This is a genomic window from Pseudomonas sp. GM41(2012) (assembly GCF_000282315.2).
Classification (GTDB): domain Bacteria; phylum Pseudomonadota; class Gammaproteobacteria; order Pseudomonadales; family Pseudomonadaceae; genus Aquipseudomonas.
Genome location: NZ_AKJN02000006.1, coordinates 1,086,415 through 1,143,888 on the forward strand (window position 1 = coordinate 1,086,415; position 57,474 = coordinate 1,143,888).

General features: G+C 59.7%; 51 protein-coding genes (2 of these 51 cut by a window edge). 29 read left to right on the forward strand and 22 right to left on the reverse strand.

The window, feature by feature from the left end; genetic code table 11:
* The 3 genes in view from PMI27_RS20995 to PMI27_RS20985 are tightly spaced (at most 42 nt apart) and all read left to right on the forward strand, a layout consistent with a single transcriptional unit that may run on beyond the window.
* Window positions 1-649, forward strand: partial view of a bifunctional transcriptional activator/DNA repair enzyme AdaA gene (locus PMI27_RS20995; protein ID WP_033053127.1) — the 3' portion only. It extends 434 nt beyond the left edge of the window; only the last 649 of its 1,083 coding nucleotides appear in the window; the start codon falls outside the window, past its left edge; it ends in the stop codon at window positions 647-649.
* Between the two features lie 42 nt (window positions 650-691).
* Complete coding sequence (locus PMI27_RS20990) at window positions 692-1,495, forward strand: isocitrate lyase/PEP mutase family protein (protein ID WP_008152039.1); 804 nt, start codon at window positions 692-694, stop codon at window positions 1,493-1,495.
* A 4-nt stretch (window positions 1,496-1,499) separates the two neighbouring features.
* Window positions 1,500-2,171: a DNA-3-methyladenine glycosylase family protein gene (locus tag PMI27_RS20985; RefSeq protein WP_008152037.1), complete on the forward strand. Its 672-nt coding sequence runs from the start codon at window positions 1,500-1,502 to the stop codon at window positions 2,169-2,171.
* 168 nt (window positions 2,172-2,339) lie between these two features.
* On the opposite strand, the gene PMI27_RS20980 is transcribed toward PMI27_RS20985, so the two are convergent.
* From PMI27_RS20980 to PMI27_RS20970, 3 genes are all read right to left on the reverse strand, one after another.
* Entirely contained in the window at window positions 2,340-3,437 is a 1,098-nt protein-coding gene (locus tag PMI27_RS20980) for an extracellular solute-binding protein (RefSeq protein WP_008152035.1), read from the reverse strand.
* Window positions 3,438-3,439: 2 nt separating this feature from the next.
* A complete protein-coding gene (gene aguA, locus PMI27_RS20975) occupies window positions 3,440-4,564 on the reverse strand; it encodes an agmatine deiminase (RefSeq protein ID WP_008152033.1) in 1,125 nt (374 codons plus the stop codon).
* Window positions 4,565-4,664: 100 nt separating this feature from the next.
* Window positions 4,665-5,549 carry a LysR substrate-binding domain-containing protein gene (locus PMI27_RS20970; protein WP_033053308.1) on the reverse strand — a complete coding sequence of 295 codons (885 nt, stop codon included), beginning with the start codon at window positions 5,547-5,549 and terminating at the stop codon, window positions 4,665-4,667.
* 323 nt (window positions 5,550-5,872) lie between these two features.
* On the opposite strand from PMI27_RS20970, the gene PMI27_RS20965 reads away from it, so the two are divergent.
* Window positions 5,873-6,361 carry a GFA family protein gene (locus tag PMI27_RS20965; RefSeq protein ID WP_008152028.1) on the forward strand — a complete coding sequence of 163 codons (489 nt, stop codon included), beginning with the start codon at window positions 5,873-5,875 and terminating at the stop codon, window positions 6,359-6,361.
* Window positions 6,362-6,565: 204 nt separating this feature from the next.
* Here PMI27_RS20965 and PMI27_RS20960 read toward each other — a convergent pair whose 3' ends face one another.
* The 4 genes from PMI27_RS20960 to PMI27_RS20945 all read right to left on the reverse strand — a co-directional run bounded on the left by PMI27_RS20960 (window position 6,566) and on the right by PMI27_RS20945 (window position 10,609).
* On the reverse strand, window positions 6,566-7,513 hold the full coding sequence (locus tag PMI27_RS20960; protein ID WP_008156820.1) for an IS110 family transposase: 948 nt from the start codon (window positions 7,511-7,513) through the stop codon (window positions 6,566-6,568).
* 244 nt (window positions 7,514-7,757) lie between these two features.
* Window positions 7,758-9,044 (reverse strand): ATP-binding protein, encoded by a 1,287-nt coding sequence (locus tag PMI27_RS20955; protein WP_008149870.1) that lies wholly within the window; start codon window positions 9,042-9,044, stop codon window positions 7,758-7,760.
* Window positions 9,045-9,752 carry a winged helix-turn-helix domain-containing protein gene (locus tag PMI27_RS20950; protein WP_033053309.1) on the reverse strand — a complete coding sequence of 236 codons (708 nt, stop codon included), beginning with the start codon at window positions 9,750-9,752 and terminating at the stop codon, window positions 9,045-9,047.
* 248 nt (window positions 9,753-10,000) lie between these two features.
* Entirely contained in the window at window positions 10,001-10,609 is a 609-nt protein-coding gene (locus PMI27_RS20945) for a tRNA-(ms[2]io[6]A)-hydroxylase (protein ID WP_008149866.1), read from the reverse strand.
* 160 nt (window positions 10,610-10,769) lie between these two features.
* Between PMI27_RS20945 and PMI27_RS20940 the strand changes: the two genes are divergently transcribed.
* Complete coding sequence (locus PMI27_RS20940; RefSeq protein ID WP_008149864.1) at window positions 10,770-11,633, forward strand: universal stress protein; 864 nt, start codon at window positions 10,770-10,772, stop codon at window positions 11,631-11,633.
* A 121-nt stretch (window positions 11,634-11,754) separates the two neighbouring features.
* Here the strand turns inward: PMI27_RS20940 and PMI27_RS20935 are convergent, their stop codons facing one another.
* The gene (locus PMI27_RS20935; RefSeq protein WP_008149863.1) at window positions 11,755-12,225 is read right to left on the reverse strand and encodes a DUF1289 domain-containing protein; all 471 of its coding nucleotides are present in this window, start codon (window positions 12,223-12,225) and stop codon (window positions 11,755-11,757) included.
* Between the two features lie 408 nt (window positions 12,226-12,633).
* On the opposite strand from PMI27_RS20935, the gene acnB reads away from it, so the two are divergent.
* The gene (gene acnB, locus PMI27_RS20930; RefSeq protein ID WP_033053129.1) at window positions 12,634-15,243 is read left to right on the forward strand and encodes a bifunctional aconitate hydratase 2/2-methylisocitrate dehydratase; all 2,610 of its coding nucleotides are present in this window, start codon (window positions 12,634-12,636) and stop codon (window positions 15,241-15,243) included.
* A 267-nt stretch (window positions 15,244-15,510) separates the two neighbouring features.
* On the opposite strand, the gene PMI27_RS20925 is transcribed toward acnB, so the two are convergent.
* Window positions 15,511-16,791, reverse strand: coding sequence for a serine/threonine transporter (locus tag PMI27_RS20925; protein WP_008149861.1), 1,281 nt, complete (start codon window positions 16,789-16,791; stop codon window positions 15,511-15,513).
* A 270-nt stretch (window positions 16,792-17,061) separates the two neighbouring features.
* Here PMI27_RS20925 and PMI27_RS20920 point away from each other — a divergent pair, with 270 nt between their 5' ends.
* From PMI27_RS20920 to PMI27_RS20905, 4 genes are all read left to right on the forward strand, one after another.
* The gene (locus PMI27_RS20920; protein ID WP_008149859.1) at window positions 17,062-17,445 is read left to right on the forward strand and encodes a tautomerase family protein; all 384 of its coding nucleotides are present in this window, start codon (window positions 17,062-17,064) and stop codon (window positions 17,443-17,445) included.
* Window positions 17,446-17,476: 31 nt separating this feature from the next.
* Window positions 17,477-18,094, forward strand: coding sequence for a TetR/AcrR family transcriptional regulator (locus PMI27_RS20915; protein WP_008149856.1), 618 nt, complete (start codon window positions 17,477-17,479; stop codon window positions 18,092-18,094).
* Between the two features lie 189 nt (window positions 18,095-18,283).
* A complete protein-coding gene (locus PMI27_RS20910) occupies window positions 18,284-18,802 on the forward strand; it encodes a cysteine hydrolase family protein (RefSeq protein WP_008149851.1) in 519 nt (172 codons plus the stop codon).
* A 147-nt stretch (window positions 18,803-18,949) separates the two neighbouring features.
* On the forward strand, window positions 18,950-19,918 hold the full coding sequence (locus PMI27_RS20905) for a 2-hydroxyacid dehydrogenase (protein WP_008149849.1): 969 nt from the start codon (window positions 18,950-18,952) through the stop codon (window positions 19,916-19,918).
* Here the strand turns inward: PMI27_RS20905 and tssA are convergent, their stop codons facing one another.
* The 5 genes from tssA to PMI27_RS20880 are packed head-to-tail and all read right to left on the reverse strand — an operon-like array spanning window position 19,919 to window position 27,442.
* A complete protein-coding gene (tssA, locus tag PMI27_RS20900) occupies window positions 19,919-21,007 on the reverse strand; it encodes a type VI secretion system protein TssA (protein ID WP_008149847.1) in 1,089 nt (362 codons plus the stop codon).
* On the reverse strand, window positions 21,004-24,822 hold the full coding sequence (locus tag PMI27_RS20895) for a type VI secretion system protein (RefSeq protein ID WP_008149845.1): 3,819 nt from the start codon (window positions 24,820-24,822) through the stop codon (window positions 21,004-21,006). The genes tssA and PMI27_RS20895 overlap by 4 nt, the downstream gene beginning before the upstream one ends.
* Window positions 24,819-25,586 (reverse strand): DotU family type IV/VI secretion system protein, encoded by a 768-nt coding sequence (locus PMI27_RS20890; protein WP_008149843.1) that lies wholly within the window; start codon window positions 25,584-25,586, stop codon window positions 24,819-24,821. Before PMI27_RS20890 ends, PMI27_RS20895 begins: the two co-directional genes overlap by 4 nt.
* 18 nt (window positions 25,587-25,604) lie before the next feature.
* Window positions 25,605-26,936 (reverse strand): type VI secretion system baseplate subunit TssK, encoded by a 1,332-nt coding sequence (gene tssK / locus PMI27_RS20885; protein ID WP_008149841.1) that lies wholly within the window; start codon window positions 26,934-26,936, stop codon window positions 25,605-25,607.
* Between the two features lie 56 nt (window positions 26,937-26,992).
* Window positions 26,993-27,442 carry a hypothetical protein gene (locus PMI27_RS20880; RefSeq protein WP_008149839.1) on the reverse strand — a complete coding sequence of 150 codons (450 nt, stop codon included), beginning with the start codon at window positions 27,440-27,442 and terminating at the stop codon, window positions 26,993-26,995.
* 225 nt (window positions 27,443-27,667) lie between these two features.
* Between PMI27_RS20880 and tssB the strand changes: the two genes are divergently transcribed.
* The 12 genes from tssB (at window position 27,668) to PMI27_RS20830 (ending at window position 40,557) form a co-directional block, all read left to right on the forward strand.
* Complete coding sequence (gene tssB / locus PMI27_RS20875) at window positions 27,668-28,216, forward strand: type VI secretion system contractile sheath small subunit (protein WP_008149836.1); 549 nt, start codon at window positions 27,668-27,670, stop codon at window positions 28,214-28,216.
* Between the two features lie 28 nt (window positions 28,217-28,244).
* Entirely contained in the window at window positions 28,245-29,726 is a 1,482-nt protein-coding gene (gene tssC, locus PMI27_RS20870; RefSeq protein ID WP_008149834.1) for a type VI secretion system contractile sheath large subunit, read from the forward strand.
* 77 nt (window positions 29,727-29,803) lie between these two features.
* On the forward strand, window positions 29,804-30,301 hold the full coding sequence (locus PMI27_RS20865; RefSeq protein ID WP_008149831.1) for an Hcp family type VI secretion system effector: 498 nt from the start codon (window positions 29,804-29,806) through the stop codon (window positions 30,299-30,301).
* 15 nt (window positions 30,302-30,316) lie between these two features.
* Window positions 30,317-30,760 (forward strand): type VI secretion system baseplate subunit TssE, encoded by a 444-nt coding sequence (gene tssE, locus PMI27_RS20860; protein WP_008149829.1) that lies wholly within the window; start codon window positions 30,317-30,319, stop codon window positions 30,758-30,760.
* Window positions 30,744-32,537, forward strand: coding sequence for a type VI secretion system baseplate subunit TssF (gene tssF / locus PMI27_RS20855; RefSeq protein WP_008149827.1), 1,794 nt, complete (start codon window positions 30,744-30,746; stop codon window positions 32,535-32,537). The genes tssE and tssF overlap by 17 nt, the downstream gene beginning before the upstream one ends.
* Window positions 32,501-33,526, forward strand: coding sequence for a type VI secretion system baseplate subunit TssG (tssG, locus tag PMI27_RS20850; protein ID WP_008149825.1), 1,026 nt, complete (start codon window positions 32,501-32,503; stop codon window positions 33,524-33,526). The genes tssF and tssG overlap by 37 nt, the downstream gene beginning before the upstream one ends.
* A gap of 2 nt (window positions 33,527-33,528) precedes the next feature.
* Entirely contained in the window at window positions 33,529-36,072 is a 2,544-nt protein-coding gene (gene tssH, locus PMI27_RS20845; RefSeq protein WP_008149823.1) for a type VI secretion system ATPase TssH, read from the forward strand.
* Between the two features lie 65 nt (window positions 36,073-36,137).
* Window positions 36,138-36,596, forward strand: a complete 459-nt coding sequence (locus PMI27_RS30025) for a hypothetical protein (RefSeq protein ID WP_008149821.1) — start codon at window positions 36,138-36,140, stop codon at window positions 36,594-36,596.
* Between the two features lie 36 nt (window positions 36,597-36,632).
* Window positions 36,633-37,295 carry a hypothetical protein gene (locus PMI27_RS20840; protein ID WP_008149819.1) on the forward strand — a complete coding sequence of 221 codons (663 nt, stop codon included), beginning with the start codon at window positions 36,633-36,635 and terminating at the stop codon, window positions 37,293-37,295.
* Window positions 37,296-37,349: 54 nt separating this feature from the next.
* Window positions 37,350-37,925, forward strand: a complete 576-nt coding sequence (locus PMI27_RS31185) for a hypothetical protein (protein WP_008149816.1) — start codon at window positions 37,350-37,352, stop codon at window positions 37,923-37,925.
* 65 nt (window positions 37,926-37,990) lie between these two features.
* Complete coding sequence (tssI, locus tag PMI27_RS20835) at window positions 37,991-40,000, forward strand: type VI secretion system Vgr family protein (RefSeq protein WP_008149813.1); 2,010 nt, start codon at window positions 37,991-37,993, stop codon at window positions 39,998-40,000.
* A gap of 14 nt (window positions 40,001-40,014) precedes the next feature.
* Window positions 40,015-40,557: a toxin-antitoxin system YwqK family antitoxin gene (locus PMI27_RS20830; protein ID WP_008149810.1), complete on the forward strand. Its 543-nt coding sequence runs from the start codon at window positions 40,015-40,017 to the stop codon at window positions 40,555-40,557.
* 125 nt (window positions 40,558-40,682) lie between these two features.
* On the opposite strand, the gene PMI27_RS20825 is transcribed toward PMI27_RS20830, so the two are convergent.
* Window positions 40,683-41,075, reverse strand: coding sequence for a DUF4280 domain-containing protein (locus PMI27_RS20825; protein WP_008149808.1), 393 nt, complete (start codon window positions 41,073-41,075; stop codon window positions 40,683-40,685).
* 190 nt (window positions 41,076-41,265) lie between these two features.
* Between PMI27_RS20825 and PMI27_RS20820 the strand changes: the two genes are divergently transcribed.
* From PMI27_RS20820 to PMI27_RS20810, 3 genes are all read left to right on the forward strand, one after another.
* A complete protein-coding gene (locus PMI27_RS20820; RefSeq protein WP_008149806.1) occupies window positions 41,266-42,333 on the forward strand; it encodes a phosphotransferase family protein in 1,068 nt (355 codons plus the stop codon).
* 33 nt (window positions 42,334-42,366) lie between these two features.
* The gene (locus PMI27_RS20815) at window positions 42,367-43,134 is read left to right on the forward strand and encodes an SDR family oxidoreductase (protein ID WP_008149805.1); all 768 of its coding nucleotides are present in this window, start codon (window positions 42,367-42,369) and stop codon (window positions 43,132-43,134) included.
* Between the two features lie 294 nt (window positions 43,135-43,428).
* Window positions 43,429-44,544: a Gfo/Idh/MocA family protein gene (locus PMI27_RS20810; protein WP_008149803.1), complete on the forward strand. Its 1,116-nt coding sequence runs from the start codon at window positions 43,429-43,431 to the stop codon at window positions 44,542-44,544.
* A gap of 415 nt (window positions 44,545-44,959) precedes the next feature.
* On the opposite strand, the gene PMI27_RS20805 is transcribed toward PMI27_RS20810, so the two are convergent.
* The 6 genes from PMI27_RS20805 to PMI27_RS20780 form a co-directional block, all read right to left on the reverse strand.
* A complete protein-coding gene (locus PMI27_RS20805) occupies window positions 44,960-45,208 on the reverse strand; it encodes a DUF1652 domain-containing protein (protein ID WP_008149801.1) in 249 nt (82 codons plus the stop codon).
* Window positions 45,209-45,337: 129 nt separating this feature from the next.
* Window positions 45,338-46,834, reverse strand: coding sequence for a helix-turn-helix transcriptional regulator (locus tag PMI27_RS20800; protein WP_008149798.1), 1,497 nt, complete (start codon window positions 46,832-46,834; stop codon window positions 45,338-45,340).
* A 227-nt stretch (window positions 46,835-47,061) separates the two neighbouring features.
* Complete coding sequence (gene sigJ / locus PMI27_RS20795; protein ID WP_008149796.1) at window positions 47,062-47,955, reverse strand: RNA polymerase sigma factor SigJ; 894 nt, start codon at window positions 47,953-47,955, stop codon at window positions 47,062-47,064.
* A gap of 3 nt (window positions 47,956-47,958) precedes the next feature.
* Window positions 47,959-48,393 carry a carboxymuconolactone decarboxylase family protein gene (locus PMI27_RS20790; protein WP_008149794.1) on the reverse strand — a complete coding sequence of 145 codons (435 nt, stop codon included), beginning with the start codon at window positions 48,391-48,393 and terminating at the stop codon, window positions 47,959-47,961.
* A gap of 159 nt (window positions 48,394-48,552) precedes the next feature.
* On the reverse strand, window positions 48,553-49,836 hold the full coding sequence (locus PMI27_RS20785; RefSeq protein WP_008149792.1) for a Zn-dependent hydrolase: 1,284 nt from the start codon (window positions 49,834-49,836) through the stop codon (window positions 48,553-48,555).
* A gap of 140 nt (window positions 49,837-49,976) precedes the next feature.
* Window positions 49,977-51,461 (reverse strand): NCS1 family nucleobase:cation symporter-1, encoded by a 1,485-nt coding sequence (locus tag PMI27_RS20780; protein WP_008149790.1) that lies wholly within the window; start codon window positions 51,459-51,461, stop codon window positions 49,977-49,979.
* Between the two features lie 552 nt (window positions 51,462-52,013).
* Here PMI27_RS20780 and hydA point away from each other — a divergent pair.
* The 3 genes from hydA (at window position 52,014) to preA (ending at window position 56,251) form a co-directional block, all read left to right on the forward strand.
* A complete protein-coding gene (gene hydA, locus PMI27_RS20775; RefSeq protein WP_008149788.1) occupies window positions 52,014-53,453 on the forward strand; it encodes a dihydropyrimidinase in 1,440 nt (479 codons plus the stop codon).
* 155 nt (window positions 53,454-53,608) lie between these two features.
* Entirely contained in the window at window positions 53,609-54,976 is a 1,368-nt protein-coding gene (locus tag PMI27_RS20770) for an NAD(P)-dependent oxidoreductase (RefSeq protein WP_033053312.1), read from the forward strand.
* On the forward strand, window positions 54,977-56,251 hold the full coding sequence (preA, locus tag PMI27_RS20765) for an NAD-dependent dihydropyrimidine dehydrogenase subunit PreA (RefSeq protein WP_008149785.1): 1,275 nt from the start codon (window positions 54,977-54,979) through the stop codon (window positions 56,249-56,251).
* Window positions 56,252-56,350: 99 nt separating this feature from the next.
* Here the strand turns inward: preA and PMI27_RS20760 are convergent, their stop codons facing one another.
* Window positions 56,351-56,971 carry a TetR/AcrR family transcriptional regulator gene (locus PMI27_RS20760; protein ID WP_008149783.1) on the reverse strand — a complete coding sequence of 207 codons (621 nt, stop codon included), beginning with the start codon at window positions 56,969-56,971 and terminating at the stop codon, window positions 56,351-56,353.
* 140 nt (window positions 56,972-57,111) lie between these two features.
* On the opposite strand from PMI27_RS20760, the gene copC reads away from it, so the two are divergent.
* Window positions 57,112-57,474, forward strand: the 5' portion of a protein-coding gene (gene copC, locus PMI27_RS20755; protein WP_008149781.1) for a copper homeostasis periplasmic binding protein CopC. 3 nt of this gene lie beyond the right edge of the window; 363 of the gene's 366 nt are visible here — the first part of the coding sequence; the start codon lies at window positions 57,112-57,114; its stop codon lies off the right edge, out of view.

Genomic DNA, 57,474 nt, shown 5'->3' on the forward strand with positions numbered 1-57,474 from the left:
CAAACAGGGCGATTCCATCGACAACGCGGCGTTCGATTCGGGCTACGAGTCCCTGAGCGGGTTTCGCGATGCGTTTCAAAAGTCCTTCAACATCACGCCCGGCCGCGCCGCCAACAGCGAGCCACTGCTGTTCACTCGCCTGACCACACCGCTGGGGCCGATGATCGCCATGGCCGAACGCCGCGGGCTGGTGCTGCTGGAGTTTCTGGATCGGCCAGCGCTGACCAAGGAAATCGAAGCATTGCAGAGTCGATACGGCTATGCCGTCGCGCCAGGACATAACGCGCATTTGCAGCAGATTGAAGCCGAACTGACGCAGTATTTCGCCGGAAAACTCACCGACTTCAACGTTCCACTACACTTGCCTGGCAGCGATTTCGCCCGACAGGTCTGGGCCGAACTGGCGAAGATCCCGTACGGCCAGACCAGCACCTACGGCGCCATTGCTGCGTTATTGGGTAACCCCGGCGCCAGTCGCGCCGTGGGCCTGGCCAACGGGCATAACCGTCTTTCGATTGTCGTGCCCTGTCACCGGGTGATCGGCGCGGACGGTTCGCTGACCGGCTATGGTGGAGGACAACCGCGCAAGGCGTTCTTGCTCAGGCTGGAAAAAGCGGCGGTGCAGATCACCCAACCACTCGCATTCTGATCAATTGCAGGTTTCTCAAAAAGTCATAAGGAAGGACATTCGATGGACACGCTATTTCACCAACTGCACCACGACGGCTTGCTGATCCTCACCAATGTCGCCGATGCCGCCGGGGCGCGCATCGTGGAGCAACTGGGCTGTAAAGCCGTCGCCACCAGCAGCGCGGCAGTCGCCTGGGCTCACGGTTATCCGGACGGCAACACCCTGCCCCTTGAACGCCTGGTATCGACGGTCGAGTCCATCGCCCGGGTGATCTCGGTGCCGTTGACCGTGGACATCGAGGCCGGTTATTCCGATGACCTGACGCGGGTGGCCGAAGTCATTGATGCGGTCATTGCAGCCGGCGCGGTGGGGATCAACATCGAGGACGGTGCTTCCCCGCCCGAGCTGTTGGTGCGCAAGATCGAAGTCGCTCGTCAGGTGGCCGAACGTCGCGGCGTGAAGCTATTCATCAACGCCCGCACCGATGTGTACCTCAAGAGTCTGGTGCCCGCCGAAGATCGCGTGGCCGAGACGCTCAAGCGCGCCGCGTTGTATCAAGCCGCCGGTGCCGATGGTTTGTTCGCGGCTGGCGTCACGGCAGAGTACGAGATCGCTGCGCTGTGCCAGGGCACTCCGTTGCCGTTGAACGTCCTCGGGCTCCCCGGCTTGCCATCGCCTGAAGAGCTCAAAGCCCTCGGCGTACGCCGTTTGAGCGCGGGTTCACGCATCGCCGAGTTTCTGTATGGCGCCATGGGCGCACTGGCCAAGAGCTTTCTGGAAACAGGGACACTCGACAGCCGTGACCTGAAGGCCTTCACCTATGGCGAAGTGAACGCCCTGTTGGCGCCGTCCGGGAAAGCCTGACCCCATGCCCGACGCCTACCTGCCCGCCACCGAGTTTCTATCGTCCATCGATGAGGACTGGCGTCGCCACATCGCCGCCGTCGGCCCTTGCCTGCATCAGCCCCATGCGGCTCGCGATCCTTATGAGTCGCTGGTGCGGGCGATTGCCTACCAGCAACTGCACGCAAAGGCCGGGGATGCGATTGTCGGTCGGCTACTGGCGTTGTTTGGGACGGGCGCGTTCCCGAGGCCGGAACAGATTGTCGCGACCGGGTTCGATCAACTGCGCAGTTGCGGCTTTTCTGCCAGCAAGATCGCGACCATTCAGGGCATTGCCCAAGCAGCGCTGGATGGTGTGGTGCCGGATTACGCTGAGGCGATGGCGATGGATGATGAGGCGCTGATCGAGCGGTTGATTACCTTGCGCGGGGTTGGGCGCTGGACGGTTGAGATGTTGCTGATCTACAGCCTGGAACGGCCGGATATATTGCCGGCTGATGATTTCGGGGTACGTGAGGGGTATCGGCGGATGAAGGGGCTGGAGGTGCAGCCGACGCGCAAGCAGATGATTGAGATCGGGCTGGGGTGGCGTCCTTATCGGACGGTGGCTGCCTGGTATTTGTGGCGTGTTCCGAAACCACCCCTCACCCCAACCCTCCCGAAACGTCGGACCGCCCCCGAGGGGAGAGGGAGCTGACCGTAAAGACCTGACGAATTACTGCGACCTGAAAGTATTGTATTGAATCCATAATCGACTCGGTTTCACAGGTCGATGGATCTCGTAGAACACCTCGGTCAGCCCCCTCTACCCCTTGGGGAGAGGGTTGGGGTGAGGGGTGGTTGTCATGCCGAAACCGCACCCAAATCACAACCCCGACTTCAACCGACTAAACGCCCGAATCAAAGCCCGGTTAAACGCCTTGCCATTGTCATTCTTACTATACAACGATGCCCTCACCTCGGCCGACGGATACGTCCCCGGATCATTGCGAATCGCCGGATCAATCAAGCCGTCCGCCGCCGTAATCGCATTGGCGTAGTGGATGGTGTCCGTGATGGGCGCAATCACCTCCGGCGTCATCAGATAATCCATCAATGCCAGCCCCGCCTGAGGATGAGGCGCATCCTTGGGAATGACCATGGCGTCGAACCAGATCAACGTGCCCTCCTTCGGTATCCGATAACTCAGCTTGAACGGCTTGTTCGCCGCCTCGGCCTGTCCCGCGGCGATGGCGACGTTGCCGTTCCACGACATCGCGACGCAGGTGTTGCCGTTGGCGAGGTCGCTGATGTTCAGGTCATTGTCGAAGTAGCGGATATAGGGCCGAATCTTCGCCAGTTGCTGTTCGGCCCGTTGCAGGTCATCGAGGTTCTGGCGGTTGATGTCCAGCCCCATGTACTTCATGACCGCGGCGAACACTTCGTTGGGATCGTTGAGCAAACTCACCCCGCAATCGGCAAATTTCGACACCACCGCCGGGTCGAACAGCATCGCCCAACTGTCCCGTGGTGCGTCGGGCAGGCGCTGTTTGATCGCCTCTTCCTGGTAGCCGACGCCGGTGGTGCCCCAGGCGTAGATCCCGGCGTAGCGATTGCCCGGATCGAACACCGCCATGTGCTGGCGGAACTCGTCTCCCACGCCGGCAAAATGCGGCAGCTGTTGCGGGTTCAGGGTTTGAATCGCCCCACTCTGGATCGCCCGGGACAAATGCTGGCCGGCGGTCAGCACCAGGTCATAGCCGCTACGGCCGGTGAGCAGTTTGGTCTCTACGGTTTCCAGGGAGTCGAAGTGGTCGGCCACCACGCGGATGCCGGTTTTCTTCTCGAAATTGCTCAGGGTGTCCGGGGCCAGGTACTCGCCCCAGATGTACAGATTGACCACCGGTTTGGCGGTGTCGGCGGCCTGCACACACAGGGGTGCGAGCACCAGCAGTAATGCTTGAGTCAGTTTGTGCAGGCCCATTTTCAAACTCCCTTTTTGTTGCAGGCACTGCCTGCGTACTGCGGCATGGTGATGCACGCGACGTTGCCGCCGCCGAGGAGGATTTCCCTGGAGTTTTCGATACCGACGATTTTGTGTTGCGGGAACAATTCGGCGAGGGTCGCCTGTGCGGCCTGATCGTTGCGATCGCCAAACAGCGGTACCACGATTGAGGTGTTGCCGGCGTAGTAGTTGATGTACGACGCGCAGATTTTGGTCCCGGCCTGACGGGTATGTGTGCTGTCTTGCTGATCCAGGCCTTCGGCTTCTTCAGCGGTCCATTTCAGCACATCCGGTTGCGGCAGCTTGTGCACTTTCAGCTCGCGACCACGGCTGTCGCGGGTGCTGCGCAGAATGTCGTAGGCCTCCTGGTAGATTTCCCATTGCGGGTCATCGCGATTGTCGGTCCATTGCAGCACCACTTCACCGGGGCGCACGAAGCAGGCGAGATCGTCGACATGGCCGTCGGTTTCGTCGAATTTGCAGCCCCGTGGCAGCCAGATGATTTGCTCGGCGCCGAGGTAATCGGTCAGTCGGCGGGTGACTTCGTCCTTGCCCAGGTGCTGGTTGCGATTGCGGTTAAGCAGGCATTGCTCGGTGGTGAGAATGCTGCCCTGGCCGTCGCTCTGGATACCACCCAGTTCGGCAATCAGCGGCGCGCGGTAGCGGTCGAACCGTTCAATTTCGAGGATTTTGCTGGCGATCTGGTCGTCCTTGTCCCACGGGTAGTACAAGCCGCCGTCGAGGCCGCCGTATGCGTTGAACTCGAAGTCCACGCCCCGCACCTCACCGCTGTCGTCATTGACCACAAAGCATGGGCCACTGTCACGGAACCAGGTGTCGTTGCATGTCATTTCCACCACCCGCACTTGAGGCGGCAATTGGCGGCGAGCGGTGGCGAATTGCGCGGCAGAGGCGCACACGGTGACCGGTTCGCTTTGGGAGATGGCGGTGACGATCTGCACCCAGACTTTCTGCGCAGGCTTGGCGCCGTTGCGCCAGACGTCGGTGCGCTCTGGCCAGCCGAGCCAGCAACCGGACTTGGTTTCGAACTCGCCGGGCAAACGGAAACCATCGAGTTTGGGGGTGGAGTCGAGCAGACGTGCCATGGTCAAACCTCATCAGCGGGGATTGGAATGACCACAGGCTACGGTCGCCGGCGCCCTCCTCGCCAACGATGATTATTTCGGAATACTTGAATTCAACTCATCAATCGATCAACTGATCGCTGAACCATTCCAGCATCTGCGCCACTGCCGGGCGCTCCAGCCTCACCCGCTCACACACCAGCGCATATTGGCCGAGCGCAGTCATGCTGGAGGTGAACGGCCGGACCAGACGACCGCTGAGCAAATCCTCCTGCGCGGTCAAGTTATCGCCCATGGCCACACCCTGGCCTTGAGCCGCCGCTTCCAGCGCCAAACCGGCGTGGGCGAAATACAGCTGGCGTTCAGGGCGCTGATCGCCGGCATGGCTGGTGAGCCAGGCGGTCCAGGTCTTGCCGTCCTGATCGTCGTGCAGCAGGCAGTGACGCGCCAGATCCTTCGGGGTTTTCAACGTGCCCTGGTTGAACAGACCGGGGCTGCACACCGGGAAGAACTGCAACGCCGGTAAGGGCCTGACAAAGTACGCGCTGCTATCCACCGGGCCGGTGCCGTAAGTGATCGCCAGATCGATGTCTTCGCCCGGCGCCGTGGCGTCGATCGGTTGCTCGTAGAGGTGCAAGGTGATGTGCGGATACCGCGCGTAGAAATCCGTCAGACGACTCATCAACCACTTTTGCGCCAGCTCGGCGGTGACTGCCAGGCGCAACACCGCCAGCGATGACGGATCACGCAGTTCATCGCAGGCATCGCCGATCAGTTCGAAGGCTTGCTGCAAGCTTTGCATCAGGCGCCCGGCGGCCATCGTCGGGCGAATCTGCCGGCCTTCACGGATGAACAACGTCACGCCCAATTGCTCTTCGAGCTGGCGAATCTGGTGGCTGACCGCGCTGTCGGTGACGCACAACTCCGCCGCCGCCCGGCCGAAATGGGCGTGACGGGCGGCGCATTCGAAGGTTCTGAGTGCTGCTAAAGAAGGCAGTCGTCGCATGATCAAGGCCCCGATTTCGAGGCGCCCATGCTGACCCGGCGGACAGTGGGCGTCCAGTGGGACCGCGTTATCGTTCATCGCGAGCAAGCTCGGCTCCTACAGGGGATTGTTGCCGTATACAAAATCTTTGTAGGAGCCGAGCTTGCTCGCGATGGCGGCGGCACATTCACCACAAATCCAACGCCCCATCACCCTCTCTTATCCACCATGATTTCCCCCAAAACCCGGCGCAGGTTGACCCGGCGATGCGATTCTCGTACCGGTGGATGGGCGCTGAAGGTCTAGGCTGTCTTGGGTACGTTCCAGACCTGTCGGAGGTTCCCATGCAGCTCGAAGGTTCCTGCCATTGCGGCGCGGTGTCGTTCAGTTTGACCAGCGCCCACCCCTACCCGTATCAGCGTTGTTACTGTTCGATCTGTCGCAAGACTCAGGGCGGTGGCGGCTACGCGATCAACCTGGGTGGCGATGCCGGCTGCCTTAAGGTGCGCGGTCGCAAGCACATCGCGATTTATCACGCTCGACTCAAGGACGAAGGCGATAAACGCGCCCACAGCAGCACCGCCGAGCGGCATTTCTGTTCTCTGTGTGGTTCAGGCTTGTGGCTGTTCAGCCCCGAATGGCCAGAGCTGGTTCACCCGTTTGCCTCTGCCATCGACACCCCGCTGCCGGTGCCACCGGAGCACACGCACTTGATGCTCGGTTCCAAGGCTTCGTGGGTGGAAGTCGAGGCGCATCCTGGGGATCAGCAGTTCGACGTCTATCCCGAAGAATCCATCGCCGAGTGGCATGAGCGCCTGGGTTTGAGCCGTTAAGCCGGTTCACAGTCTTTGACATTTCGACGGTGCTGGCCGTGCAGTATCTTGCCAACGATGCGGTGGATGCAGGCTTCGGTGGGTGGGCAGGTGGTGTACACCTTTTAGCAATCCGGTGTTGATGGCGGCCCCTTCGCGAGCAGGCTCGCTCCCACATTTGGAATGCATTCCCCTGTGGGAGATTCTATGGTTGAGGGGAAGCCCTCAACTGACTTTCGGTTGGTATTCGTCCTGCCCCTTTAGCAGAGCGAATACCACCCGAGCGAGCTTTCGAGCCAGCATCACCAATGCTTGAGTGGTGCTGAAACCCCGAGCTCTTTGTTCTTGATAAAAATCTTTCCAGGCCTCGGTGCGACTCGCCGACATTGCCGCATTGTGCAGCAGCCGCCGAGCCTCCGGGTCACCGCGCTTGGTCAAACTGCGGCGGCCGTCTTTTTGCCCTGATTTTGATACCCGCAAATCCATTCCCAGAAAGGCGATAAAGGCATCCGCGTTTCTGAAGTCACCCCGCTGAAACGCCGTGATCAAACGCGCACCTGTCAAAAAACCAATGCCTTCCACTTTCAGACAGCGTTTTAACTGGCCCAGCAAACCGGCTTCTTTGAGCTGATCGTTGATCGTCTTCTCGATCAGCATCTCAAGCTGTTGCATGGACTTCACTTGTTCGGCAAAAGCGGTCTTGAGCAGCGGCTCATTGGCCCAGCTTTGCACCAGGCCGACCCTTGCCTGGACCAACGCCGCCCGGCGGCGGAAAAGACTCAGCAGCTGGCGGTATAGTGGGGATGGCGGGGTCCATGGGTGAAGCTCTTCATGTTCATTTTTCAGATACCGAGCAAGCAACTTGGCATCCAGTGCATCAGTTTTGGCACGGACCTTCACACCTTCGCGGTAATGCTTGAGTTCATAGCCGCCCACCATGTAAATCACGCATCCGGCCTCGTAGGCCAGATCGGCGAACTCCAAGTGGTAGATATTGGTGGCTTCGACGGCAATGGCCACCGTGCTCGGCAAGGCCTTCAACCACTTCTTGATGGCTGTTTTATTGTTGGGAATCTCTTCAAGCAGGCCCAGTTCGGCGTGATAAATCACCAACTCATTCTTGGCGACATCCACGCCCACGATCGGCTTTGAAGCAGAAACCGGCATTGCCATAGGATTTCCTCCGGGATATGGTTTTAAGCACTTGAAGGGCTCACCCAGGGGCGCAGGCTTGTTCCTATCGTCGGTCTAGGCCCGATGCATTCTTTATCGGCGCTTGGGTGAAAGGAGGAGGGGCGAACTCTCCCACGGTCTGTACTGCGTCAACAGTCAGAATCGAGCCTTGTCCCTTCTCCTCCCTTCAAGTCCTACCATACAAGCGAGCCTGCTCGCGATGGCGTCAGTCAGAACAACACAATTAATCCTGATGCGCCCAGGTCATGCGAAACGACGCCCCGCCCCACGGTGAGTCCGCCACTTCCACTTGCCCGCCATGGGATTGCGACACCCGCCGCACCAGCGCCAGGCCCAGGCCGAAGCCGCCGGTGCGGCGGTCGCGGCTGGCGTCCAGGCGCGAGAACGGTTCGAAGATTTTCTCCCGCCCGTCCATCGGCACGCCCGGCCCGTCGTCGTTGACCCGCACTTCGTAGTGATCACCGGAGCGCACCAACGACACTTCCACCCGGCCATCGGCATATCGAATGGCATTGCGCAGCAGGTTGATCACCGCCCGGGCCATGAAGCGCGGCTCGATGCGGACTTCATCGACCTGACACTCGACAATCAGCAATTGCACGCCGGCGGCTTCAGCTTCCAGCGCGACGCTGCCAACCACGCTGTCGAGCCAACTGCTGGCCTGAATGTTTTCCCGAGTGATCACCGTGGCGCCGCGCTCGAGGCTGGCATAGGTGAGCAGTTCGGACACCATCTCTTCCAGTTCGCCGAGGTCGGCGTACATGTCGGCGATCAGTTCACGGCTCTGGGCCGGATCAGATTGCTGCTTGAGCTGGTCGAGCTCGAACGACAATCGTGCAATCGGCGTACGCAGCTCATGGGATACAGCATTAGTCAGCTCGCGCTGATTGGCGATCAGGCCTTCGATGCGAGCGGCCATCAGGTTGAAGTGTTCGGACAGGTCGCGGATGTTCGAGCGCTTGGACAGCTGGATCCGCGACGACAGATCGTTATCGCCAAAACGCTCGGCCGCCAGGCGCAGCTTTTCCAGGTCGCGCCAATGCGGGCGCACCCAGAAAAGCAACACGAAACCGATCATCACCGCGATCATCAGATAGGCCGCGGCAATGTAGAACGGCATCAGGCTCGGTTCGGCCGGCAGCTTGATGCTGAGCAGTTGCGAACCGTCGTCAATGCGCGAGATAAACTGCGTGTACTTGTCGCGAATCACCAGCAGGCCTTGGGCCAACTCGGCTTTCTCCTGCCCGGTCAGGGATAATTGATCGGTCTCGACCAGGGTCAGGCCCAAGCCGTAATGAGGGCGCACCGCTTCCAGTTGTCGCTCCCGAGCCGAACCGTCCAGACCGCGCAACTGCTCGGCCAGCGACCAGGCCTGACCACGCACCGCCTCTCGGTTGTAGCTCTGCATCTGACCGTCGAGCAGCGCATCGAACGTGCGCTCGACGGTTTGCAGTCCCAGAATCAGGCCCACCGTCATCACTAGGAACAGCCCAAGAAATAACCGCAGCATCTACAACTCCCATGCGAACGGATTGAACAGATAACCCTTGCCCCACACGGTCTTGATACACACCGGTTCGCGCGGGTTGTCGTTTAACTTGCCCCGCAGCTTGCTGATGTAGACGTCAACGCTGCGGTTGAGACCGTCGAAAGCGATGCCACGCATGCGGTTGAGAATATCGTCACGGGACAGAATCTTGCCGGCGGCGCTGGCCAGCAACCACAGCAGCTCAAACTCCATGGTGGTGAGTTCGATGCCCTCACCCGCCAGCCGCACTTCCCGGCAACTGCGGTCGATGCTCAGATGGCCGAATTCCAGAGCGCTGCACACACCGCTGTCCGGCGTCTGGCGGCGTTGCAAGGCGCGTAACCGGGCGAGCAAAACTGGCGGTTTGATCGGTTTGATCACGTAGTCATCGGCACCGGACTCCAGACCGAGGATGTGGTCAAGGTCGTCTTCCTTGGCGGTAAGAATGACGATCGGCGTGTCGGACACGCTGCGAATCTCGCGGCACACGTGCAGGCCGCTCTGGCCCGGCAGCATCAGGTCGAGCACGACGATTTTGGGTTTGAATTCGAGGAACGCGGCCATTGCGAGGTCGCCGCGGTGCACCTGCCGGACCTCAAAACCATGTTGCGACAGGAAATGCGCGATCAGCCCGGCGAGCTTTTCGTCGTCTTCCACCAGCAGTACTTTGCCAATACCCAGGCTATCCATAACGACCGTCTGCCAACCCTTGTGTGAAGTGGCCGGCATTATGGCGCCAATCGGTGACCGGACGGTTATCGCAGGCAGCAAAAACCGGCCTCGGGGGCCGGTTTTCGGAGATGTTTCATTCTTTTAAGAGTTTTTAACAATCTTCGAGAACAAAGATCGGAGCTTGGGGAGGCCTTTTTGTAGGAGCCTAGCTTGCTTGCGATAGCGATCTTGGGGATGCCATCGCCGGCAAGCCGTGCTCCTACAGGTCACGCCGCAGTTGGCACACCGCTGTGGAAACGAAACTCCACGTCCGGCGACTCGATCAGCTCCTGCTCGGCGGCGCGGACCTTGTCGATCACCTGGGCGATGTCCTTGGCGTCACCGTACTGGTAGGCCAGTTTCAGGTAACCCTGGAAATGCCGGGCCTCGCTTTTCAGCAGGCCGAAGTAGAACTTGCCCAGTTCTTCGTCCAGATGCGGCACCAGCGCTTCAAATCGCTCGCAGCTACGGGCTTCGATAAAGGCGCCGACTACCAGAGTGTCCACCAGTTTGACCGGCTCGTGGCTGCGCACCACTTTACGCAGGCCCGAAGCGTAGCGTCCGGCGGACAGCTGCCGCAGCTCGATCTTGCGCTTTTTCATCAGGCGCATGACCTGTTCGTGGTGCACCAGTTCTTCCCGGGCCAGACGCGACATCAGGTTGATCAGATCGACGTGGGAGTGATACTTGGCGATCAGGCTCAACGCGGTACTGGCGGCCTTGAATTCACAGTTTTTGTGATCGATCAGCAGGGTTTCCTGATCAGCCAGCGCGGCCTGAACCCAGCCATCGGGGGTGCGGCAGCCGAGGAACTCGTGAATTTCGGGAAGGATCATGGGGCTCACGGATAAGAGGTTCAAAATCGAAGGGCGCCGATTATACCGGCCTGCCGGCAGACCACCAGTCGCGACCGTTGATATACATCAAGTCCCGAATGGCCAACCAGCAACTATAGTTGTCCAACGCAGTATTTTTTACTTCATGGAGATCCCGATCATGCAAGCCATTCGCAGCATTCTGGTGGTCCTCGAACCTGAACACTCGGAAAGCCTGGCGCTCAAACGGGCCAAGCTGATTGCTGGCGTGACCCAGGCTCATCTGCATCTGCTGGTCTGCGACCGCAAGCATGACCACAGCGGCATGTTGGGCGTGCTCAAGGCCGCGCTGATCGAGGACGGCTACAGCGTCACCACCGAGCAGGCCTGGAATGAAAGCCTGCACGAAACCATTGTCGATGTGCAGCAGGCTGAAGGCTGTGGACTGGTGATCAAACAGCATTACCCCGACAGTCCGCTGAAAAAAGCCCTGCTGACCCCGGCGGACTGGAAACTGCTGCGTTACTGCCCGACGCCAGTGCTGCTGGTCAAAACCTCGAAACCCTGGACTGGCGGCGTCATTCTGGCGGCGATCGATGTCGGTAGTACCGATGGTGAACACCGCACCTTGCACGCTTGTATTGTCGATCACGGTTATGACATCGCCAGCCTGGCCAAGGCCCATTTGCACGTGGTCAGCGCCCATCCGTCGCCGATGCTGTCGGCGGCCGACCCGACGTTGCAGCTCAGCGAAACCATTGAGGCGCGCTATCGCGAACAGTGCAAATCGTTTCAGGCCGAGTTCGACATTGATGACGAGCACCTGCATATAGAGGAAGGTCCGGCGGATGTGTTGATTCCGTTCATGGTCCACAAGCTGCAGGCGGCGGTGACGGTAATCGGTACCGTGGCGCGGTCCGGGTTGTCAGGGGCGTTGATCGGGAATACGGCGGAAGTGGTGCTGGATGCGGTGGAGAGCGATGTGCTGGTGCTGAAGCCGGATACGATCATGGATCATCTGGAGGAGATCGTGACCCAGCATTGAGATTTGCAGTGCCGGATAGATCGCCATCGCGGGCAAGCCTTGCTCCCACAGGGTTTGTGTCGTTCACAACCATTGTGCACGACACAAACCCTGTGGGAGCAAGGCTTGCCCGCGATGCTTTTTAGCCGCCGAAGGCGTCTTTGAGAAAACCCGGCGCAATGTAGCGCTGGTAATGCGCCTCGGAGAGCAAAAAGAACTCCCGATCAATGGCATCCCGCAGTTCCGGCAGGTTCCAGTCGCGAAACTCCGGCATCAGCACCATCCCGTAGGCTTCCAGGTTGTTGATGACCCGCGCCCCCCGGGCGATCAACTGATACGCCCAGCAGTATTCCGACTGATGCGGCACAAAGCGGATCTTGCGCTGCTCCAGTTGCAGACGCAGGCGCTGGGGATCGAAAACTTCAAGCTTGCTGGCCATCACCTGGGACAGCAGCAGCTCAAGACGCAGCCACACCGCGCGCTTTTCCTCCTCGTTGTAACCATTCCAGTTGATCACTTCATGGTGGAAACGCTTGCAGCCACGGCACACCAAATCACCGTAAACAGTGGAGCAGAGGCCGACGCAGGGGGTCTTGATGGTCTGATTGGGCATAGGTTGGGAGAGCACGGGAAAGCAGAACAGGTCGGCATGTTAGCCCTTTGTCTAACATTGATCACCCCTCAAAGTTCAGGGCCTAACTTACCTTTAATTTTTTTTTGCCGTAGAATCAGCCAGCCTTTTAAGGCGCCAATGTCCGTTAGAAGCTGTTTTCAAAGCGTCACGAGCACAGTCGTTCCTTCAGAGCGGTGTTGGCGAAGGGTTTTTCCAGCGGGGAAAAGCCCAACGCCAACCCTCATCAGCTCCCCGTTCTGCAGGCGTAAAACTTTGAAAGCAGCTTCTGTAAGGAATTGCCGGTAATTCTGGCTAAGCGGCCCACAACGCCACGCAGCGCATGAGTACGGCAATTTCGGGATGAGCGTCCCGGACACCCATTTGGGACCACTGATGAGGGTAATAACTGTGCTTGAAGCCTACCGCAAACATATCGAAGAGCGTGCAGCACTGGGTATCGTTCCCCAGCCGCTAAACGCCGAACAAACTGCAGGCCTGGTCGAGCTGCTGAAGAATCCCCCGGCTGGCGAAGAAGCTTTCCTCGTTGACCTGATCACCAATCGCATTCCGCCAGGTGTGGACGAAGCAGCCTATGTAAAGGCCGGTTTCCTGTCTGCCCTTGCCAAAGGCGAAGCAAAATCCCCTCTGATCGACAAGAAACGCGCTGTTGAACTGCTCGGCACCATGCAGGGCGGCTACAACATCGTGACTCTGGTCAATCTGCTGGACGACGCCGAACTGGCGCCAGTTGCTGCCAAAGAACTCAAGCACACCCTGCTGATGTTCGACGCTTTCCACGACGTCGCTGAAAAAGCCAAGAACGGCAACGTTCACGCTAAAGGCGTGCTGCAATCCTGGGCTGACGGCGAGTGGTTCAAAAACCGTCCTGTCCTGGCCGACAAGATCAGCCTGCGCGTGTTCAAGGTCACCGGCGAAACCAACACCGACGACCTGTCCCCTGCTCCAGACGCCTGGTCCCGCCCGGACATCCCGCTGCACGCCCTCGCCATGCTGAAAATGGCCCGTGAAGGCATCGTGCCTGACGCCCAGGGCGTCACCGGTCCGATGAAGCAGATCGAAGAAATGCGCGGTCAAGGCTTCCCGATCGCCTACGTCGGTGACGTGGTCGGTACCGGTTCTTCGCGTAAATCCGCCACCAACTCGGTGCTGTGGTTCTTCGGCGACGACGTTCCTTTCGTACCGAACAAGCGTGCCGGTGGTTTCTGCTTCGGCAGCAAAATCGCTCCGATCTTCTACAACACCATGGAAGATGCTGGCGCACTGCCAATCGAGTTCGACGTCACCAACATGCACATGGGCGACGTGATCGACCTGTACCCGCATGCTGGCAAAGTCTGCAAACACGGCACTGACGAAGTCCTGACCACCTTCGAAATGAAGACCCCGGTGCTGTTGGACGAAGTTCGTGCTGGCGGCCGTATCCCGCTGATCATCGGTCGCGGCCTGACCGACAAGGCTCGTGCCGAATTGGGCCTGGGCCCTACCGACCTGTTCAAACTGCCTGAAGCACCTGTCGACACCGGCAAAGGCTTCACCCTGGCACAGAAAATGGTCGGCAAGGCGTGCGGTCTGCCAGAAGGCAAAGGCGTTCGTCCTGGCACCTACTGCGAACCGAAAATGACCACCGTCGGCTCCCAGGACACCACCGGTCCTATGACCCGTGACGAACTGAAAGACCTGGCGTGCCTGGGCTTCTCGACCGATCTGGTGATGCAGTCCTTCTGCCACACCGCGGCTTACCCTAAGCCGATCGACGTGACCACCCACCACACCCTGCCAGACTTCATCATGACCCGCGGCGGCGTTTCCCTGCGTCCGGGCGACGGCATCATCCACAGCTGGCTGAACCGTATGCTGCTGCCGGACACCGTCGGTACCGGTGGTGACTCGCACACCCGTTTCCCGATGGGCATTTCGTTCCCGGCCGGTTCCGGTCTGGTAGCGTTTGCCGCAGCCACTGGCGTTATGCCGCTGGACATGCCGGAATCGATCCTGGTGCGCTTCAAAGGCAAAATGCAACCGGGCGTCACCCTGCGTGACCTGGTTCACGCCATTCCTTACTTCGCGATTCAGGCTGGCCTGCTGACCGTCGAGAAGAAAGGCAAGAAGAACGCCTTCTCCGGCCGCATCCTGGAAATCGAAGGCCTGGACAACCTGAGCATCGAGCAAGCGTTCGAGCTGTCCGACGCCTCGGCCGAACGTTCGGCTGCCGGTTGCACCATCAAGCTGTCGAAAGAGTCGATCACCGAGTACCTGAGCTCCAACGTCACCCTGCTGCGCTGGATGATCGGCGAAGGCTACGGCGATGCGCGTACCCTGGAACGTCGTGCTCAAGCGATGGAAGCCTGGATCGCCAACCCTGAGTTGATGGTTGCCGATGCTGACGCCGAATACGCTGAAATCATCGAAATCGACCTGGCCGACATCAAAGAGCCTGTGCTCTGCGCGCCAAACGATCCGGACGACGCCCGTCTGCTGTCCAGCGTTGCTGGCGAGAAGATCGACGAAGTATTCATCGGTTCGTGCATGACCAACATCGGCCACTTCCGCGCTGCCGGCAAGTTGCTGGAACAGGTCAAAGGTCAGCTTCCAACCCGTCTGTGGCTGTCGCCGCCGACCAAAATGGACGCTCACCAGCTGACCGAAGAAGGCTACTACGGCATCTACGGCAAGGCCGGCGCGCGCATGGAAATGCCGGGCTGCTCGCTGTGCATGGGTAACCAGGCACGTGTAGAGCCGAACTCGACTGTGGTGTCGACGTCGACCCGTAACTTCCCGAACCGTCTGGGTGACGGCGCGAACGTCTACCTGGCTTCGGCCGAGCTGGCGTCTGTTGCTTCCATCCTGGGTCGCCTGCCGACCGTCGAGGAGTACATGGAATACGCTGGCAAGATCGACAGCATGGCGGCCGATGTCTACCGCTACCTGTCCTTCGACCAGATCGCCGAGTTCCGTGAAGCTGCTGCGAACGCCAACATCCCGGTCGTTCAAGCCTAACGCTGCAACGCAATAAAAAACGCCGCCCATCGTGAGATGAGCGGCGTTTTTTTATGCCTGAAGAAATGTGGGGCCCACTGCCTGGCTTACCTGAAGAACGAGGCGCCCCCATCGCGAGCAGGCTCGCTCCCACAGAAACGGTGCAAAACCTGTGGGAGCGAGCCTGCTCGCGATAGCGGACTCACAGCCCCATAGAAGCGCCCGCGGTCACTGAAATTCAAGCCGTTACCGATCGTTCCCGCACTGTGGGAACGATCAGAGTGGTGGTCAGGCCGTCAGCGAATAGATCAACGCCGAGATCGCCACCAGGCCCACCGCCGTCACGAAGACGTTGGAAGCCTGACCGCGATAACGCGCCATGGCCGGAACCTTGCGAATCGCGTACATCGGCATCAGGAACAGTATCGCGGCGATGATCGGACCACCGAGGGTTTCGATCATCCCCAGAATGCTCGGGTTCAGCGTGGCAACGATCCAGCAGACCACCAGCATGAAGGCGGCAGTCATGCGATCCAGGGTCTTCGGTGCCGGGCGCTTGCCACTCTTCACGATCAGACCTTTAAGACCTTCGCTGGCGCCGATGTAATGACCCAGGAACGACTTGGAAATGGCCACGAACGCAATCAACGGCGCCGCGAAGGCGATGGTCGGGTTGCTGAAGTGGTTGGCCAGGTACGACAGGATCGACAGGTTCTGCGCCTTGGCTTCAGCCAATTGCGCCGGCGACAGGGTCAGCACGCAACTGAACACGAAGAACAGCACCATCACCACCATCAAGGCGTGGGCGCGGGACAGGATCTGCGAGCTACGCTCTTCGGCGTGATCGCCGTAACGACGCTTTTGGTCCACCGCAAACGCCGAGATGATCGGCGAATGGTTGAACGAGAACACCATCACCGGAATCGCCAGCCACAGCGTGTGCAGCAGTGCCGACGGTTCTGGCAGCGTCGACGCGGTGGCGAGGATGCCGCCGTTCCAGTGGGGAATCAGGAACACCGCGAGGAACAGCAGCGCAACAATGAACGGATAAACCATCAGGCTCATGGCCTTGACGATCGCCTGCTCGCCGCAACGTACCACCGCCAACAGGCCGAGGATCAGCACGAGCGACAGCACGGCGCGCGGTGGCGGCATGATGTGCAGTTGATGCTCAAGGAAACTGCCCACGGTGTTGGTCAGGGCCACGCTATAAATCAGCAGGATCGGGAAGATCGCGAAGAAGTACAGCAAAGTGATCAGCGCACCAGCCTTGATCCCGAAGTGCTCTTCCACCACTTCAGTGATGTCCGCGCCTTCGCGTCCGGACAACACAAAACGGGTCAGGCCACGGTGTGCGTAAAACGTCATGGGGAACGCCAACACCGCCAGGACCAGCAACGGCCAGAAGCCGCCCAGACCCGCGTTGATCGGCAGAAACAGCGTGCCAGCCCCGATGGCCGTGCCAAACAGGCCCAGCATCCAGGTGGTGTCATGGCGATTCCAGCTCTCAAGCGTCGCTGGTGTCGCCGATACATAGCGTTCGTCGACGCTATTGGCCTGATCATTCATCCGGTGGGATCTCCGCATTCCGGTCAGTTGCTACCCGGTCAGGACGAGTCGGAAAAATCCGACAGGCAGCGCCCTGGCCGAAACAGGGGCGCGATTGTCCGGGATTAATGAGCAGAAGCAAAGACTTAGCTGAGGAGTGGTTGTGCGGATCAGATCCATTGGCACCCTTTATTAAATAGATGTTTTAAAAAATCTATTCAATAAAGGATTGCCGTCATGTAATTTCGATGCTCGCTGCTGACCGTCAGCCCTTACTTGCGGAGCCCTCTCATGCCACTCGTTCGCGTCGACATCAAGAAGCATCAAGACCCGACTTACGCCAAACGTGTCGGGCAATTGATCTACGCCGCCATGCACAGCGCCATTGGCGTGCCGGAGAACGATAACTTCCAGATTCTTGCCGAGCACGACGAACAGCATTTCATCTTTGATCCCGGCTACCTGGGCATCAATCGCACCGACAATCTGGTGGTGATTCAGATCACCTTGAGTGAAGGCCGCACCATCGAACAAAAGAAACTCCTCTACAAAACCATCGCCGAGAGCCTTAACGCGGAACTGGCGGTGCGCCTGGAAGATGTATTCATCAATCTGGTGGAGGTAAAGAAAGAGAACTGGTCGTTTGGCAATGGCATAGCCCAGTACGCCAGCTGATTTCTACCTTTTATATAGCTGTGAGCCGCCAATGCCCCGAGTCTCCCGCAAACAAGCCGAACTCAACCGCGAGATCATCATCGAGGCCGCCACGCGTCTGTTTCGCGAACGCGGCCTGCACGGGATCAGTGTCGTCGATGTGATGGCCGCGGCCGGACTCACCCATGGCGGGTTCTATGGTCATTTCGAATCCCGGGAAGCGCTGGCAAAAGAAGCGTGCAGCCGGGCATTCACCCAATCGATGGAACGCTGGAAGCAGAAAATAGAGGATAACGACGACAGTCTCTCGGCTCGCGAGCGCATCATCGCGCCCTACCTGTCCGCGGCCAATCGCGATAATCCGGGCGAAAGCTGCCCGGTGACCGCGTTTGCCGGCGACATGTGCCATGAAACCGCTGAAAGCGGTTTGCACCAGACCTACACCCAAGGGCTGGAGGCATTGTTGCAGATGCTGGCACCGCTGATGGGCGCGGATCAGCCCGACACCAATCGGCAAAAAGCGTTGGTGGACTATTCGCTGATGGTCGGCGCCCTGACCTTGGCCCGCGCCACCCGGGGTGACGCCTTGTCCGATGAAATTCTCGACGCAGCCCGGACGTTTCTCACCTCGAACACGGCCGTTGACACACCCGCGACGCCGACGGCATGATCGGCCTCATGAATATTCCTGCGCTGAACCTCACCCGCACCACCACGACCGCTTCCGGCGGGTCGTGCGGTGGCTGGCTGGGATAAACACAGCGCAGTGAACCCAAGGCCCCGCCAGCAATGGACCGGGGCCTTGTCGTTTCTCCCGTCCGTTCGGCACTTTTCGTACGACACCCAAGGAGAAACACCCATGTCATCAGCACTGTTGATCATCGATATGCAGGTCGGTCTGTACCACGGCCCGGAAAAACCCTACGACGGTGAACGGGTACTGGCGAACATCCAGCAACTCATTCGTCAGGCCAGGGAGCGCAACGTGCCGATCTTCGCGGTGCGCCATACCGGCCCTCAAGGTTCGCCCATCGAAGCCGGTAGCCCCTTCTGGCAGCTATTGCCCGCACTGGATCTGGATGCCGGCACCGATATCCTGTTCGACAAAACCCGACCCAATGCCTTTTACGGCACCGCGCTGGCGGAGCAACTGCGGGTTAGCGGGATCAATGAGGTGTTCATCGCCGGCATGAAAACCCAATATTGCATCGATAGCACTTGCCGGGCGGCAGCCGAACTTGGGTTCAAACCGATACTCGTGGCCGACGCGCATACCTGCATGGACACACCGGCGCTGCCGGCCCGGTCGATCATCGAGCACCATAACGCAACGCTGAACGGTGCCTTTGCAAAGGTGTTGAACACCGTGGAAATGTAAGCGCTACAGAACGCTCCTACACTGAGGTCGAAGGCCATAAGCCTGCTATCGTTGGTAAATGCCAAACCGTTGCGGAATCAGCCATTTGAAGCAACGTTTTGAAGGAACTTTCGAGCCCCGACTTTCCGATATCCACAGGAGCCCAGCATGCCCGCAACCGTTCTGGTACTGGTTGAAACCATCAATGAGTACCTGCCGATTCTCGAACATCAGGGTTTTCACCTGATTCTGGCGCCTACGCCAGCCGAGCGCGCCGCCGCCATCACACACCATGGCGCCCAGATCGATGCGGTGCTGACCCGCGGCCCATTGGGCCTGTACGCCGACGAAATCGCCGCCCTGCCCAATCTCAAGATCATCTGCGTGATCGGCGCCGGCTACGAACACGTCGACCTGCAAGCCGCCGCCAACCGGGGCATTACGGTCACCAATGGCGCCGGCGTCAATGCCTCTTCAGTCGCCGACCATGCCATGGCGATGCTGCTGTCGCTGGTGCGTGATATTCCCCGTTGCGACGCCGCTGTGCGCCGGGGTGAGTGGCCGAAAATCATGCGCCCTTCCCTGGCCGGCAAACACCTGGGTGTCCTGGGGCTCGGTGCGGTCGGCATGGCCATCGCCAAACGCGCCGCCCACGGCTTCGACATGACGGTCAGTTACCACAACCGCCAGCATCGCAGCGATGTGCCGTACAGTTTCCGCTCAACGCCCACCGAACTGGCACGCGAATCAGACTTTTTGGTCGTCGCCACCCCCGGTGGCCTGGGTACCAAACACCTGATCAACCGACAGGTTCTCGACGCCTTGGGCCCACAGGGGTTCATCGTCAATATCGCCCGAGCCAGCGTGATCGTCACCGCCGACCTGATCAGCTCGCTTGAGCAGCGACGCATTGCCGGCGCCGCACTGGATGTGTTCGACGCCGAACCTCATGTGCCGGATGCACTCAAGGCGTTGACCAACGTGATCCTGACGCCCCATGTCGCGGGGCTGTCCCCGGAGGCAACGCAAGGGACTGTTGAACTGGCCGGGAAAAACCTGGTGGCGTTCTTTTCCGGTCAGCAGGTGTTGACGCCCATTGCCTTGCCCGCACCGATCATGGCCGTGCCATTTCGCTGATCAAAGGACGCCCAACAGCGTCCACAGGCGCCGGGATTCGGCATCAGCCGAGATCAGTTCGCCCAACAGTTCGCTTAGAGGTTTGTTGCCCCACTCCACCCCGCGCTTGATCAAGTACGGGACAGGGCTGTGGGGTTCGGTGCGCGCCAGGTACTCGGCAATCAATAGCAATTGTCGATACGCCTCGTCGCGACTCGCCGGCTCGCGAAACACCTGAGGCGCCGATGTCGCTTGCGGCAAATCGACTGGTCCGGACACCGCCACGGGTGGCGCCCCGACAGGTACCTCGGTTGACTGTCGTGGGTGCATGGCAATGAACTCCTGGACCAGCGTCAATAGCGCCTCGATCACGTCCTGCAAGGCTTTGAAGCCCGGGGCCTGAGTGCCGAGATAGGCATCGCTCCAGCCTTCCAGCCGTTGCAGATGTTGCAGGCTCATCAGCAGACAGCCCTGGCTGCGCAACCAGAATGACAGGGGCGTTGCACGAATCTGTTCGGTCAGTTTTTTCTGTTCACTGCGCGCAGTTTCCGCCGAGGCTTTCGCCGCCTTGCTGTCATTGACCAGCACCTGTTGCAACTGCAAACGCCGCCAGGCATCCAGACACAAGCCATCGAATTCGCTGTTACGCGGATCGAGCAACGGCACTCGGGTCAGTAGCACTTCACTGTAGCGCCGGGACAGCCATTCAAGCGGTATTACCCGCCATGACTGATCACCGTCCTCAGCCTGAGGATGAAGATGCTCGGGATAGCGTTCGCATAACCCGGCAACCAGCGCGAGACTGCCCGGTAACCCTTCCAGCCCGTCCTGATGCAACCAGGCCTCACCGAGCCAGGCGCTGAGCATCAGGTCCTTGCTGCGTTCCAGCAGCAAGGTCGTGGTCAGTTTTTCCAGTTCCGGCCATTGCGCCCGTTTGATCGACGACTGCCAGACGCCCGTCGGCAGGCTCGTGTCGTCCTCCCGGCGCAGTTCACGCGCCTGGTCGAATTCACGTTCATAGCGCAAATCCTGACCGCAAGGTGCCTCCTCGCTGATCGGCTCAAGCAACCGGACAATCAGTTCCGGTAACGGTTTTGAAGGCAGGCTCACAGTCCCTCCTCATTGTTCACCAGATTCGCGGTCGCCCCTGTCACCATGAACGGCGAACGCGGCGCTCGGGTGGGCAGCGGCTGAATGGATAACGGCAGCTTCGAGCCCTGTGTCATCAGCGACAGGCGAACAAACATCAGGGTCTGCTCAGCAGTGGCGGTCTGCGCCGTTACCGGCAAGCGCAACGTCAGCGGAAAATCGGTGTAATCCATATTCGGCTGGCGCTGCACCGACTGGTGCGAACGGATCAATCGCAGCAATGACCACGGACCGCTGTACTCCCAACCGGCTTCAAGATCGCGCACGACCAGGCTTGGCTGCAACGGATCGTTGGCCGGGCGCTGGTAGCCGTTTCTGGCCCAACGCAAGGTCAGCCGGACGGGTTGACCGACCATCCAGCGCAGGTTCGGCTGGGCCTCGCCGGGGTAGCTGATCTGTTGATTCCCGGCATCCAGCCCCCAGGCAATCACTTGATCGGCACCGCGCTCCTCCTCTCGATCGGTGCGCCAGCGCACGTCCATTTCAACGCCGAGGATGCCGCTCTTGTCCCGCACAAACAGCGGGCTCAGCCAGGTACTGGCCTGCTTCAAACGGTTGAGAAAATCCTCAGCGGCCAGGCGCTCCGGCGTCTGACTGAGCTGCAATCCGGCCTGGGCCACGGGCAAACGCTTGTCGATCAGTTCGAGGAAATGCTGAACCCGCGCAGGGTCCGCGTCGGAAGCCTGAATACCATTGGCAAACGGAAAACGCTCAGCCAGGTACTGGTTGAAATAGTTGGCCAGGTCGTTCCACGCCACCGATGCCTGCCGCTGCTGCAGAAACTGACAACGTTGCATGGCGCTTTGCTGCAGTTCCAGGGCGCGCATGGCCAACGTCCCGCGCCCGCCGGACAGGCTGGCGGTTTGCAGGACCTGGCCGCAGGACGTGGCATCCATTTCGATGAAGTCGCGGCTCACCAACTGCTCGATCTGGGCGGGCGAACTGGCGGGGTTCTGGTCCTTGTACTTGAGCAGTTCATCGTTGAGTGCGCTGAATTGTGTCACCCGCTCGTAATCCAGCGCCGAGAGATTCTGCTGCTGGGTTTTCAACCACTCCAGCGCCGAGGTGCGCCGTTCGGTGATGCCCAGCATGGTATTGAATTGCTGCTTGAGACTCAGCTTCAAATCCTGCACGTCGCTGGCGCCATACAGTTGCAGACCGAGGTTTTTAGAGCCGTCCCACTGGCTGATTTCAGTGCGTTCGCTGAAGAGCGGCTGGGCGACGATTTCACCCAGGCCGTCGACCACCTGGTTCAGTGCGCGTCGGTTCAAGGCGCTTTGCAAACGCGTCGCCAGGTCGCTGCGGCGTAACTCGACAAAGGCTTTCTGCAAGGCCACCGCCTGAGGCGCCTGTACATTGAACACCCCGTAGGCAGGAGACTGGTCATTGTGCTCCTTGAGGCTCAACCACATGGCCTTGGCCGCCGCGCCTTCGGCGGCTTGCAACAATGCACCGCGATAATCCGGCGGGATACGCGGCAACTCTTCGGCGGCGTAACTCTTGTAACTGGCGAAATAGTTCAGCGCGCCGTTGAGGTCATCGCCATCGACATTCTGGCCCTGCATGTCGCTGGCATCCGACTGATCCGCACGCAAGGCAATGGCCACGAAGTCGCGTTTGAACAGGGCCTGCACCGCGTTGTTCAACTGGCTGACATGTTCTTGTAACGTCAGTTGCCCGCTACCTTGTTGCACCAGCAAGTTGCCTCTGGCCCCTGCCTGAGCGATCCACTGATCGCGAAAACTCTGCTGCAACTTCGACGCTTGCTGATCCAGTTGTTGTTCGACCTGCGGACCGAGCAAGGTGCTCTGTCGCACCTTGTCCATCATCTCGCGATAGCCAGGTACCAGATCCTGGCCTTTGCCGCGGCTCCACGCCGAGTTGGTCAGGCCGATCAGCGCTTGCAGGTCGTCGATCAGCGCCCGCAGGTCCTCAAGCTCAGTCAGGGAATTGCCACTGCCGGCCTCCAGCCGCTCCAGGTGCAACTTGAGATAACCGGCCTGGCGTACGAAGTTATCCGCGAGAAAATACTGGTCAAGCCAGCGTTCCATGAGCCCGGAAAAGTTTTCCTCTATCGTCGAGCGCTCCATGGTCAGGTCCAGCGGTTTGAAGTCGCCGCTATCGGTATCGAGCAACACCCGGTTGTAAAAACCGGCATGGCGCAACGTGCCGACATTGAGGTTCAGGGACAACGCGTTGTTGCTCAACAATGCCAGGTCTTCAAGCGGAGCCTTGGGGTTGTTCAGCGCCTGATTGAACCATTGATTCTGTTGCTCAAGACGTACCGCGCGCGCCACCAGATCTTTGGCCTTGGCATAGTTCTGCCATTGGGCCGGGTCTTCGCTTTCGACGTTGCCACGTCGCTCCGTATTGCGGATGGCCTTGAGTTGCACCAGTTCCGCGTTCAGCAGGCTGTGCAACGGCTGCAACAAATGGCTCTGAGCGGTCAAGCGCAGTTGATTCTCCAGTTGCATGTCCAGGGACGAGAACCATGAGGTGGGAAACACCACGCGAGTAAAACTCCACTGCGGGGACTTCTCCAGAACTCGCCAGAAACCCTGGACGTTGCGCCGGGTCGACTCCAGTCGATGAGACTCATCCGTAACCGCCACGTAATTCTTCTGCGCGCCTTGCAGCAGGCGCGACAGTTCATGAGCCTCCTTGACCGAGTCCTGCCAGACCCACAGCATGCTCACGGCCCAGACCACACCGACCACCAGCGCCACCACACCGGTCAATCGCTGCCAACGCTGACGCAGGTGCAACAGCCGGGGCACAGCCTGGGCCACCCCCCGTTCGGCGACCACACGCCGTTGCCACAACTGCCGGGCAAACGCACTTTGCTGCAACCCGGTGTCGTAGGCCGAAAATCCGTTGAAAGCGTCCTGCGCAGGCTGGTTGGCGGTGAAATAAACCCCTCGAAAACGCGGCGCCTCACCTTGGGCATTGCCCTGAAAAACCGGTTCCAGCAAGGTTTGCAGGTTGCGCCTCAAGGCTTCAAGACGTTCCGGCAAACCAAATAGCTCGCCACTCAAATGGCCGGACAAGGCACCGATTTCGATGATTGACTCCGATAAGGCGCGGTTAACCTGGTCCAGTGCCTGATCACTCCATTGCGCTTGCCAGGTCGCATCGGGGCCATGGGGCGAGGACCAGCCCAACACCTGCTCGCGGGTTTCGACCGGCAGTGCTGTGATCAACTCTTGAAAACCCGGCAGCTCTTCCATGCCGGTAATGACCACGTACACCGGCAGGCTCAGGCCGAACCGTTGCAATAGATCGATGAACCGTCGGCGAGCTGCCAGGCCCAGGGTCGCGGCCTGTTCGGTATTGCCCAGGCGACTGACCGGCACGGTCCAGATCACCCCGTCCAGTGGCCGTCTGCTACGCAAGCGCAAGATCAACCCCAACAAGCGCCACCAGCCGCCCCGTTGCAGGTTCATGCCTTCATCCGGCAGAAACAGCGCCTGTGGCACCACCAATACCGCGCCTTCGGAGTCCGACCACCAGCGCCCGAACCAGGCCGGTTTGTCCGTCGGTTGCAGGTGCCACTGACTGCACAACTGCGTGCCCTGGGTTTCGTTGCCGAGCATCAGCAACCATGGAATCTGGTAACGGTCCTGAGCGCCCTGCTCCTGCTCCATGTGCCGCACCGAAGCATAAAAACTGCGGATCGCCGCTCCGCTCTGGGTGCGCAACCACCAGACCGCCACCCCGATAATGCTCAGCACCAATAACACGGCGATGACCAGGCCGATAATCTCCAGGGTGCTCATGAGTCTTGCTCCGAGGTGGCAACCGAATCGGTCATCTGCAAAACCGGTTCGAGTTCCTGGCGAATATCCCGCCAGAACAACTGGCCGAGTCCGGTCAGCAACAGGATCATGGCGAGAATCCCCAGGCCCAGGCGAAAGCCATCGGGCAACGACTGACGCACGGGCAACTGCACCGGCGGCACGGCCGAAGGTTGCGCGAGCCTGGCGCTGACATCGACATAATCCGCTTCGTGCTGCCAGGCAAAGGTGAACAGCGCCAAGCGTAATTTTTCATGTTGAGCCTGACTCTGCTCGCCCCGCAGCCGCCCCTCAAACCCTAATACCAGGCACTGCAAATAGACATTGGCGAGGTCGCGGGTGGTGGGAATCTGCTCGTCCAGCAACGTCTTGATGGCCAACGGCAGCCTCTCACCGGCCTGACGGCTGGCGTACATCCTCGACTCCAGGGGTTTTTCCTGCCAGGCGGACTGGCCCGGCCACGGGGTAAACAACAGGGTTTCATCGATCAGCGCGACAAAGGCATAGACCAGCGCCTTGACCTGTTCGGTCGCGGCGTCGCCGACCCGAGCGAACGCCGTTCGCCACAGCCGCTGGGAAATTTGCGTAGACAGTTCGACCACGGCCTCCACCAGCGCCTCGTCGTCATTGTCCTTGGGTAACTGGTTCCATTCCTCGGACCATTGCAGCCAGGCCTCGCGAAAGGCACTGCTCAGCGGTGCTTCGTGGAGGCTCCGTGTACCCGTCCCGGCATTTCCCTCAGACATATGACGCCCCTTCCTTGATCAAGCACTTTCGCTCGCCTGGGTCACAAACAACACCACTTGCCATGGGCTGCTCGCCGGTTTTGAAGCCGGCGCGGCAATCAGCAACGGCAACTGCCCGTCGAACCATTGGCCTTCGGCCGTCACCACAAACAACCGCGTATCGTCGCCGACGCTGTAGGCCACTTGCTCGTTACGGCTCATGGCCTGATGGGACAAACCGCTCATGCGCTGGCGGCTGAGCAACGGGATGTGCGGCTGCGACGCGATGATCGCGCCGCTCAGCCATTCGCTGGCGGCGTGCTCGCCCACACCGTTGGGCATGCGCAAACCGATGACCAGGCGCTGGCTTGGCTGATCGTCGGGCAGTTGAATCGAGAAGCTCTGTTCACTGCGCGAAAACGGCAGGCTGCGATAGCCGGCGCGAATCAATTCGAGGGTTTTCTCCAGCCAGTCGAGGACCGCTTCATAGCCGCGTTGCAGCTCCAGAAAATCCAGCGGTGCAAACGGCGGCACACCGGCCAACGGGTCCAATGCAGACCAGGCGCCAGCCAGCCCGAGCAACAGGCCATACAGGGTTTGCGGGTTGGCTTGACGGCTGCTCAACGCGCCTTCGACTTCCGGCAGCCGGGCCCAGAGTGCGGTCAACTGGCGACGAATTTCCATCGCGTCGTCCTGATTGCCGGCCTGCTGCGCCTGACGCAAACGCCCGGCGAGGAACATGCATTTCTCCCGCGCCCGGGCACACAAACCGGCCACCCGACGGCCGATGACGGACTCCGGCAACAGGCTGGGGGTGGGTGGTGTGTAAGGCAACGGGATAAAGCCGCCGCCTTCCTTGCGGATTTTCAGCAGCGGCAGGCAGATGGAGTCGGCCTTGTTCAACTGCGTGCACAACCGCGGATTCGGACGCCACACGGTGATCGATTCGGGGGACTCGCCGCTGGTTAAATCCGGCAACGCATCGCCGACCACTGATTGCAGTCGGCCCTTGAGCGGCAGCAACTGCCCGGCACGCCACAACGGGCTGACCGCCAGAAAAACCGTCACCGTGGCGTCGTCGGTGGCGTTGATGGTTTCGCTGACGTCGAGCTCCAGTGTCGGCCCCACACCGGCTTGCAGATTGACTGGCAAACCGTCGGGCATTGTCGCTTGCAGATGGAGCAACCGCACCAGCCCGGCACTGAGTGCGCCGGGGTCGATTTCGACCCGACTCACGCCCCAGAACCATGGATTACACGCCTGGGCAAAATGCGCCACCAGCGCCTCGGCCCGTAGCCCTTGTAACTGAAAATGCTGGGGCAACAACTGCATGCCCTCGTGCCAGCAAACTGCGTCAGGTAACAGGCTCATACGATTCCTTTCGACGTCTAAGTGTCGCCGCGCACATGGGCGTTCTTGCGATGTATTCAGTTCGGGCTGTCGCCAACCAACGTCATCTCGCGACTGTCGAACTTGAGCCAGACATTGCTCTGGTCATCCAGCCGCAACCGGTGTGCTCCGGGAGTGTTATAGCTGGCGAAGACCAAAAGTCCAGCCGCCCGCTTGCCCCCCAGCGGGAAGGGTTGTTTATCGATGAATTGACCGGGGACCAGCTCAAGCCCCCAGACCGTCATCAGCTGCCGGTAGTCGCGTTGATACTGCTCACGCTCGGTAAACCACTGCCGCGCGGTGATGCCCGACAGTTGTTTGAGCAAATCCTTGTCGTTCACCGCAATAAAATCCACGGCAATCGGGGTGTCGTCGTTGGCCTTCGGAGCAACGTCGAGGGTCAGGTTGTCGAGGTCCACACGAGGTCCGAATAACGAACAGCTGGTGAGGATCAGGAACAAGACCAAAGCAAAAAAACGTGCAGGCAAAATGAATGTTCCTTTTCTCGAGACAGTCCAAAAATGTTTTCGCTTGCTTTTTTATAGACCTGTTCTAGCTTCTTGGGTAGTTCGGCCCACACGGCGAATGAGGAAGGTTTGTCAAAGGAACGACAGGTCCATCTGCCACCCTTTCTAACCTACGGTCCAGCAAGGGAAAGCGATGAACGGGCCTCCCGATGCATTGCGCCCGCTCATGCATCGGAGTCAGCCAACATGGCAGAAAGTACTCAGCACAAGCTCGACAGGGTCCGCCCGCCCAGGGTGCAAATCACTTACGACGTCGAAATCGGCAACGCCATCGAGAAAAAAGAACTGCCGTTGGTCGTCGGCATTCTCGCCGACCTTTCCGGCAAGCCCCTCGAGCCACTCGCGAAACTGAATGAACGGCGCTTCACCGAAATCGACCGCGACAACTTCAACGAAGTGCTCGCCTCGATCGCGCCCCGCGCCACCTTGCAGGTCACCAACACCCTCAGCGGCGACGACAGCAAGCTCAACATCGAGCTCAACTTCAAACACATCGACGACTTCGACCCGGTCAAGGTGGTCGAGCAAGTGACCCCGTTGCGGCGCCTGTTCGAAGCCCGCCAGCGTCTGCGCGACCTGCTGACCAAGCTCGATGGCAACGATGACCTGGACAAGCTGTTGCGCGATGTCATCGCCAATACCGAGGGCCTGCAAGAGATCAAGTCTGCGCGTCCGGAAACCGCTGCCGCTGCTCCCGCAGGCGACACCGAAGCCCCGGCAGAACCGCAAGCCTGATCACTCATTCACTTAGGGAGATGTCGCCATGCCCGCTTCAGCCGCCGTCAAAACCAGTGAAAGCACCACGGAAAGTCTGTCCCTGCTGGACCGCATCATCGCCGAAGGCCGCATGGCCCATGACGACAGCCAACAGGATTACGCCCGCGACATGCTCGCGGAATTCGCCACCCAGGTTCTCGACGAAGGCATGGCCATCGACAAGGACACCGTGGCGATGATCAACGACCGTATCAGCCAGATCGACGAGCTGATCAGCGCCCAGCTCAACGAGGTGTTGCACCATCCAGACCTGCAAAAACTCGAGGCCTCCTGGCGTGGCCTGCACTTGCTGGTGCAGAACACCGAAACCAGTTCCCGGCTGAAGCTGCGCCTGCTCAACGTGACTCAGAAAGAGCTGCAAAACGATCTGGAAAAAGCCGTCGAGTTCGACCAGAGCGCACTGTTCAAAAAAATCTACGAAGAAGAATATGGCACCTTCGGTGGCCACCCGTTCAGCTTGCTGGTGGGTGATTACACCTTTGGCCGGCACCCGCAGGACATCGGCCTGCTGGAAAAACTGTCGAACGTCGCCGCTGCGGCCCATGCGCCGTTCATTGCTGCCGCCAGCCCGAGGTTGTTCGACATGAACAGCTTCACCGAGCTGGCCGTGCCACGCGATCTGTCGAAAGTCTTCGAGAGTCAGGAGCTGATCAAATGGCGCTCCTTCCGCGAAAGCGAAGATTCGCGCTACGTCTCGCTGGTGCTGCCGCATTTCCTGCTGCGCCTGCCTTACGGCCCGGAAACCTCGCCGGTGGAAGGCATCAATTACGTCGAAGACGTCAACGGCAGCGACCACGGCAAGTACCTGTGGGGTAACGCCGCCTGGGCCTTGTCGCAACGCATCACCGAGGCCTTCGCCAAGTACGGCTGGTGCGCGGCAATTCGCGGTGCCGAAGGCGGTGGCGCGGTCGAAGGCCTGCCGGCCCATACCTTCCGCACCAGTTCAGGCGACTTGTCACTCAAATGCCCGACCGAAGTGGCGATCACCGACCGCCGGGAAAAAGAGCTCAACGACCTCGGCTTCATCGCCCTGTGCCACAAGAAAAACAGCGACGTGGCGGTGTTCTTCGGTGGCCAGACCACCAACAAGTCCAAGCTTTACAACACCAACGAGGCCAACGCCAACGCACGGATTTCGGCGATGTTGCCCTACGTGCTCGCCGCCTCGCGTTTCGCGCACTACTTGAAGGTGATCATGCGCGACAAGGTCGGCAGCTTCATGACCCGCGACAACGTGCAGACCTACCTCAACAACTGGATCGCCGACTACGTGCTGATCAACGACAACGCGCCGCAAGAGATCAAGGCGCAGTACCCGTTGCGTGAAGCCCGGGTAGATGTGACCGAGGTAGCCGGAAAACCGGGCGCCTACAAGGCCACCGTGTTCCTGCGGCCGCACTTCCAGCTCGAAGAGCTGACTGCGTCGATCCGCCTGGTCGCCACCCTGCCGCCACCGGTAGCTGCCTGACCTGCCTCTCTCCCGCCGGCCAACCCGGCGGGAGTTCTCCGTTTATCTAGCGCGATAATCTTCAGGAGTTTCATGCGATGGATGCAATCATTCTCGACCTCGGCGGCGACATCAAAGGCGACAGTCTGCTCGAGGGCTACGCGGACAAAATCGAAGTCATGTCCTACAGCCACAACGTGGCCATGCAGGTAACCAACGACGTCAGCAACTCGGAACGGACCTCCGGCAAGCCACACATCGGCGAGTTCACCCTGACCAAATTCGTCGACAGCTCCACCCCATCCCTCAACGAGTATTGCTGCGCCGGCAAACCGATCCCGGAAGCCAAGATCACCATCGGCCGCAACGCCGCCGAAGGCAGTGGTCAGCTGATGCCGTTCATCATTTACACCCTGACTAATGTCGTGCTGTCGAACGTCAGTGTCAGCGGCGGGACGGGCGGCAAACCGGTGGAAACCATTTCCCTGAACTTCACCAAGATCAAATGGGAACTCACTGCCCAGAAAGACGACGGTACCAAGGAAGGTACGGCCGCCTCGACCTGGGACATGGCTGCCAACAAGCTCGTCAAGTAAGCGGACGCGTCGGCCATGGCAGGCACCGGCATGCTCCCACCGTTGTTCGAGCGACTCGCCTCAAGCGAGGTCGACACTGTGCAGGTGTTCGACCGCCAGGGGTTGCTCGATTCGGTCCGCACGGAGTTGCTGCGCTTGTTCAACACCCGGCGCGGCCGACGCCCGCAGACCTCCCCACCGAGCATTCTCGACTACGGCATCGCTGACTGGACTGCATTGCAACAGCAGCGCAGCGATGACCGCCGTCAGTTGGCGCGGGAAGTGCGCGAGGCCATCAACCATTTCGAACCGCGCCTGCGCCTGGGCGAGGTTCAGGTCGATCCGGTCCCCGGTCATCCGCAGCAACTGTGCATTCGCCTGGTCGGTGAGTTGCGCAGTGGCCAGCAGCACTGGCCGGTGGCATTTGTCATCGAGAGGGCCAGCGATGGCCTTGAGGTGCGTCATGAGCGACTCGATTGACCCGCAACTGCTCGACTACTACCAGCGCGAACTGACCTGGCTGCGCCACGCCGGCAGCATTTTCGCCGAGCGTTATCCCAAGGTCGCCCGGCGCCTGGAACTGTCACCCGGCGAATGCCCCGACCCGCATGTCGAACGGCTGCTGGAAGGTTTTGCGCTGCTGGCGGCGCGCCTGCAACGACGGCTCGATGACGACTACGCCGAATTCAGCGATGCCTTGCTGGAACAACTTTATCCCTTGGCCATGCGCCCGCTGCCGTCCTGCGCGATCGTGCAGTTCGAACCGGACCCGAGCAAAGGCAATCTGGCTGGCGGCTATCCCTTGCCACGGGACACACCGTTATTTGTCACCACCAGCAAGGGCGAAAGCATCCACTTTCGCACCAGTGCAGCCGTTCGATTGTGGCCGGTGGAAATCAACGAAGCGTTGCTGCTTGGCAGCGACGAAGCCCAAGCACTGACCGGTGTGCCCCAGGCCCGTTCGGCGTTGCGCCTGAGTCTGAATTGCCTGGGTGAAAGCCAATGGTCGGAGCTGAGCATCCAGCATCTGCGCATCCATCTGGCCGCGTCCCCGGTGATTAATGCCTGCCTGTATGACCTGCTCGGCGCCCACACCGTGAAGGTGTTGGCCGGGCCGCCGGGCAGCGTGCCGTCGGTGTTGGCAGGGCTGCCTGAGATCGTCGGGTTTGCCAGTGACGAAGTCCTGCTGCCGGACGAGGACGGTGTGCATCCCGGCATGCGCCTGCTCGCCGAGTACTTTGCCTTCCCGGACAAATTCAACTTCTTTGACCTGCCACTGGCCGGCGCCAGCAGCGACAGCCAAACACTGTTTCTGTACATCGTCTTCAACCGCCCGCCGACCAGTCGCATGCACCTTCAGGCCAGCGACATCGCCCTCGGTTGCGCGCCAGTGATCAACCTGTTCCCGCGCACCTCCGAGCCCCTGCGTCCGGACGGCACACGCAGCGAGTACCGCCTGGTGGCCGACAGTCACCGGGAAAACAGCGTCGAGATCCATAGCATCCGCGCGGTGCGCGCCACCACCCGCCAAGGCGTGCAACGGGTGCCGGCCTATTACGGCAGCCAGCATGGTGGCGGCGATAAACAGTGCTACTGGCATGCACGACGGGTCAGCGGCATGACCCCGAATCGACTGGGCACCGACGTGTTGATGAGTCTGGTGGACACCCGGCTCGACCCTCTTTCCGAGGCCGTCGAATACAGCCTCACCGCCGAGTTGCTGTGCACCAATCGACACTTGGCCCAGAGCCTTGCGGCAGGTACGCCGTTGGGTTTTGAGCGCCCAGGGCCGGTGGCCTGGGCACGCCTGCGCAACCCGCCGAGTCCGCAAAGTTTGCCGCGGCTGGAGGGTGAATCGCGCTGGCGGCTGGTGTCGCAACTGACCCTCAATCATTTGTCGCTGGTCGAAGGACCGCAGGCGCTGGATGCGCTCAAGGAAATTCTCCAGCTGCACAACCTGCGTGACGAGGCCAGCGCCTTGCGGCAGATCGAGGGTTTGCTGAGCCTTGGCTGCGAGCGAGTGATCGGCCATGTCGGCGAAGACGCCTGGCGCGGTTGGCGCAATGGGTTGGAAGTGAGTTTGCAACTTGATTCGCAGCATTTTGTCGGCAGCAGCGCGGTGTTGTTTTCGGGCGTGCTGGCGCAATTCTTTTCACTGTATGCCACGGCCAATCGCTTCGTGCGCACGGTCCTGGTTCAGTCAGACAAGGAGGTGAAAACATGGCAACCCCAAGCCGGCATGCCGCTCTCCCTCTAAACCTGAGTGAAAAACTACGACGCGATCCGCAAGCGTTTGAACTGTTGCAGGCGCTCTTGCTGCTGGAGCGTGAACATCCGCAAGCCGAATCCCTCGGTAGCGGCACCTCACCCCAGGCGGAAGCCATTCGCCTGCGCGGGCCGTTGACGCCGTTGTTTGCCGCCAGCGAAATCGAAAGCCTGACCCAGCAACCCGGCGAGCATCCGATCCTCAGCACACCGGTGTTCGGCCTCGGTGGCCCTGACGGTCCCCTGCCCTACGCCTATCAGGAATGGCTGCAACAACGGGCTCGAGCCAAGGATCATGCACCGGCCGAGTTCCTCGACCTGTTCCAGCATCGCTTGCTGAGCCTGTTGTACAAGGTGATGCGCAAACACCGGATTGCCGTGGGGTTCACCGTCCCCGGCGCCTCGGCGGTTCAGGCTCAGTTGAGGGCGCTGACCGGGTTGTTGCCCAAATCCTTGCAAGAACGCCAAGCCGTGCCCGACTCTGCCGTGCTGGCGTGTAGCGCGCTGTTCGCCGACGGGCGCCGCTCCCTCGCGGGTTTCGCTGCCATCGTGCGCGAGCACTTCGAACTGCCGGTGGAACTCAGCGCCTACGAAGGCGCTTGGCGCGAGATCCCGCCCGCCAGCCGCAGCCGCATGATCCCGGGCGGGCGCAACCTACAACTGGGCCGCACCGCCGTGGCCGGCACGCGGGTCTGGGATGAGCATGCCGGCTATCGCCTGACCCTTGGCCCGTTGACCTCGGCCCAGGCTGCGCGGTTTTTACCGGATGGCGAATCGCACCCGGCGCTGGCCAGCCTCAGCGCGCTGTATTTCGGCCCGGATCTGGATTGCACTCTGGTGTTGCTGGTGCGCGGCGCAGGGCCGATGAAACTCGGTCGCGAGGCGCCGCCGCTGCTCAGCTGGAACGGCGGTTTGCAACGTCAGACCAGCCTCGCCGTGCAACGCATCGAAACCCGTCTTCGTCAGCTGGAGATTACCTGAACATGGAACTGGCCAGCCTGATCGGACGCCTCAACCCGGACAACCGCCGCGCCTTGGAACGGGCAGCGCAACGCTGTCTGCAACGGGGTCATCACTATGTCGAAATCGAGCATTTGCTGCTGGAGTTGCTGGACATCGAGGGCGGTGACTTTGCCTATCTGTTGCCGCGCTTTGGCCTCGAACGCGATGCCCTGACCGCCGAAATCAACAAGGCCCTGGAGTTGTTCAAATCCGGCAGCACCCGCACGCCCGCACTGTCGACCCACACCACCGGGCTGCTGGAAGATGCGGTGGTCCAGGCCAGCGTACTGGGGCTGGACAGCATTCGCTCGGGCTTGTTGCTACTCGCGTTGATCGACCGCGATGAACGTCGCAGCCTGCTGCTCAACAGTGCTTCATCGCTGTTGAAGATTCCCCGGGAGGCGTTGCGCAGCAACCTGCTAGAATGGACCGAAAGCTCTCGCGAGCACGTCGGCGGCACGCGTCCTGTCGTGGCTGGCCATTCAGCGCCAAAACAGGATTCAGTGCTGGACCAGTACACCCAGGATTTGACCGCCGACGCCCACGCCGGGCGCATCGATCCCATCGTCGGGCGCGACGGCGAAATCCGTCAGTGCATCGACATTCTGCTGCGCCGCCGGCAGAACAATCCGATCCTCGTGGGCGCGCCTGGCGTGGGCAAGACCGCCGTGGTCGAAGGCCTGGCCCTGCGCATCGCCGCCGGGGATGTGCCGCCGTCGTTGCAGGAAGTCAGCCTGCGGGTGCTCGACCTCGGTTTGTTACAGGCCGGTGCCGGGGTCAAAGGCGAGTTCGAGCAGCGCCTAAAAGGCGTGATCGACGCGGTACGCAACGCGGAAAAACCGATCATTTTGTTCATCGACGAAGCCCACACCCTGATCGGCGCCGGTGGCGCGGAAGGTGGCAGCGATGCCGCCAACCTGCTGAAACCGGCCCTGGCCCGCGGCGAGTTGCGCACCCTGGCCGCTACCACGTGGCTGGAGTACAAAAAATACTTCGAGAAAGACCCGGCCCTCGCCCGGCGTTTTCAGCTGGTGCAAGTCGAGGAACCGGATGAAATCACCGCCGTGGAAATGCTCCGTGGCGTTGCCGCCAAACTGGAACAGCATCACGGTGTGCAAGTGCTGGACGCCGCGATTCATGAAGCGGTGAAACTGTCCCATCGCTACATTTCCGGACGCCAGTTGCCGGACAAGGCCATCAGCGTGCTCGACACCGCGTGCGCCCGGGTTGCCCTCGGCCAGCACGACGTGCCGCCGCCGCTGGAAAGCCTGCGTCATCGCCAGAACAGCCTCAAGGATGAAGTCGAACGCCTGCGTCGCGAACAGGCCACCGGGCTCGATCACCGTGAACGCATCACCCTGCTGGAAACCGAATCCGTCGCCAATGTGCAGGCCATTCGCGAACTGGAAGTGCGCTGGAATGAAGAACGGGTCGCCGTGCGCGAACTGCTGGAAACCCGCCGCGAGTTGCTCTCCTTGAGCGAACGCGCCGACAGCGACAAACCGGACGAGGGCACCGACAGCCGCATCGATCACCTGGCCGCCGAACTGGTGCGGCTGGAAGCCGGCCTCGACGCGATTCGCCAGGACGACCCACTGGTGCCGGAACAGGTCGACACCAAAACCGTCGCCGCCGTGATCGCCGGCTGGACCGGCATCCCGGTGGGCAAAATGCTCGCCGACGAAGCTCACGCCGTGCGCACCCTCGGCCAGCGTATGGGCCAACGGGTGATGGGCCAAAGCATCGCCCTGGGCACCATCGCCCAGCGCTTGCAAGCCTACCGCGCCGGCCTCACCGACCCGCAGAAACCGGTCGGCGTGTTCCTGCTGGTCGGCCCCACCGGCGTCGGCAAAACCGAAACCGCTTACGCCTTGGCCGATGCGTTGTATGGCGGCGAACGCAACCTGATCAGCATCAACCTTTCCGAGTACCAGGAAGCCCACACCGTCAGCCAACTCAAAGGCGCCCCACCCGGCTACGTCGGTTATGGCAGCGGTGGAGTACTCACCGAAGCGGTGCGGCGCAAACCCTATTCGGTGGTGTTGCTCGACGAAATCGAAAAGGCCCACCCGGATGTACTCGAAGCCTTCTACAACGTCTTCGACAAAGGCGTCATGGAAGACGGAACCGGGTTGGTGGTGGATTTCAAAAACACCGTGATGCTCGCCACCAGTAACGTTGGGGCTGAGTTGTTGCTTGATACGCCGGTGGCGCAACTCGGTACAGATGCCTTCAACGAAGCGCTGCACAAGGTTTTGCTGCAAGCATTTCGTCCGGCGTTTCTGGCGCGCATGACGGTGGTTGCCTACCGGCCGCTGGATGAATCGACACTGGAAGGGATTGTGTTGGCGAAGCTGGAGAAATTGCGTGGCCGATATAAGGCGGCGACGGGAAAACAGTTTGAGTTTGATGCCGGGATTGTGCAGGCGGTGTTGGCCAAGTGCAGTGCGGCTGGGGCAAGGGATGTTGAGAATGTGTTGATGACCCAGGTGACGGGGAAGTTGGCGGAGTGGGTGTTGGAATGAAGTCAGGATGCAGCTTGTCCCTTAGTTAGGGAAAGGTAAACCGACGTAACGAATGGAGCCTCGAAATGGCAAACGCTGAAATTTACACCAAATGGCGCGACCAACAAGGCGGTAATAGAGGAAGCGGCTGGAGTGGTCCGCACGGGAGTGCGAGTGCTTCCGGAGCAGAGGGCATCGTTGAACTGAATCAACACGCCGAACGCTTGGCATGGAAAGCGGCCTGGCCAAATGCGATTCGAACGTTCATTCGAACATCCATAAAACAGTTCCCTAACCAACCTCTACAAATAAAGATATGGGTAGACCAACAAGTTTGCCCAAGCTGTCAGAAGTGGATGGTCATCGACGTTATTTCACACTTGAAACTGCTCAAGCAGGAGTTTCCCACACTCAAAGTTGAGCTGTATGCCGAAGTTCTTTTCGCAAGAAAAACCGAAAAAGTGCGCGTTCAGCAAAGTACCGTCTGGCCTGTCACTGTAGGCAATCAAAGCACTTATCAAAACCTGCCTGAAATTTACAATTGATTGCTTCCACCTAAACAACAAAGAAGGCTCGTACGAATGAAATGCAAACTCGGTTTTCAGCAGAGGAGTGTAATCGATAGAATCACAGCAAAGCTTGAAACGCAGGGAGTCTGTTTCCGCCTGACCTTCAAGTGGGCAGCTGTGACCTTGGTAGGAAGTTACTTTAACTCTAATCCTAATGCCGACAAGACGGCCACCAAACACTCACAATATCGTGACGACACGCTAAAAATTGAAAAACGCCTAGGTGGCGACTTCAGCAGCAATGACGAAATGCTCGCGTATATTGAAACTGACTATCTGGCCTCTCGCGCATTCGCAGAAAAATGGAGCCGGGAGTTCACCACCTATGGGAGTGACGAAAAAAAGTCAGGCAAAGCGAGCATCAAAGTTCTCGAGCAAAACAAAGAGCCTATTTCCGACTATATCCGGAAAGCCGACATCCTGGAAAACGTCGCAATCTTGGCTGGCTTCTACGGAAGGAAAACAGATGGAAAAGTATGGGGGCACGTTGTCGCGTTTTGCACAAACGGCGGGGAAAGTGGATACGGGAGTTTCTTTGATAGTAATGCTGGCCTCTACGATTTTGAAAGTGGCGAAGACCGTGCCGAGGCCATAAAAGACTGGATAAAACGTAATTATCTTAAGGACGGCAGAACTATAACCAACTACAACACCATCGTACTTAAAGATCTTTAGATGACAGTAAACCGACATCACACCCTACTAGTAACAAACTTGCAGGACGCCAACATGCCCCCCGAACCCAGCAGTACCGAAGAACATAAAGAACCGGAAAAACCTGAAGAGGTGGCTGTTTCAGTCACCATTGCCTCCCCGGTTGCGGAGGTCTTCTGTAGTGGACATATCAATTGTGATAATTGCCAAATAGCGGAATCAGGCATCGCTTACCTAATGACAAAAGGTGGCAAGTATGGCAGCCAGGTAAGTCTTACCTACCTACTTTGTCGCTGCACAGAGAACTACCTGCTGACCGTCCTGAAAAATCAATCAGGTTATTTTTCAGAGTCCGAGCCCCATAATACCGAACCACTGCATAACGAACTACACCAATTAATAACTGAGCAAGTAGGATGGTCAAGCTGGCAGAAAACACTAGATAGGAAACACGCTCACATGACGTTACTGAACGAGTTGTCGGGCGTTGTTTTCTGTGCGCTTCTGGTACGTCATTCAAACAGCAAAAAAAGTGCAGTAGATATCGTAAAGTCAATAGGCAAAGGCTACGCCAAATTATTTGATGGTTCCGAACCTCCTGATAAGTCACTGACCAACATGTACTCCATGTTTTGCAGAACAATAAAATAGCGCTGACACCCAGTTGGTTTATCCATAAAAAACTTGAAAAGCTGAAAGTTACCTGAGGTTGCCCGATGCCCCGCACCACCGACAGCAATACCAGCCTCTCCCTCACCGCCACTTCGCTGTCGGCGCTTTACCCTGAGTCATTGTCCGGCGAAGAAACCCTCAACGCGCTGGGCACACAAACGCTCAACGGCCTCAACGACGGTGTCACCCTCACCCTGACCACGGCCGTCGCCACACACGTCACGACCACCCTGCACAACAACGCCCTGACCCGTCCAATGGACGCCCTGGTCGCCGAAATCCGCCAACTCCCCGCCGACGCCACCGCCGAACGCTATCAGCTTGTTTTAAGGCCATGGCTCTGGTGGCTTACGTTGGCCAGCAACAACCGTGTGTTTCAGAACCTCGCGACGTCAGACATCGTCACCACGATTTTCAAGGCCCACGGTTTCACCGATTTCACGCTGAACCTCACCGGCAGTTACACCCCGCGCGAATACTGTGTGCAGTACGGCGAAACCGATTTCGCGTTCGTTTCGCGGTTGCTGGAAGAAGAAGGGATTTTCTGGTTTTTCACCCACGAGGATGGCAAGCACACGCTGGTGCTGGGGGACAGCAACGATGCTTTCGTGCCGATCCCCAATGGCCCCAAGGTGAGTTATCTCGGCCAGCAGTTGGGCGAACGCGAGCTGCATGGCATCCGCTCTGGACAGGTCTGCGTGCAAGCGGTGGCCGGGGTATATCGGGCGACGGATTACGAGTTCACCACGCCGACCACATCGCTCTACAGCCAGGCCGAAGCGGCGGCCGGACCGCGTTCGATGTATGAGCATCCAGGCGGCTACAACGCCAAGGCCCGGGGCGATGCGTTGACCAAGCAGCGGGTCGATGGGTTGCGCAGTCAGGAGAAGCGTTTTGTCGGTGAAAGCGACTGCCGTTGGCTGGTGCCGGGGCACTGGTTCACCCTTGCTGGGCATGACGACGCGACGTTGAACATCGATTGGGTGGTGACGGCAGTTACCCACGAAGCCAGTCACGAGAATTATCGCAATCGCTTTGAAGCGATCCCCAAGGCCACACCATTCCGCCCGACGCGAACCACGCCCAAACCACGGATGCATACGCAAACCGCTATCGTCGTCGGCAAGTCCGGTGAAGAAATCTGGACCGACGAATACGGCCGCATAAAGTTGCAGTTCCCTTGGGACCGCGATGGCAAGAACGATGAAACCAGTTCCTGCTGGGTCCGGGTGGCGCTGCCCTGGAGCGGCAAGGGTTTCGGCATGCAGTTCGTCCCGCGCATCGGCCAGGAAGTGATCGTGACCTTTATCGATGGCGATCCGGATCGACCGCTGGTGACCGGTTGCGTCTACAACGGTGACAACGCCCTGCCCTATGCGTTGCCGGCGAACCAGACCCAGTCCGGGATCAAGACCCAATCGTCCAAGGGTGGCGGTGGATTCAACGAGTTGCGCTTCGAGGACAAGAAGGACGCCGAAGAGGTTTTTCTCCAGGCACAGAAGGATTTCAAGATCAACGTACTCAACGACACCACCGCCACCGTCGGCCACGACGAAACCCTGACCGTACAGAACGCCCGCACGCGCACGGTGAAAGAAGGTGACGAGACCGTGACCCTGGAGAAAGGCAAACGCAGCGTGACCATCCAGACGGGGAGCGACAATCTGGATGTGAAGGACAGTCGCACGGTCACGGTCGGTGCCGACCAGACTCACAGCACCGGCGGCAATTACGAACACAAGGTCACCGGTGATTACAGCCTGACCGTGGACGGCAATCTGACGATCAAGGTGACCGGCACCCTCACGTTGCAAAGTGGCGGCAGTTTTTCAATCAAGAGCGGTGCGGATCTGGCGGCCGAGGCCAGCACGTCGGTCAGTCAAAAGGCTGGAACGTCATTGAGCAATACGGCCGGGACCACACTGACCAACAAGGCCGGCACCACGCTGACCAACGACGCGGGGGTCAGCCTGATGAACAAGGGCGGTGCCGAGCAGACTGTGGACGGTGGCGGCATGCTGACGATCAAGGGCGGCTTGGTGAAGGTCAACTGAGGAGGGTTACGACGATGTCATCCAGCAAAGTGGATCTGGACCGTGGTGACAGTCACATGGACGGCCGCCTGATCGATGACCAACTGGAAGGGCCGCTGCATATCAAGGAAGCCGGTCGGCCCCAGGCGGATCTGAATTACAGCCAGGGTGAATTGCAGGGCACGAGTTTGCTGTATCACCCCAACGGCAAGGTGTCGGCGCAATTGCCCTATGTGCGTGACAAACTGCAGGGGGTCGCCAGTTTTTATGCGCCCCAGGGTTGGCTGCAACGCAAGGCCAACTACCGCCGGGGCTTGCTGCATGGGGAGGCAAGTAATTACTTCCCCGACGGGCAACTGGCCGAGGCCGAGTGCTACCGCGACGGTGTACGCGATGGGCGTTATCAGCGTTTTCATCCCAACGGTAAAACCGCGGTCGATGCGCGTTATCTCAATGGGCAGTTGGTGGAGCCGGAACAGGGTTTTGCCAGCGATGGGCGACCGCTGGATGCCGAGGGCAAGCCGATTTCTCGGGTGCGCTGGTGGGTTCGACGATGGACGGATCCGGCGCAGGCTTGAGGGTTGGGTTGGATGTGATGGCCTCATCGCGGGCAAGCCTTGCTCCTACAGGTTATGTGTTGCCAGACACAACCTGTAGGAGCAAGGCTTGCCCGCGATGAGGCCAGTCGACACAACATCAATTTTCAGGGAATCAGCATCTGCATCTGCCCCGGCATGGCGATTTTGATCACCCCCGCCCAGTTGCACATCAAGATGCTGTTGGCATCCAGGGCCGGCATGTTGCCCAACAAAACCGTTGGCGCACCGGGAAGCCACGGGGAGGCGGTGGCCGGGATGCACGGCATGGGCGTCAGCACCCCGAGCGCGGCGGCAGTGGCGGCTGCGACCATCGGGTTAGCCATGCTCATGCATGTGCCGAACGGCATGACGTTGACCAGCGGAATGTGATCCATGATGTTCGCCGCTGGCATACCCCCGGTCAGCGTGCGATTCACCGGCAGCACGTTGAGTACCGCTGGTGCCGCGCCGAAACTGCATTGCAGGGTCGCGGTGGCGCAAACTTGCGGACAGCCCATGTCGAATCTCCTTCCTGGAAGCGGCGCTCCCCTGAAACCATAGCCCGTCGAGCCTGTTCGTGCACATCAGGAACGCTGATTATCCGGCAACACGCTAACCTATAAGACCGTGCCGCGCTTGTGGCCACCCCGGTGCACCATTAGATTAGCCAATGATGTCTGGCCTCCAAAATAAGCAGAAGGGATAAGCATGGCGCTTACTGACCAGTCCACCCGTATCCGCACCGGCGAAGAACTCGATGCCAGCCTGATCGATCCGTACCTCAAGGCCCACATTCCGGGCTTGAGCGGCTTGCCTGTGATCAGCCAGTTTCCCGGCGGTGCGTCGAACCTGACCTACCTGCTGGAATACCCCGAACAGGAGTTTGTCCTGCGTCGCCCGCCGTTTGGCCACAAGGCCAAGTCCGCCCACGACATGGGCCGCGAGTTTCGCATCCTCAATCAGCTCCGGGATGGCTTTCCGTACTGCCCGAAAGCTTACGTGCACTGCACCGATGAATCGGTGATCGGCGCCGAGTTCTATGTGATGGAACGGGTCAAGGGAATCATCCTGCGCTCCGAACTGCCTCCGGAACTGGGTCTGGATTCGGCGAAAACCGAGGCGCTGTGCAAGAGCTTCATCGACAAGTTCGTTGAACTGCACCAGGTCGACTACAACGCCTATGGCTTGGGTGACCTCGGCAAACCCGAAGGTTATGTCGCGCGGCAGATCAAAGGCTGGAGCGATCGCTACGAGAAAGCCCTGACCCCGGACGCGCCAAAATGGGAAACGGTCAAAGCCTGGCTCAACGACAAGATGCCGGCCGATCACCCGACCTCCAGCATCGTCCACAACGACTACCGCTTCGACAACGTGATCCTCGACCCGAACAACCCGATGGACATCATCGGCGTGCTCGACTGGGAATTGACCACCCTCGGCGACCCGCTGATGGACCTGGGCAACACCCTCGCCTACTGGATAGAAGCCGACGACCCGGCACCGGTGCAATTGATGCGCCGCCAACCGAGCCACGCCCCGGGCATGCTGACCCGCCGTGAGTTCGTCGATTACTACGCCGAGCGTTCAGGCATCCAGATCGACAACTTCGACTTCTACTACACCTACGGCCTGTTCCGCCTGGCCGGCATCGTGCAGCAGATCTACTACCGCTTCTTCCATGGTCAGACCCAGGACAAACGCTTCGCGCAGTTCATTCACATGAACAAGCTGCTGGAGCAGATGAGCCTGCAAGTCATTTCGAAATCCAGCCTCTGATCACGCCACTGGCCCCAATAACAAGGAAAAACCATGTCCAAGACTCAGTTGTTCGACCTCGACGGCAAAATCGCATTCGTGTCTGGCGCCAGCCGTGGTATCGGTGAAGCCATCGCCAAACTGCTGGCCCAGCAAGGCGCCCACGTCATCGTCTCGAGCCGCAAACTTGACGGCTGCCAGCACGTGGCCGACGCGATCATCGCGGCCGGCGGCAAAGCCACTGCGGTGGCTTGCCACATTGGTGAAATGGAACAGATCAGCCAGGTCTTCGCCGGCATCCGTGAACAGTTCGGGCGCCTGGACATCCTGGTCAACAACGCGGCGACCAACCCGCAATTCTGCAACGTACTGGACACCGACCTCAGCGCTTTCCAGAAAACCGTCGACGTGAATATCCGCGGCTACTTCTTCATGTCGGTGGAAGCCGGCAAGCTGATGCGCGAAAACGGCGGCGGCAGCATTATCAACGTCGCCTCGATCAACGGCATCTCGCCGGGGATCTTCCAGGGCATCTACTCGGTGACCAAAGCGGCGGTCATCAACATGACCAAAGTGTTCGCCAAGGAATGCGCGCAGTTCGGCATCCGCTGCAACGCCCTCCTGCCGGGCCTGACCGACACCAAATTTGCTTCGGCGCTGGTGAAAAACGAGGCTATTTTGAACACCGCCTTGCAACAGATTCCGCTCAAGCGTGTGGCAGACCCAAGTGAGATGGCGGGCGCGGTGTTGTACCTGGCCAGTGATGCGTCGAGTTACACCACTGGGGTTTCGTTGAATGTGGATGGTGGGTTCTTGTCCTGATTGGGTTCTGCGAATAAACCGAAGGCAGCCAAATGGCTGCCTTTTTTGTTTCTCACGTGTGCACACCTATCCCGTGTAGGAGCTGCCGAAGGCTGCGATCTTTTGATCTATGGCGTCAGTTGAATTGTTAAAGATCAAAAGATCGCAGCCTTCGGCAGCTCCTACAGTGGGATTGGTGCTTCCACAGGCAATATCGGAACCAAGGCAAGAATTTTTATTCCATAATTTGCATTTTGAGAATATTTATTCCATAAAGAGCCCCTCCTGAAAACAAAATCCAAAAGGACCCCGGCTATGCGCGAACTCGGTATCGGACTCATCGGCACAGGTTTCATGGGCCGCGCCCATGCCTTGGCGTTTCGCAACGTCAGTGCGGTTTTCGAACTGCCCCTCAAGCTCAAACTCGCCGCCCTGGCCGACGCCGATCCGCAGCGTGCCCGTCACTGCGCCGATGCCTGGGGTTTCGACGCCGCTCATAGCGACTGGCAGCAACTGATCGATGACCCCAAGGTCAATCTGATCGCCATCACCACGCCCAATCACCTGCACTACCCCATGGCCATGGCCGCCCTCGCTGCCGGCAAACCGGTGTATTGCGAAAAGCCGTTGGCAGTGAGTCTGGAACAGGCCGACGCCATGCGCCTGGCGGCCAAAGCGGCAGGCGTGGTGACGCGGGTGGGTTACAACTATCAGCACAACCCGATGATCGGGCTGGCCCGGCAGCTGATTGAAAACGGCGACCTGGGTCAGATCATCAGTTTCCAGGGTGAGTTCAGCGAAGACTTCATGGCCGATCCCGCGTCGCCCTGGTCGTGGCGTTGCGATGCCGATCATGCCGGTGGCGCACTGGCCGATCTGGGCAGTCACTTGTTGGCCATGGCCCGCTATCTGGTGGGCGATGTCGAGGCAGTGAGCGCCGACACCCAGACCGTGCACCGGCAACGTCCCGCCACCGCTGGCAGTCCGGAGCAACGCAGCATCGCCGTCGATGATCAGGTCCACGCCCTGTTGCGGTTCGCGAATGGCGCCCGTGGCACATTCAGCAGCAGTTGGCTCAAGCATGGCTACAAGAATCACCTGAGTTTTGAAATCAGTGGCACCCGAGGGACGTTGGTATTCGATCAGGAACGCTTGAATGAACTGCGTCTGTTTCGTGCCGGCCAGGACGGCTTTCAGCGCTTGCTGGCAGGGCCGAATCTGCCCGGTTATGCGGCGTTCAGCCCGGCGGCAGGGCATCAGTTGGGTTACAACGAACTCAAGACGCTGGAAGTCCATGATCTGGTGATGGCGTTGGCAGGCTTGTCTCAGGCTGGAACGGATTTCGAACAGGCGTGGGAAGTCGAACGCCTGGCGACGGCGATCCGGTTGGCAGCGCGGGAGTCGCGTTGGGTCAGGATCGAGGAAGTCTGAGCGAAACGCGCGGATACCCGCCAGCAGCACAGCGCCGCTGGCGGTTCAACGTGAGCCGATGGAGGCTTATTGAGTGACGCAACGAGTGAGCGTCGTTTCCCGGGTCACCTGCCCCTCAGCCCTCACATCGCCTTGTACATCGGTGTTTTCAGTGGTTTGGCAGGTGCGCACAGGGGGTGGAGGCGGCGCAGCGGGAGGTGGCGGTGGCGGACTCGCACAACCACCCAGAATCGCCATCCAGAGTGCGAACGACAGTGTTGTAAAAGTGCGTTTCCCAAGACTTTTCATAGGTTGACCCGCGGTAAGTGATCGACATATTTCCGCGACCCAACACTCTCACCGCGTACCCGCGGACCGGTCACAGAAAAAATACTCTCGTATTCTTTATACGACCGTCGGCAAAACCTGACAGTTCCTAAGATGTCTCGCGACAATGCAACGTGTTGCTCTCAAGTTCATAACGCAGCTCTTCGATCAACGCTGCCACCGCCTCCGGCGTTCTGAGATTGGCCACGCTCAACCCACTGACCACCAGATCCACCTGCCCCGACACCGGATGATAGAGCTTCACCGTCAGTGAATGTTCGCCCGTAACCTTGCACTCACAGGCCAACGGCGAAAAGCTCCGCTCCAGTTGCATACGCAATTGCGCCACATAAATCATCCCGCGGTTCCTGTAGCTGTTTCGAAAGGGACGCGATACCCGAAGACCTGTATCGCACCCTTACAGCCTAAGAACTGCCGCCCCCGTCCAGAACATCAATTTGCACCCCATCGAGTAGTGCATTTGCACCTAACGCTGGGCCTTGGGCCGCCACTCGCTGGAGAACAAACCGCGCTCGCGAGCCCAGACAATCGCCTCGCTACGACTGTGAACATCGAGCTTGGAATACACCGTCGAGACATGGTTGCGCACCGTGTTTGGCGCAAGTTTGAGCCGTGCAGCGATTTCCTTGTCGGCCAGGCCTTCGCAAATCAGGCCGAGCACATCGCGCTCGCGGGCAGTCAGGTCAGTGAAAGACACGCTAGGCAACAACGGCGAGTTGACGTTTTTCACGTTAGCGAGTTTCTCGATGAGCGTGCGGCTGAACCAGGAGGCGTCTTTCATGACCTCTTCGATCGCCGACACCAACTCCAGCTCCGTGCGTTTACGTTCGGTGATGTCCATAAACACCAGCAGGTAGCAGGGCCTGTCCTGAATGTTCACGGTGTCGGCCGAGACCGCGCAATCGATCAGCCCGGCGCCTTTCTTGCGTACCCGGACATCGACACGATCCACGCTTCCGTTTTTTTCCAGCGCCGTAAACAGTCGCGCGCGGGCACCGGTGTCATCGATAAAATCGATCTGCGTTACCGATTTACCAAGCACTTCTTCACTGGAATACGCGAGCGTATCGAGGAAGGCTTCATTGACGTCCATCACCACCTGATCGACGGCGTTGCACACCAGTATCGGCACCGGGGTCAGTCGAAAAGCCTTGGCAAAACGTTCCTCGCTCTGGCGCAGGGCGACTTCGGCCTTATGCCGAGGCTCGATGTCGACGAAGGAAAACAGCATGCAGGCTTCGTCGTTCAGCTCAAGGGGCTGGCCGGCGACGATCACCTGTTTGCTGCCACCTTCGGCTAACTGCAACTGCGCCTGCATTTGCGGAATGGTCACCCCTTCGCGCAACCGCTGCTTGGCCAGGTCTCTGTTTTCGGCGCCCTCCAGTACGTCCAGTTCATAGGTCGAACGGCCGATCACCTGATCACGGGTATAGCCGGTCATCTCCAGGAAGCCCGGGTTGACTTTGATGTAGCGCAAATCGCTGAGGCGACAGATCACCGCCGGGGCCGGATTGGCATTGAAGGTTTTTTCGAAACGCTGTTCGGCGCTGGCCCACTCCGTGACATCGTTCATGATCAGCACCAGCGATTCCGGCTTGCCAGCGCTGTCGGCCAACACCATGCTGCGCACGCTGTGAACCCAGGTGCGCTCTTCGTCATCGGCAGGCGTCACCTCAACCAACACATCACTGAAGGACTCACCTCGGGCGACGCGGCTGATCGGATAATTGTCGGTCTGAACCGGGTGATTATTGCGATAACGCAAGGCGAAGCGCTTGGCGTACTCCCTGGCATTCGCCCCCAGCTCGCTGAGTTGCCCGACGCCGTGCATGGCCAACGCGGCGTCATTGGCCCAGAGAAGTGTCTGGTCGAGCTCCAGCAAAATCACCCCATCGGACAGGCCGGCGATGATCTGCTGCAACTGACGGCGATTGGTTTCGGTGGTCAGGACGTCCTGGCTCATTGGATCTCCACGCGTACGGCGGCGCATTCATGCGCCGCCCTGTAAAGATTACGACCGCGGGGGGTTGGGATAGTGCAGCAAACATCCCCTACATCACGCCCCCCTTGTAGGAGCTGAGCTTGCTCGCGAAGAGGCCATCACCTTCAACATCTCTGTTGACTGATCCGCCGCCTTCGCGAGCAAGCTCAGCTCCTACAGGTCTTCACCCGATCAGTGCCTGGACTGAATCACTGCACATCCAACAAATCCTGCAGCCCCGCCAACTTCTCCGGATTACGCATGATGAAAATCCGGCTCACCCGCCCCGCTTCGTCGAACCCAAAGGTCATCGACGCAGTAATGACCCCGTCCGCCTTGATGATCACGCCTTGAGCACCATTGATTTCGCTGGGCAGCCATTCGCAAGTCTGCCAATAGACGTGCAACGACTGGCCGATGAAATCCAGCACGCTGGACATGCCAGACAAGGTTTCGCGGATCGCCGAGGCCTTGCCGCCGCTGTCGGCGCAGAGTTCGACGTCTTCGCTCAGCATCGCCATTAGCGAGTTGGTCGAGCCACTGGCGATGGCGCTATGGAAGGCGTTGAGCAATTGGTCCTGACGCGCCGGTTCCGGCTGAAAGCGCGCTTGCCCGCTGCCGAGGCTGGCCTTGGCTCGGGAAACCAGTTTGCGGCACGCAGCTTCTTGAACCCCGACCGCATCCGCGACTTGCGCGTAATCCATGTCGAAAATTTCGTAGAGCAGGTACGCCGCACGCTCCTTGGGGGTTAACCGCTCCAGCAGCAACAGGAATGCGGTGGACAGCGACGAGGCCAGTTCATGCCGGTGTTCGGGTGAATCCTGGTGGGTGGTGTGAATCGGTTCCGGCAGCCAGGTACCGACGTAATCAACCCGCGACGTGTGAGCCGAGCGCAGCAAATCGATGCAGTGCCGGGTGCACGCCGTGGTCAGCCAGGCGGCCGACGTGGTAATGGCGGCGCGGTCGGCCTCCAGCCATTTGATGAATAGCTCTTGCACGACATCCTCGGCTTCGGCGCGGGAACCGAGGATGCGATACGCCAGACCGAGCAAAAAGGGCCGGCGCTGTTCGAACACAGCGGCGGCGTTTTCAGCGGAGTTCATCAATCAGTGCCTCGACACCTGCAAACGGTTCCACAGGTTGATCATGCCGATCTCGGCCGTCAAGGCACCGATTTGCGCGTCATTGAAGTGCTCGCGCAAGTCACCGCGCAGACTGGCGTAATCGGTCTTTTCATCGAGTACGGTCAGGGCTTCGGTCCAGGCCAGGGCGGCGCGTTCGGCGGCGCTGAAATCACTGACGTGGCGCCAGACGATCAGGCGGTCCAGCCGTTCGTTGGTTTCATTGGCGTCACGGGCTTCGCGGGTGTGCATCTTCACGCAGAAACCGCATTGGTTGATCTGCGAGGCACGCAGGTGCAGCAAGTGTTTGAGGGTTGGGTCCAGATCGTGACTGTCGAGGGTGACATGAACCTGGGTCAGGCTTTCGAACACTTGAGGAATCGATTGCAGCAGGTTGACCGGTTGAGTATTGGACGACATCGTGTTGCTCCACTGTTTGGGGGGTTCAACAGGATGACGATCCAGCACCATGGTTTGTGACACATGAAGTGCAACATCAAAAGATCGCAGGCTGCGCCAGCTCCTACAGGGGCACGCATTCCCAAGTAAGGGCTGGCGCAGCCTGCGATCTTTTGATCTTCAGGCCGTCAGTTGACCGTTGGCAATCGCCGCCGAAGCCGCCAGCATCGCCCGCAACAACACCGCACACCCGGCCGCCAGATCATCCGGCGCGGCGTTTTCGATTTCGTTGTGGCTGATGCCGCCTTCGCACGGTACGAAGATCATCCCGGCCGGGCCAAGTTCGGCGAGGAAGATTGCGTCGTGCCCTGCTCCGCTGACGATGTCCATGTGCGACAGGCCCAACCCTTGAGCGGCACCGCGTACCGCTTCGACGCAGCCTTTGTCGAAGTACAGCGGCGGGAAGTCCGCAGTGGGTGTGAGTTCGAAGGTCAGTCCGTGTTCCTCGCAGGTGGTTTCGATGACTTCGCGGACTTCGGCGATCATCGAGTCCAGCCGCGCCGGTTCCAGATGCCGGAAGTCCAGGGTCATGCGCACTTCGCCGGGGATGACGTTGCGTGAACCGGGATAGGCTTGCAGGCAGCCGACGGTGCCGCAGGCGTGGGGTTGATGACCGAGGGCGGCGCGGTTGACTGCACCGACGATCACCGAGGCGCCGACCAGGGCGTCTTTGCGCAGGTGCATCGGCGTCGGGCCGGCGTGGGCTTCGACGCCGCGCAGTTTCAGGTCGAACCATTTCTGGCCGAGGGCGCCCATCACCACGCCGATGGTTTTGTGTTCGTCTTCGAGGATCGGGCCTTGTTCGATATGCGCCTCGAAATAGGCGCCGACGGCATGGCCGCTGACTTTGCGCTCACCGGCATAGCCAATGGCGTTCAAGGCTTCACCGACGGTGACGCCCTCGGCATCAACTTTGGCCAGGGTTTCTTCGAGGGTGAATTTTTCTGCAAATACACCGGAGCCCATCATGCAGGGAGCGAAGCGTGAGCCTTCCTCGTTGGTCCAGACCACGACCTCCAGCGGCGCTTCGGTTTCCACGCCGAGGTCATTGAGGGTGCGCAGCACCTCGACGCCGGCCAGTACGCCGAAGCAGCCGTCGAACTTGCCGCCGGTGGGTTGGGTGTCGATGTGGCTGCCGGTCATCACGGGTGGCAGGTTCGGGTTGCGGCCGGGGCGACGGGCGAAGATGTTGCCGACGGCGTCGATGCTGACGGTGCAACCGGCCTCCTCGCACCAGTTGACGAAAATGTCCCGGGCCTGGCGGTCGAGGTCGGTCAGGGCCAGGCGACAGACGCCGCCCTTGACCGTGGCGCCGAGCTTGGCCAGGTCCATGAGCGACTGCCACAAGCGGTCGCGGTTGATGTGCTGATGGGTGGACTGCAGAACGTCTACGGCAGCGTTCATGATGATCTCCTCAGGCAGTTGTTATAGGTTTCTTCAGGCATTTCTGGGTGTATTCGAGGCCGCCATCGCGAGCAGGCTCGCTCCCACAGGGGAATGCATTCCAAATGTGGGAGCGAGCCTGCTCGCGATAGGGCCATCCGTCACACCGCAGTTTTCACAGCAATCGGACTCGGCCGCATCACACTCAACCCGTAATAAATCAGCCCACCCAGCACCGAGCCGGTGAACCAGCCATAGTCGTAGAACCAACTGAATGCATTGCTGCCGAGCGACAGCAGCGTCAGCGCCACCGGCACACCGAACGCGATAAACCCGAACCAGTTCCACGCCGGGTAAACGTCATCGCGATAGAGGCCGGCCAGGTCCAGTTGCTGTTTCTTGATCAGGAAATAGTCCACCACCATGATCCCGGCGATCGGGCCCAACAGGCTCGAATAGCCCAGCAACCAGTTGGAATACACCGTCTCCAGGCTTAAATCCGAGACGATCAAACCGAGCTTCTTCAACAGCTCATGGGCCATCAGCGCCAAGCCGACCAGGCCGGTGAGCATCACCGCTTTGGTGCGGTTGATGAGCTTGGGGGCGACGTTTTGGAAATCGTTGGTCGGCGAAACGATGTTGGCCGCTGTGTTGGTCGACAGCGTGGCGATGATGATCAGCGCCATGGCCAGTGCGACCCAGACCGGGCTCTGGATATGGCCGATCAGGGTGACCGGATCGGAGACGGTGACGCCCACCAGTTTTACCGAGGCGGCGGTCATCACCACGCCGAGGGAGGCGAACAGAAACATGGTCAGGGGCAAGCCGATAATCTGCCCGACGATCTGATCCTTCTGGCTTTTCGCATAGCGGCTGAAATCCGGAATGTTCAGGGACAAGGTGGCCCAGAACCCGACCATGGCGGTCAGCCCGGCGGCAAAGTAACTGACCACGCTCGCGCCTTCCGGACGTTTGGCCGGGATCGCCAGCAACTCGGTCATCGACACGTTCGGCATCGCCCATACCAGCAGCCCCACCCCCACCAGCACCAATAACGGCGCCGAGAGGGTTTCCAGCCATTTGATCGAATCCGCACCGCGTATCACCACCCACAGATTCAAGGCCCAGAACACCATGAAGCCGATCACTTCACCGGTACCGCCGAGGGATTTCCAACCGTCGAACACCGAGCCGAGAAACAGGTGAATGGCCAGCCCGCCGAACATCGTCTGAATGCCGAACCAGCCACACGCCACCAGCGCCCGGATCAGGCACGGAATGTTCGAACCGAGGATGCCGAAGGACGAACGCAACAACACGGGAAACGGGATGCCGTACTTGGTGCCGGGAAAAGCGTTCAGGGTCAGGGGGATCAGTACGATGATGTTGGCAAACAGAATCGCCAGCAGCGCTTCGCCGACGCTCAGGCCGAAATACGCGGTGAGCACGCCGCCGAGGGTGTAGGTCGGCACGCAGATCGCCATGCCGACCCACAATGCGGTGATGTGCCATTTGTTCCAGGTTCGTTCGCGCACCTTGGTCGGTGCCATGTCGTGGTTGTAACGGGGACTGTCGAGGACGTCGCTGCCGGCTTCGAGCTCAAACAAGCCGTCGCGTTCGGTCACTTGCGATCTGATCTGTTGCATGGCCGCTCCACTGTTCTTTGAATTATTTTTTGCTCATCAGGGGCTGGCGGCATCAATTAACGTGCCGGTTACCCCGTTTGCGCATCGGGCAGTTCCACAAAAACTTTGCAACCAACTGATGTTTATCAGTTTTATTTATATAGCCGATGAGTCATCGGTTACTTGCGTTTTCACTCAGGCCAAATGCCAGGCAAGTTGTCCGAACAGTCAGGACTCAATCTGGTGCACACCACTTTTTTTCAACGTCGCGCATCAACCATAGACCATCCTCAAACGGCTGATTTCACATAAGAAATCTTGTCTATTTTTACAACCTGTCAAGTGCGTCAAAATGGTGAGAGGCCTCACCATTTTGGTGATTTTCAGTTTTAAACGTTAATTATCAATAACTTAATAAAGTTATAAGCTTATAAAAAATATTCTTGCTCAATCCTCAAACTCAGACTAGCGTTTATTCCTGACAGCGCTGACAGGAATACACCTGTTTGCGCAGGCTTCATATAAAACATTTAGAACCGACACTAGTCGGTCATTGCCTGCGAGGAACTCGGAATGTCTCTGTTGATCCGTGGCGCCACCGTTATTACCCATGATGAAAGTTATCGCGCCGACGTCTATTGCGCCGACGGCGTGATCAAAGCCATCGGCGAAAATCTTGATGTTCCGGCGGGTGCCGAAGTGCTCGACGGCAGCGGCCAATACCTGATGCCCGGCGGCATCGATCCGCACACACACATGCAACTGCCCTTCATGGGCACGGTGGCCAGTGAAGACTTCTTCAGCGGCACTGCGGCGGGACTTGCCGGTGGCACGACGTCGATCATCGACTTTGTGATCCCCAATCCGCAGCAATCCTTGATGGAAGCCTTTCACCAGTGGCGCGGCTGGGCCGAGAAGTCGGCGTCGGATTACGGTTTCCACGTCGCGATTACCTGGTGGAGCGAACAGGTGCGCGAGGAAATGGCCGAGCTGGTCAGCCAGCACGGGGTCAACAGCTTCAAGCACTTCATGGCCTACAAGAACGCGATCATGGCCGCCGACGACACCCTAGTGGCGAGTTTCGAGCGCTGCCTGGAGTTGGGCGCGGTGCCGACCGTGCATGCGGAAAACGGTGAGCTGGTCTATCACCTGCAACGCAAATTGATGGCCCAAGGCATGACCGGGCCGGAAGCGCATCCGTTGTCGCGCCCTTCGCAGGTGGAAGGTGAAGCGGCCAGTCGGGCGATCCGCATCGCCGAAACCCTGGGCACACCGCTGTACCTGGTGCACGTCTCGACCAAGGAAGCCCTCGACGAAATCACCTACGCCCGCAGCAAGGGCCAACAAGTCTACGGCGAAGTCCTGGCCGGACATTTGCTGCTGGACGACAGCGTCTACCAACACCCGGACTGGCAGACCGCCGCCGGTTACGTGATGAGCCCGCCCTTCCGTCCTCGCGGCCATCAGGAAGCGCTTTGGCACGGTCTGCAATCGGGCAACTTGCACACCACCGCCACCGACCACTGCTGCTTCTGCGCCGAACAAAAAGCGGCTGGCCGTGACGATTTCAGCAAGATCCCCAACGGCACGGCCGGTATCGAAGACCGCATGGCGGTGCTCTGGGATGAAGGGGTGAACACCGGGCGTTTGTCGATGCAGCACTTCGTGGCGCTTACCTCCACCAACACCGCGAAAATCTTCAACCTCTACCCGCGCAAAGGCGCGATTCGCGTCGGTGCCGATGCGGACCTGGTGCTGTGGGATCCGGAAGGTACGCGGACGATTTCAGCGCAGACTCACCATCAGCAAGTGGACTTCAACATCTTCGAAGGCAAGACCGTGCGCGGTGTACCGAGCCACACCGTCAGCCAGGGCCGGGTGGTATGGGCTGATGGTGATTTGCGCGCCGAGCGCGGTGCCGGACGGTATGTCGAACGGCCGGCGTATCCGGCGGTGTTTGATTTGCTGAGCAAGCGGGCTGAGTTGAACAAGCCGACTGCTGTGAAACGCTGAAAGCGGCCTTCGGCCTATCGCGGGCAAGCCTTGCTCCTACAGACGTTGCGCAAATCCTGTAGGAGCATGGCTTGCCCGCGATGGCGGCAGTCCTGACAACACAAAAACCAATGCCCATCAGAGGCAGCACCTCAAATAACCGTGAGGCCAACACCGTGATCAAGACCCTGAACCACCTCCCGCATCCGCACGAGAATGCGGCCGCCCTCGCCGGCCATTTCACCGATCTGGCGCCACCGCTCAACGACCGCCAGGCCCATCTGGAAGCCTCTCGCTGTCTGTATTGCTACGACGCGCCGTGCGTGAATGCCTGTCCGAGCGAGATCGATATTCCGTCGTTCATCCGCAATATCCATCAGGAAAACGTTCAGGGCGCCGCACAGAAAATCCTCTCGGCGAACATCCTCGGCGGCAGTTGCGCGCGGGTGTGCCCGACGGAAGTGCTTTGCCAGCAAGCCTGCGTGCGCAACAACGACCATGAATGCGCACCGGTGCTGATCGGCCTGTTGCAGCGTTACGCCGTCGACAACGCACACTTCAGCGAACACCCGTTCACGCGTGCTGCCTCAACCGGCAAGCGCATCGCCGTGGTCGGCGCCGGTCCGGCCGGTTTGTCCTGCGCACACCGCAGTGCCATGCACGGTCATGACGTGGTGATTTTCGAGGCACGGGAAAAGGCTGGCGGCCTCAACGAATACGGGATCGCCAAGTACAAACTGGTGGACGATTACGCGCAGAAGGAACTTGAGTTCCTATTGGAAATCGGCGGAATCGAAATCCGCCATGGGCAGAAACTTGGAGAGAACCTGACCCTCAGCGATCTGCATCAGCAGTTCGATGCGGTGTTCCTTGGACTGGGTCTGGCCGCCAGCAAACAGCTGGGTCTTGCTCATGAAGATGCGCCGGGCCTGCTCGCCGCTACTGACTACATCCGCGAACTGCGTCAGGCCGATGACCTGACCCAACTGCCACTGGCTGATCATTGCATCGTGCTGGGCGCCGGCAACACCGCCATCGACATGGCCGTGCAAATGGCTCGCCTCGGGGCACGCGACGTCAATCTGGTGTACCGCCGCGGTGTCGATGAAATGGGCGCGACAGGTCACGAACAGGACATCGCCAAGGCCAATCAGGTGCGGCTGTTGACGTGGGCTCAACCTGAGGAAGTGCTACTCGATGATCAAGGCAACGTGCGCGGCATGCGCTTCGCCCGCACCCACTTGGTAGACGGTCGCCTGCAAACCACTGGCGAAACCTTCGAACTGGCCGCCGATGCGATCTTCAAAGCCATCGGCCAGGCCTTCGACGCCAGCGCCCTCGCCGATCCGCTGGCCCGTGAACTCAAGCGTCAGGGCGAGCGGATTCAAGTGGACGAAAACCTGCGCACCAGCATCCCCGGCGTGTATGCCGGCGGCGACTGCACCAGTCTCGATCAGGACCTCACCGTGCAGGCCGTGCAGCACGGCAAACGGGCCGCCGAGGCGATCAACGCCCAACTCATGCTCAACGTGGAGGCTGCGTAAATGGCCGATCTCTCGATTGTCTTCGCCGGCATCAAAGCCCCCAATCCGTTCTGGCTGGCCTCCGCGCCACCGACTGACAAGGCCTACAACGTGGTTCGCGCCTTCGAGGCCGGCTGGGGTGGCGTGGTCTGGAAAACCCTGGGTGAAGACCCGGCGGCGGTCAACGTGTCGTCGCGTTACTCGGCGCACTTTGGTGCCAACCGCGAAGTGGTGGGCTTCAACAACATCGAACTGATCACCGATCGCTCGCTGGAGATCAACCTGCGGGAAATCACTCAGGTCAAAAAGGACTGGCCGGACCGCGCGCTGATCGTGTCACTGATGGTGCCCTGTATCGAAGAATCCTGGAAACAGATTCTGCCACTGGTGGAAGCCACCGGCGCCGATGGCATCGAACTGAACTTCGGTTGCCCGCACGGTATGCCGGAGCGCGGCATGGGCGCGGCGGTCGGCCAGGTGCCGGAGTATGTCGAGCAGGTCACCCGCTGGTGCAAGACGTACTGCTCGCTGCCGGTGATCGTCAAACTCACGCCTAACATCACCGACATTCGCGTCGCCGCCCGCGCAGCCCATCGTGGCGGCGCCGATGCGGTGTCGTTGATCAACACGATCAACTCGATCACCAGCGTCAACCTGGAGCGCATGGTCGCCAATCCCGCCGTGGGTAGTCAAAGCACCCACGGCGGTTATTGCGGTTCGGCGGTGAAGCCGATTGCGCTGAACATGGTCGCCGAAATCGCCCGCGATCCACAGACGCAAGGCCTGCCGATCTCCGGCATTGGCGGCATCAGCAGCTGGCGCGACGCGGCGGAATTCATTGCGCTGGGCAGCGGCTCGGTGCAGGTGTGCACGGCGGCGATGCTGCATGGCTTCCGGATTGTCGAGGAGATGAAAGACGGTTTATCACGCTGGATGGACAGTCAGGGCTACGCCAGCGTGTCTGAGTTTTCCGGGCGTGCGGTAGGCAACACCACAGACTGGAAGTACCTGGACATCAACTATCAGGTGATTGCCAAAATTGACCAGGAGGCCTGCATCGGTTGCGGTCGTTGCCACATTGCTTGCGAAGACACTTCGCACCAGGCGGTTGCGAGCCTTAAGCAGGCGGACGGCACGCATAAGTATGAAGTGATTGATGATGAGTGCGTGGGGTGCAATCTGTGTCAGATCACGTGCCCGGTGCAGGATTGTATCGAGATGGTGCCGATGGAGAACGGGAAGCCGTTTCTGGATTGGAATCATGATCCGAGGAATCCGTATCACGTGACAGTCTGAACGGACGCCATCGCGAGCAGGCTCACTCCCACATTGGAATGCATTTCAAATGTGGGAGCGAGCCTGCTCGCGATGAGGGCGGCAGCTGCGCCGCAAGCTTCAAGGTTCTAATCCAATCCCCCGCAAGATCACACTCGTCACCGTCTGCACCGCCCGCTCGAACTGCATGTCCGACAACGGCTGATGATCATTCAGAATATTCACCTGATGATCAAAGTCAGCGTAGTGCTGGGTCGACGCCCAGATCATGTACAGCAGGCTCGAAGGTTCCACCGGCAGGATGCGTTTGTCGTCCACCCACTGGCGAATTTTCGCTTCTTTCATCTTGGCCCAGTCGTACAGACTGACGTCCAGTTTCTCGCCCAGGGTCGGTGCACCATGGATGATTTCGTTGGCCCAGACTTTGGAGCCGTAAGGCCGGCTGCGGGAGTGGTTCATCTTGGCGCGGATGTAGCTGCTGAGCACCACGCGCGGGTCGTCAAACATCTCGAAGCACAGCGCGTCCTGTTTCCACACTTCCAGCAAACCCAAGAGCACGGCGCTGTACAGCTCACTCTTGGTGCTGAAGTAGTAATGGAGGTTGGAACGCGGCAGTTGCACTTCGGCGGCGATGTCGGCCATGGCGGTGCCGCCAAAACCTTTTTCGGCGAAAACCTTTTCGGCCCCCAACAGAATTTTCTCGACGTTACTGCGACGAATCTCGATCTTGTGATTGCCCATGAGGGCTCCCTGACAACAGCGTTGATCAAGACTAGCATCCGCTCTACCTCGCGGCGACAAGGGAAAACGAAACTTCGTACACCCAGCTTCTCGCAGGTAAACTGACCGCCTTTTCGAACCCGCCTCAGAGGTATTCCACGATGCTGCTCAAGAAAACCCTGACCACCGTCGCCCTGCTCGGCTCGCTGTTCGCCGCTTCGTCGGTGTTTGCCCACGCCCATCTGAAAAACCAGACCCCGGCCGCCGACAGCACAGTGACCGCGCCGTCGGAACTGCGCCTGGTGTTTTCCGAAGGCGTTGAAGCGACCTTTTCCAAGGTCACGATCAGCAAGGACGGCGCCCCCGTTCTGGTGAAGAGCCTCGCCACCGAAGGCAGCGACAAGAAAACCCTGATCGTCACCCCGGCCGCACCATTGCCAGCGGGTGCCTACAAAGTCGAATGGCACGCGGTGTCGGTCGATACCCACAAAAGCGAAGGCGCCTATAGCTTCAAGGTTGGCCAG

What these genes read in the sequence shown, in the direction of transcription:
- PMI27_RS20990 (WP_008152039.1), top strand. Translation starts at nt 692, where the DNA reads ATGGACACGCTATTTCACCAACTGCACCACGACGGCTTGCTGATCCTC.
- PMI27_RS20985 (WP_008152037.1), top strand. Translation starts at nt 1,500, where the DNA reads ATGCCCGACGCCTACCTGCCCGCCACCGAGTTTCTATCGTCCATCGAT.
- PMI27_RS20980 (WP_008152035.1), bottom strand. Translation starts at nt 3,437, where the DNA reads ATGGGCCTGCACAAACTGACTCAAGCATTACTGCTGGTGCTCGCACCC.
- aguA (WP_008152033.1), bottom strand. Translation starts at nt 4,564, where the DNA reads ATGGCACGTCTGCTCGACTCCACCCCCAAACTCGATGGTTTCCGTTTG.
- PMI27_RS20970 (WP_033053308.1), bottom strand. Translation starts at nt 5,549, where the DNA reads ATGCGACGACTGCCTTCTTTAGCAGCACTCAGAACCTTCGAATGCGCC.
- PMI27_RS20965 (WP_008152028.1), top strand. Translation starts at nt 5,873, where the DNA reads ATGCAGCTCGAAGGTTCCTGCCATTGCGGCGCGGTGTCGTTCAGTTTG.
- PMI27_RS20960 (WP_008156820.1), bottom strand. Translation starts at nt 7,513, where the DNA reads ATGGCAATGCCGGTTTCTGCTTCAAAGCCGATCGTGGGCGTGGATGTC.
- PMI27_RS20955 (WP_008149870.1), bottom strand. Translation starts at nt 9,044, where the DNA reads ATGCTGCGGTTATTTCTTGGGCTGTTCCTAGTGATGACGGTGGGCCTG.
- PMI27_RS20950 (WP_033053309.1), bottom strand. Translation starts at nt 9,752, where the DNA reads ATGGATAGCCTGGGTATTGGCAAAGTACTGCTGGTGGAAGACGACGAA.
- PMI27_RS20945 (WP_008149866.1), bottom strand. Translation starts at nt 10,609, where the DNA reads ATGATCCTTCCCGAAATTCACGAGTTCCTCGGCTGCCGCACCCCCGAT.
- PMI27_RS20940 (WP_008149864.1), top strand. Translation starts at nt 10,770, where the DNA reads ATGCAAGCCATTCGCAGCATTCTGGTGGTCCTCGAACCTGAACACTCG.
- PMI27_RS20935 (WP_008149863.1), bottom strand. Translation starts at nt 12,225, where the DNA reads ATGCCCAATCAGACCATCAAGACCCCCTGCGTCGGCCTCTGCTCCACT.
- PMI27_RS20925 (WP_008149861.1), bottom strand. Translation starts at nt 16,791, where the DNA reads ATGAATGATCAGGCCAATAGCGTCGACGAACGCTATGTATCGGCGACA.
- PMI27_RS20920 (WP_008149859.1), top strand. Translation starts at nt 17,062, where the DNA reads ATGCCACTCGTTCGCGTCGACATCAAGAAGCATCAAGACCCGACTTAC.
- PMI27_RS20915 (WP_008149856.1), top strand. Translation starts at nt 17,477, where the DNA reads ATGCCCCGAGTCTCCCGCAAACAAGCCGAACTCAACCGCGAGATCATC.
- PMI27_RS20910 (WP_008149851.1), top strand. Translation starts at nt 18,284, where the DNA reads ATGTCATCAGCACTGTTGATCATCGATATGCAGGTCGGTCTGTACCAC.
- PMI27_RS20905 (WP_008149849.1), top strand. Translation starts at nt 18,950, where the DNA reads ATGCCCGCAACCGTTCTGGTACTGGTTGAAACCATCAATGAGTACCTG.
- PMI27_RS20895 (WP_008149845.1), bottom strand. Translation starts at nt 24,822, where the DNA reads ATGAGCACCCTGGAGATTATCGGCCTGGTCATCGCCGTGTTATTGGTG.
- PMI27_RS20890 (WP_008149843.1), bottom strand. Translation starts at nt 25,586, where the DNA reads ATGTCTGAGGGAAATGCCGGGACGGGTACACGGAGCCTCCACGAAGCA.
- tssK (WP_008149841.1), bottom strand. Translation starts at nt 26,936, where the DNA reads ATGAGCCTGTTACCTGACGCAGTTTGCTGGCACGAGGGCATGCAGTTG.
- tssB (WP_008149836.1), top strand. Translation starts at nt 27,668, where the DNA reads ATGGCAGAAAGTACTCAGCACAAGCTCGACAGGGTCCGCCCGCCCAGG.
- tssC (WP_008149834.1), top strand. Translation starts at nt 28,245, where the DNA reads ATGCCCGCTTCAGCCGCCGTCAAAACCAGTGAAAGCACCACGGAAAGT.
- PMI27_RS20865 (WP_008149831.1), top strand. Translation starts at nt 29,804, where the DNA reads ATGGATGCAATCATTCTCGACCTCGGCGGCGACATCAAAGGCGACAGT.
- tssE (WP_008149829.1), top strand. Translation starts at nt 30,317, where the DNA reads ATGGCAGGCACCGGCATGCTCCCACCGTTGTTCGAGCGACTCGCCTCA.
- tssF (WP_008149827.1), top strand. Translation starts at nt 30,744, where the DNA reads ATGAGCGACTCGATTGACCCGCAACTGCTCGACTACTACCAGCGCGAA.
- tssG (WP_008149825.1), top strand. Translation starts at nt 32,501, where the DNA reads ATGGCAACCCCAAGCCGGCATGCCGCTCTCCCTCTAAACCTGAGTGAA.
- tssH (WP_008149823.1), top strand. Translation starts at nt 33,529, where the DNA reads ATGGAACTGGCCAGCCTGATCGGACGCCTCAACCCGGACAACCGCCGC.
- PMI27_RS30025 (WP_008149821.1), top strand. Translation starts at nt 36,138, where the DNA reads ATGGCAAACGCTGAAATTTACACCAAATGGCGCGACCAACAAGGCGGT.
- PMI27_RS20840 (WP_008149819.1), top strand. Translation starts at nt 36,633, where the DNA reads ATGAAATGCAAACTCGGTTTTCAGCAGAGGAGTGTAATCGATAGAATC.
- PMI27_RS31185 (WP_008149816.1), top strand. Translation starts at nt 37,350, where the DNA reads ATGCCCCCCGAACCCAGCAGTACCGAAGAACATAAAGAACCGGAAAAA.
- tssI (WP_008149813.1), top strand. Translation starts at nt 37,991, where the DNA reads ATGCCCCGCACCACCGACAGCAATACCAGCCTCTCCCTCACCGCCACT.
- PMI27_RS20830 (WP_008149810.1), top strand. Translation starts at nt 40,015, where the DNA reads ATGTCATCCAGCAAAGTGGATCTGGACCGTGGTGACAGTCACATGGAC.
- PMI27_RS20825 (WP_008149808.1), bottom strand. Translation starts at nt 41,075, where the DNA reads ATGGGCTGTCCGCAAGTTTGCGCCACCGCGACCCTGCAATGCAGTTTC.
- PMI27_RS20820 (WP_008149806.1), top strand. Translation starts at nt 41,266, where the DNA reads ATGGCGCTTACTGACCAGTCCACCCGTATCCGCACCGGCGAAGAACTC.
- PMI27_RS20815 (WP_008149805.1), top strand. Translation starts at nt 42,367, where the DNA reads ATGTCCAAGACTCAGTTGTTCGACCTCGACGGCAAAATCGCATTCGTG.
- PMI27_RS20810 (WP_008149803.1), top strand. Translation starts at nt 43,429, where the DNA reads ATGCGCGAACTCGGTATCGGACTCATCGGCACAGGTTTCATGGGCCGC.
- PMI27_RS20805 (WP_008149801.1), bottom strand. Translation starts at nt 45,208, where the DNA reads ATGATTTATGTGGCGCAATTGCGTATGCAACTGGAGCGGAGCTTTTCG.
- PMI27_RS20800 (WP_008149798.1), bottom strand. Translation starts at nt 46,834, where the DNA reads ATGAGCCAGGACGTCCTGACCACCGAAACCAATCGCCGTCAGTTGCAG.
- sigJ (WP_008149796.1), bottom strand. Translation starts at nt 47,955, where the DNA reads ATGAACTCCGCTGAAAACGCCGCCGCTGTGTTCGAACAGCGCCGGCCC.
- PMI27_RS20790 (WP_008149794.1), bottom strand. Translation starts at nt 48,393, where the DNA reads ATGTCGTCCAATACTCAACCGGTCAACCTGCTGCAATCGATTCCTCAA.
- PMI27_RS20785 (WP_008149792.1), bottom strand. Translation starts at nt 49,836, where the DNA reads ATGAACGCTGCCGTAGACGTTCTGCAGTCCACCCATCAGCACATCAAC.
- PMI27_RS20780 (WP_008149790.1), bottom strand. Translation starts at nt 51,461, where the DNA reads ATGCAACAGATCAGATCGCAAGTGACCGAACGCGACGGCTTGTTTGAG.
- hydA (WP_008149788.1), top strand. Translation starts at nt 52,014, where the DNA reads ATGTCTCTGTTGATCCGTGGCGCCACCGTTATTACCCATGATGAAAGT.
- preA (WP_008149785.1), top strand. Translation starts at nt 54,977, where the DNA reads ATGGCCGATCTCTCGATTGTCTTCGCCGGCATCAAAGCCCCCAATCCG.
- PMI27_RS20760 (WP_008149783.1), bottom strand. Translation starts at nt 56,971, where the DNA reads ATGGGCAATCACAAGATCGAGATTCGTCGCAGTAACGTCGAGAAAATT.